This window comes from Streptomyces sp. NRRL F-6492 (genome assembly GCF_001280125.1).
Lineage (GTDB): Bacteria > Actinomycetota > Actinomycetes > Streptomycetales > Streptomycetaceae > Streptomyces.
Genome location: NZ_LGEG01000035.1, coordinates 56,290 through 104,509, shown reverse-complemented (window position 1 = coordinate 104,509; position 48,220 = coordinate 56,290). Strand labels below are relative to the sequence as shown.

The window sequence follows — 48,220 nt, the reverse complement described above, 5'->3', positions numbered from 1 at the left end:
CGCGGGGGCCGGGGCGGGCGGGGCCGCCGGGGCGCCGAACGCGGGCGCGGGGGCGGGTGCCGGAGCGGGGGCGCCGAAGGCCGGGGGCGCCGTCGCCCGGGGCGGCGGGGCGAAGCCGGGCGCGGCCGCCTGCTGCTGCGGGGCCGCGGGCTCCTCCTCGGCGACCTCGCCGCCGAAGTTCCGCAGGAGCGCCTCGAGGCCTCCGTCGAAGCCCTGGCCGACGGCGGCGAACCGCCAGACGTCCTTGAGGTAGAAGTCGCCGAGCATCACCGCGCGCTCGGTGGAGAACTCCGCGCCGGTGAACGCGTACCGGGCGACCTCCTCGCCGCCCGCGACGATCCGCAGGTGGCCGGGGCCGACCTGGGACATCTGGCCGGCGCCGTCGATGGTGGCGGTGAAGGACAGCTTGTGGATGTGCGCCGGGACGCGGTCGAGGGTGACGCGGAAGGACTCGGTGTCACCGGCCTGTGCGCCGAGCTGCTGGATGGACTCCTCGGGCGACTTCGGCTGGTTGAAGAAGACGAAGTAGCGGTCGTCCGAGAGCCGCTCGTCGGCGTCGAGGCCGAAGCAGCTGATGTCGAAAGTCAGTCCGGGCGCCGCGATCTGCACGCCCACGTACAGATCGGTCCCCGCGGTCAGATCACTGATCTTGGCCTTGTGGCCGCGTTGGAATTCCCTGGCCATGCGTAACGACCGTCCCCCATCCCGAATGGCGAATGCTCGCGCCAGGCTAACCGCTGCGTGCGACATTGAGACAGGCCAGGTCGTTTTCGGTACGGAATCGGGAAATCCGCGTCCCGACGGGTGGCGGCGCCGTCACTCCTCGCGAGCGTCCGGGAGACCGGGACGGTCAGGGTGGTCCGCGTGGTCTGCGTGGTCTGCCTAGTCCGTGTGGTCTTCGTGGTCTTCGTGGTCCGTGTGGTCCCGGAGGCTCGGGAGGCGCTCCGCGGCGACCACGCCCTCCAGGTAGCCCCGGGCCCGCTCGGTGCGGGGATAGGCCTCCAGGAGCCGCCAGAAACGGGGGCCGTGGCCGGGGACGAGCAGATGGGCCAGCTCGTGCAGGAGGACGTAGTCGACGACGTACTCGGGCATGCCCTGGAGCCGGTGGGAGAGGCGGATGCTGCCCTCGGAGGGGGTGCAGGAGCCCCAGCGGGTGTTCTGGTTGGTCACCCAGCGGACCGAGCCGGGGCGGGCCCGGCCGCCGAAGTACTGGTCGGACAGGCGGAGCGCCCGCTCGGTGAGCTCGCGGTCGCCGAGGACGCTCCGGCTCTCCTTGGCGGCGAGCTTGTCCAGCATGACCCCGACCCAGCGCCGCTCCTCCGCCTCCGACATGCGGGCGGGGATGAGGACGACGGTCCGGTCGCCCTCGCGGTAGGCCGAGACGGTCCTGCTGCGCCGCGCGCTTCTGCGGACCTCGACCGCGCCCGTCCCCGTGTCGCGGGGCGGCTTGCTGGTCACGCTGCGTCGTGGGTCGGCGGGCACGGCCCCGACGTTACCCGCTGCCGGGGCGGTTTCGGGAACGGTCCGGCCGCACCGCGCCCCATTTGAATGACTAATCCCCCCGGCCTGTGGACAACTTTCCGCACCGGTCGGGGAGACGGGGCATTCTCACTCCCGTGACGGCGGAAATCCGTTGTCGATCATGAATGTGGATCGCGCGTGCGGATCATGGGGGCGGGCCGTGGGCGCGGATGGAGGCGGGGATGGAGGCGGGGAAATGCATCCGATGGTGAAACCGGCACTGCGGCGGGCCTGGCGGAGCCTGCGGTGCGTCCAGTTCGGGGTCACTCCGGCCCACGCCGTGGTGCTCGACCCGGTCGGCCCGGAGACGGAGGCGGTGCTCGGACTGCTCGACGGGACGCGCGGGATCGAGCTGCTGCGGGCCGAGGCGCGGACGCGCGGTCTGCCGGACGGGCGCCTGGAGGCGCTCCTCGGCCGCCTGGAGTCGGCCGGGCTCCTCACGGACGCCGCGACGGGACGGCCCGGGAGGGCGGGCCCGGCCGCCGGGGCGGCGGACGCGGTCCTCGACCCCCTCCGGGCGGACCTGGCCTCCCTGTCCGTGGTCCACCCCGAGCCGGAGCGGGCGGCGGGGGCCCTGGCGGCCCGGCGGGCCCTGCGCGTCCAGGTCCGGGGCGCGGGGCGGGTGGGGGCGACGGTGGCGGCCCTGCTGGCCGCGGCGGGCGTGGGCCGGGTCGAGGTGCTGGACTCGGGCCGGGTCGAGCCCTGGGAGACGGCGCCGGGCGGCCTGCCGCCCGAGGCCGTCGGCGAACGCCGGGCGACGGCCGCCCGGCGCCTGGTCGGCCACTGGTCACGGGGCGCGGCGCGCGGGGGCCCGGGTGAAGGTGGCACAGGGGCCGGGCTTTCACTCGTGGTGGTGGCGCCGAGGGACGGTCTCGGCGCGTACGTCCCCGATCCGCTCCCGGCCGAGCGGTGGGTCTCCACCGGCGTCCCCCACCTCTACGCCGGGGTCGTCGAGGCGACGGGTGTGGTCGGCCCGCTGGTGCTGCCGGGCGGCACGGCCTGCGCCCGCTGCCTCCAGGAGGAGCGGACGGACCGGGATCCGGTCCGGCCCCGGCTGCTCGCCCAGTGGCGCTCCGGCGCCCCGCACCCGCTGCCCGCCTGCGACCTGGGGCTGGCCACGGCGGTGGCGGGACTGGCCGCCGCGCACGCCCTCGCCTTCCTGGACGGGAACCTGCCGGCGAGCACGGGCACCCGCTGGGAGGCGTCGCTGCCGTTCCTGGAGTGGCGGACGGAGCGGCTGAGACCCCATCCGGCCTGCCCCTGCGGGGCGGCGCGCGGAGGGAAGGGGGAGCGCGCCTCGGCGGCGCTGGACGCGCACGACACAATGGCGGGGTAACGGTCCCGCGCGGCACGACAGTCTGGGTTATGGAGGGGCGCATGTCTGATCTTCCCCGGAAGGCGGTCACCCGGACCGCCAAGTTGGCCGCGTTGCCCCTGGGCTTCGCGGGCCGGGCCACCTGGGGCCTGGGCAAGCGGATCGGCGGCAGGTCCGCGGAGATCGTCGCCCGCGAGCTCCAGCAGCGCACGGCCGACCAGCTCTTCAAGGTCCTCGGCGAGTTGAAGGGAGGGGCCATGAAGTTCGGGCAGGCCCTCTCCGTCTTCGAGTCGGCCCTGCCGGAGGAGGTCGCAGGGCCCTACCGGGCGGCGCTGACGAAGCTCCAGGACGCGGCGCCGCCGATGCCGACGCGGACGGTGCACGCGGTCCTGGAGGAGCGGCTGGGCGCCGACTGGCGGGAGCTGTTCCTGGAGTTCGAGGACAAGCCCGCGGCCGCGGCCTCGATCGGGCAGGTGCACCGGGCCGTGTGGCACGACGGGCGCGAGGTCGCGATCAAGGTGCAGTACCCGGGCGCCGGGGAGGCACTGCTCTCGGACCTGACCCAGCTGAGCCGCTTCGCCCGGCTGCTCGGCCCGCTGGTCCCGGGCATGGACATCAAGCCGCTGATCGCCGAGATGCGGGACCGGGTCTCCGAGGAGCTGGACTACGCCCTGGAGGCGGCGGCCCAGCGGAAGCACGCGGAGGAGTTCGCGGACGACCCGCACGTGGTGGTCCCGGCCGTGGTGCACCAGTCGGAACAGGTCCTGGTGACCGAGTGGATGGAGGGCCTTCCGCTCTCGGAGGTGATCGCGGACGGCACACGCGAGCAGCGGGACCGGGCGGGTCAGCTCCTCGCCCGCTTCCTCTTCTCGGGCCCGGCGCGCACCGGCCTGCTGCACGCCGATCCGCACCCGGGGAACTTCCGGCTGCTGCCCGGGGCCGGGGAGGACGGGGGCCCGGAGGACTGGCGGCTCGGCGTCCTCGACTTCGGCACCGTGGACCGGCTGCCGGGCGGGCTGCCCGAGATGATCGGCACCTGTCTGCGGATGACGCTCGCCGGTGACGCCGAGGCGGTCCACGACCTGCTGCGCGAGGAGGGCTTCGTCAAGGAGACCGTCTCGCTCGATCCGGACGCGGTCCTGGAGTACCTGCTGCCGATCATCGAACCGGCCGAGGCGGAGTCCTTCGTCTTCACCCGTTCCTGGATGCGCACCCAGGCGGCCCGGATCGCCGACCCCCGCTCCCCCGCGCACCAGTTGGGCAAGCAGCTGAACCTGCCGCCCTCGTACCTGCTGATCCACCGGGTGACGCTGAGCACCATCGGAGTGCTGTGCCAGCTGAACGCGACGGTCCGCCTGCACGACGAACTGAGCGAATGGCTCCCGGGCTTCGCGGAGCCGGAGCCGGAGCCGGAGCCTGAGCCGGAGCCTGAGGGAGAGCCGGAGCCGGAGGGAGAGGCGGGCTAGGGCCCGTCCGGTGGGTCGGGGGTCGGGGGCGTCACCACCAGGAGGAGTCGAGTCTGCCTTCAATGGCGCGGAGGTTGGCCCGAGAGCAGTCCTCGCAGAAGTACACCCGGCGGCCGTCCTCCATCGAGCAGGTCCAGGTCAGCGGCAGGGTGTCGGCGGTTCTGCCGCAGCGCGCGCAGGTGAGGGGCTCCTCGGGGGCGCCGGCGTCGTTCACCCTTGTGACGATAGCCCGGCGGGGCACCCGCGGTGCCGCACCACGCACCGCGGGGGCCGGTCCTGAAGGACCGGCCCCCGCGACGGCGCCCCGGAGGGCGCGGGTTCTCAGTGCATGACGGCCATGGCGAGCGCGCGGCGGGCGCGCAGCGAGACGCGCTCGGCGCGGCGCTGCATGCGCCGGGCGGCGACCAGGCGCACGGCCTGGCGTTCCGCGTCGGCCTCACGCCGTCGATCGTGCATATGGGCACGAGCCAGGGCTTCGGGGATGAGTTGCATTTCACGGGTCCTGTTCTGACGCGCCACGGGAGCGGCGGCGGGGGAGAAAGCCGGGGTCGCGGAGCCCGCGGGCTCGCTGGTGGAAGAGGTCATCGGGGCCTGCTTCTGGGGATCGTGCGTGTGGGGGCGGTCGATGGTTCCGGTGGCGTTCATGCCGAGACCGGGTTCTTGCGCGGACGGCCACGCGGCCGCTTGCGGGCGACGACCACGCCCTGGACGAAGAGCTCACCGCCCCAGACGCCCCACGGCTCGCGCCGCTCCTTGGCGCCGGCGAGACAGGCGGCCATGAGCGGGCAGGTGCGGCAGAGGGACTTCGCGTACTCCACGTCCGCCGGGGACTCGGCGAAGAAGACCTCGGGGTCGTAGGAGCGGCAGGGGACGGGGACGCCGAGGTTCTCGATGGCGTCGTCGAGCGCGGTGAGCGCGGTGAGGGGGGTCAAAGCGGGGTCCTCCGTGGGGCGGCCGGGCTGGGGGAGCGATTCGGAAGGCGGTACGGACGGGGCGTGCGCTTCGAGTTGCACGGTGTTCTTTCCTCGTCTGGTCGTTCCGGCCTGTTGGCCGGGGTTTCGGCTGGTACCGGGTGTTTCAGCCCGAGGCCCCTTCTCCCGCTCGTCCCCGTTCGGGGACAAACAGAAGGGCCGCGGATCCCGGGTGGGGTTCCGCGGCCCTGAAGGCGCCTGCCTGATCCTGGATCAGGCTGGATCACTCCAGGGTTCGAGCCCACGGAAGGCCCACATCGTGTGATGCGTCGTCTGCTGCTGGGTGCCGGCACTGGCCGCCGCAAAGGCATAGGCCTTGGCCTTGCCCGCTGCTCCTGCTTCCAGTGCCTTGGTCGGTCGCTCATTGCGCAGATCCACGGAGGACCGCAGCTCCAGGGCGCCGGGCATGCCGAGACCGGAGAGACCGGTGGTAGGCAGACCGGTGCCGATGAACGCCGAGGCGGAGAGGCCGAGCGTGCAGGCGGAGACGACCGAGCGATCGGTCATTTTGGCGGTGCTGACGAAGCTGGCGGTGCTGGTCTGAATCGTGTAGCTGATCACTGGAATCGCCTCCTCTCGGCGTCTCGGAGGGCTCGGGTGCGAGCCGGACCCTCATGTTTATTTGGACAAGTACAGCACGAAGACAGGGCTTCGAAGAAGCCGCCGTTTCCGTGGTTAAGAACCTATGGGGCTTGACGGGGCGGGCGCAAACTATTTTTCCGACGAGTTTTCCTCAGGGTTCCCCGACCCCCGTCCCTCCCTCCTCACCTGCGCAGATGGCCAGGACGTCGGCTCCGAAGCGGTTCAGCTTGCGGGTTCCGACGCCGGAGATCGAGGCGAGCTCTCCGCCGGTGGCGGGGACCCGTTCGGCGATCGCCATGAGGGTCTTGTCGGTGAAGACGCAGTAGGCGGGCTGGCCGAGCTCGCCCGCCCGCTCGGCGCGCCAGTCGCGGAGCCGCTCGTACAGGCCCTCGTCCATGTCCGAGGGGCAGTCCTCGCAGCGCATCAGCTTCATCACGCCCGCCTCGGTGAGGGTCGCGCCGCAGACCCGGCAGAGGACGGGGCCGCGCTGCCTGCGCCGGGCGGCGGCGGTCCCCCGCTCGAAGGAGGCCGGGCCGCCGCCGTGCCCCGTGGCGCCGAGGGGGCCGGAGCCGGGGCGCAGGCCCTTGAGGAAGCGGGTGGGGCGCCGGGAGGCCCGGCCGCCCGGGGAGCGGGAGAGGGCCCAGGAGAGCGTGAGGTGAATCCGGGCGCGGGTGACGCCCACGTACAGCAGGCGCCGCTCCTCCTCGACCTGCTCGTCGGTCTTGGCGTAGGTGATCGGCATCATGCCCTCGGTGAGGCCGACCAGGAAGACGGCGTCCCATTCGAGGCCCTTGGCCGCGTGCAGCGAGGCGAGGGTGACGCCCTGGACGGTCGGGGCGTGCTGGGCGGCGGCCCGCTCGTCGAGTTCGGCGACCAGGTCGGAGAGGGTGGCTCCGGGCCTGGCGCGGACGAAGTCCTCGGCGAGGCGGACGAGGGCGGCGAGGGACTCCCAGCGGTCGCGGACGGCGCCGGAGCCGGCGGGCGGCCGGGTGGTCCAGCCCTTGGTGGAGAGGACCGCCCTGACCTGAGCGGGCAGGTCCTCGGCGGCGTCTAGGAGGGAGTCGTTGCCCCCGGCGCGGGCCGCGCCGCGCAGGGCGATGCCCGCCTCCCGGACCTCCTGGCGCTCGAAGAAGCGCTCGGCGCCGCGGAGCTGGTAGGGCACCCCGGCGTCGGCGAGGGCCTGCTCGTAGATCTCGGACTGGGCGTTGATCCGGTAGAGGACGGCGATCTCGCCGGCCGGTACGCCGGCGGCGATCAGGTCGCGGACGCGGCGGGCGGTGCCCTCGGCCTCGGCGGGCTCGTCGGCGTACTCCGTGTGGACCGGCTCGGGGCCCGGGTCGCGCTGGGAGATCAGCTCCAGGCGGTGCTCGGCGGCCCGGCCGCGGGCCTGGGAGAGCAGCCCGTTGGCCAGGTGGACGACCTGGGGGGTGGAGCGGTAGTCGCGGACCAGTTTGACCACGGTGGCGCCGGGGTGCCGGGCGCGGAAGTTCAGCAGGTGGTCGGGGGTGGCGCCGGTGAAGGAGTAGATCGTCTGGCTGGCGTCGCCGACCACGCAGAGGTTGTCGCGGTCGCCGAGCCACAGGTCGAGCAGCCGCTGCTGGAGCGGGGAGACGTCCTGGTACTCGTCCACGACGAAGTGCTGGTACTGGCGGCGGATCTGGTCGGCGATGTCGTGCCGGTCCTGGAGGATGCCGACGGTGAGCAGCAGCACGTCCTCGAAGTCGATCACCGAGCGGTCGCGCTTGAGCTGCTCGTACGTGGCGTAGATCTGGCCGATCTCGGCCGGGTCGCGGGGGGCGTCCCTGAGGGACTTGGCGACGACGGCCGGGTAGTCGGCGGGGACGGTCTGGGTGACCTTGGCCCACTCGATCTCGCCGGTGACGTCCCGCAGCTCGTTCCGGTCGAGCCGGATCCGGCAGCGGGCCGCGGCCTCGGCGACCAGCTGGACCTTGCGCTCCAGGAGCCGGGGCAGCTCGCCACCGACGGCTTTCGGCCAGAAGAACTGGAGCTGGCGGAGGGCCGCGGAGTGGAAGGTGCGGGCCTGGACGCCGCCCGCGCCGAGCTGCCGGAGCCGGCCGCGCATCTCGCCCGCGGCGCGGTTGGTGAAGGTGACGGCGAGCACGCCGGCGGGCTGGAGCACGCCCGCCCGCACCCCGTACGCGATCCGGTGCGTGATGGCCCGCGTCTTGCCCGTGCCGGCTCCCGCCAGCACGCACACCGGGCCGCTCAGGGCGAGCGCGACCTCGCGCTGCTCGGGGTCGAGCCCGTCGAGCACCGCGTCGGCCGTCTCCGGCACCTGGGGGAAGAGAGAGGAGTGCGTCGCTGCTGTCACCCCGCCATGCTGCCAGGTCCCGTGAGGTCGGTGCGGCGGGTTGTCCACAGGCGGGAGCCGCCGGTCATACGAATCGCGGGGCGGATCGGGCCGGGCCCCGGGCGGTGCGGAAACGGTCCGGAAACGGTCCGGAACCGGTTTTGGGAATGGGACGGGCGGGCCGTGCGTTCTCCTTCTCGGACCCGTCAGCGAACGCGAGCGAAGAACCAGAGGAGCGCCTGGCCATGCAGGGCACTGTGACGATGTACAGCACCACGTGGTGCGGCTACTGCCGTCGGCTGAAGAGCCAGATGGACCGCGAGGGCATCACGTACACGGAGATCAACATCGAGCAGGACCCGGATTCGGCGGCGTTCGTCGAGAAGGCCAACGGCGGCAACCAGACCGTGCCGACCGTGCTCTTCCCGGACGGCTCCACCCTGACGAACCCGAGCCTCGCCCAGGTCAAGCAGAAGATCGGCGCCTGAGCTCCGCCCCTTCCCGGTGGCTGAAAAGAGCCCCCTCCGGACCGTGTGTCCGGAGGGGGCTCTTCTCGTGCGCGGAAGGCCGGGCGGGTCAGATCACGTCGCCCGGCTTCGGGAGCGGCCTGCCGTACCAGCGCTCGATCAGGCGGGAGGCGATCGAGATGCCGTACGGGGGGAGGACCTCGCCGGTCTCGAAGGCGGCGGCCAGTTCCTCGCGGGAGAACCAGCGGGCCTCGTGGATCTCCTCCCCGTCCACGGTGATCTCGGAGGAGGTGGCGCGGGCGAAGAAGCCCAGCATCAGGCTGGAGGGGAAGGGCCAGGGCTGGCTGGCGACGTACTCGACCTCGCCGATCGTGACGCCCGCCTCCTCGAAGACCTCGCGGACCACCGACTGCTCGATGGACTCGCCCGGCTCGACGAAACCGGCGAGGGTCGAGAAGCGGCCCTCCGGCCAGTGGACCTGGCGGCCGAGCAGGGCCCGGTCGTGCTCGTCCGTGACGAGCATGATCACCGCGGGGTCGGTGCGCGGGTAGTGCTCGGCGCCGCAGGCCTGGCAGCGGCGGACGTGCCCGGCCGCGGCGATGACCGTGCGCTCGCCGCAGCGCGAGCAGAAGCGGTGGAGGCGCTGCCAGTTCTCCAGGGCCACGGCGTGCACCATCAGGCCGGTGTCCCGGTCGGAGAGCAGCATCCCGGCCTCGCGCAGCCCGGCGGGGCGGGCTGACTGGTCCATGCGGCCGGGCAGGGAGTCCTTCTGGAGCGCGAAGTAGGAGACCCCGTCGGCGTCCGTGCCCAGGAAGTAGCGGTGGGTCTCGGTGACCGGGGCCTCGAACGCCGGGGTCATGACGAGTTCGGTGGTGCCGTCGGCCCGGTCGTCGATCAGCACCTGGCCGCCGGAGACCACGAAGACCCGGGTCGTGGGGTGGCTCCAGGCCGCCGCGAGCCACGCCTCGTCGAGGCGGTGGTGGGCGGCGCGGTCGATGCCGCTCGGGGCGGTGAGCGAGATCGGGCGGTCCGCCGGGGCGGGCGCCGGGACCGGGACGTCCGGCGCGTCCTCCCGGCCCGCCGCGTCGTTCAGGGCCGGCGCGTTCTTCAAGGTGCTCACAGGTTGCTTCCAACTCCCCCGGTTCGGTGTGGTGGTTTCAGCGCTCGGCGGCCCGGAGGGCGACGGGCAGGTCGCCCCAGAGATGAGCGGTCGTCTCGACGCCCTTCATGAGGAGGTCGAGCTCGACCTTCTCGTTCGGGGCGTGCCAGCCGTCGGACGGGACGGAGATGCCGAGGAACAGGACGGGTGCCTCCAGGACGTCCTGGAGGTCGGCGGCCGGACCCGAGCCGCCCTCGCGGGTGTAGCGGACCTCGGCGCCGTCGAAGGCGCGGCTCATGGCCCCGGCCACCGCCCTGAGGGCGGGGTGGCCGAGGGGGGTGAGACAGGGGCGGGTCGGGGCGCCGAAGACGATCTCGTACCGGATCCCGGCCGGGACGAGGCCGGCGAGCCAGTCCCGTACGGCCGGTTCGATCCTGGCCGGGTCCTGGCCGGCGACCAGCCGGAAGGAGAGCTTGAGGTGGGCGGAGGCGGGGACGATGGTCTTGCCGCCGGGACCCTGGTAGCCGCCGCCGATGCCGTTGACCTCGGCGGTGGGGCGGGCCCAGACCCGCTCCAGGGTGGAGAAGCCGGCCTCGCCCAGGGTGCCGTGGGACCTGGCCGTGCGCAGCCAGGCCGCCTCGTCGAAGGGCAGCTCGGCGACGAGGGCCCGCTCGGTGTCGGTCAGCTCGGTCACCCCGTCGTAGAAGCCGGGGATCGCCACGCGCTCGTCGTCGTCGTGGAGGGCGGCGACGATCCGGCCGGCGACGGTGGCCGGGTTCGGCACGGCGCCGCCGAAGGAGCCGGAGTGGATGTCCTGGTCGGGGCCGTACAGCTCGATCTCGCAGTCCGCGACCCCGCGCATGCCGGTGCACACGGTGGGGGTGGTCTCGGACCACATGCCGGTGTCGGAGACGATCACGGCGTCGGCGGCGAGCCGCCCGGCGCGGGCCTCGACCAGCTCGCGGAAGTGCGGGGAGCCGGACTCCTCCTCGCCCTCGACGAGCAGCTTGAGGTGGACGGCGGGGGCCGTGCGGCCGGTGGCGGCCAGGTGGGCGCGGACGCCGAGGGTGTGGAAGAAGACCTGGCCCTTGTCGTCGGCCGCCCCGCGCGCGTACATCCGGCCGTCGACCACGACCGGCTCGAACGGGTCCGTGTGCCAGCCGTCCTCGCGGGCGGCGGGCTGCACGTCGTGGTGGCCGTAGACGAGGACGGTCGGGGCGTCGGGGTCGTCCGAGGGCCACTCCGCGAACACGGCGGGGGCGCCGGCGGTCTCCCAGACCTCGGCCGTGGTGAAGCCGGTCTCCGTGAGCTTGGCGGCGAGCCAGTCGGCGCTGCGCCGCACGTCACCGGCCCGCTCCGGCTGCGCCGAGACGGACGGGATGCGCAGCCACTCGGCGAGGTCGTCGAGGAAGGCGGTGCGGTGCCGCTCGATGTACGTGCGCACTGCGTGGACGGCGCTGTCCGGGGTCTCGCTCATACATATGAGCCTATCCGGCGTCCGGGGGTGCCCCGCCCAGCAGGATCGCCTCGAGCCCGGTCCGGCCGGGCAGCCGGGCGGGGCGGGCGACCTCGCCCGTCCGGACGTACACGAAGGCGGCGGCCACCTCCTCGGGCGCGAGGCCGTGCTGCTCGGCCCAGGCGAGCCGGTAGATCGCGAGCTGGAGCGGGTCGGCGCTGCGCGTCCGGCTGGTCTTCCAGTCGACGATCTCGTACGCGCCGCTCTCCGGGTCCCGGTAGACGGCGTCGATCCGGCCCCGGACGACCCGGCCCGCGAGGGTGAGGTGGACGGGGACCTCGACGCGGTACGGGGTGCGGCGGGCGTACGGGGTGCGGGCGAAGGCCTCCTTCAGCTCGTCCAGGTCCCGTTCGTCGAGGATCTCGGGCTCGCCCGCGAAGTCCTCGCCCCCGGGCAGCTCCTCCGGGCCGAGGAACGGCAGCGGCAGCTCCTCGTGGCGGGACTCCACCCACGCGTGGAAGCGGGTGCCCCGGCGGGCGGCGGGCTGCGGCGGCTTCGGCAGGGGCCTGGCCAGCTCCCGCGCGAAGCCGTCGGGGTCGGCGGCGAGGTGCAGCACCTGGGAGGCGGAGAGGTACGCGGGCAGCAGGACGTCCCGGGTGGTGGCGCGGGCGCGGCGGAGTTCGGTGGTGAGGGAGGTGAGGTCGCGGTCCCAGGAAGCGATGGTCCTGGCGTCCTCGGGGGTGAGGCCGCCGGCGCCTTCCGGGGTCCCGGACTCCTCCGGGGTCCCCACGTCCTCGGGGGTCTCCGGCTCCGGGGCTGCGGACTCCGGGGCCCCCGCTCCCCCGGGTGCCTCCGGCTCCGGGGTCCTCGGGGCCGGGACCGCGTCCGCGTGGGCGTCCTCGGGGAGCGACTGCTCGTCCTCGTCCCAGACCGGCTCCTCGTCCTCCCAGGGGTCCTCGGGGTGCGGGTCCTGGAGGTCGGGCGCCTCGCTCGCGGGGTGGTGCCCGTCCTCCCCGGAGCCCTGCGGAACGACTGCCCACAACCGGGTCATCACCCGCTCCGCCGCCTCCCGGCGGCGCTCGAAGGACTCCCGGTCCAGCGGCAGGGGCCACGCCTCGTCGCGGTCCGCCGCCGCCAGGGTCGGGTTCTCCGCGTCCTCCTCCGGCTCGTCCGCCCAGGCCTCGATCTCGCCGTGGCCGGCCGCGCAGTGCTCGTACAGGGCGAGGAGGAAGTCCGAGGGGCCGCGGGGCTTCTTCTGGCTCGGGCCCCACCAGTGGCCGGAGCCGAGGAGGAGGGAGCGGGGGCGGGTGAAGGTGACGTACCCCAGGCGCAGTTCCTCGGTGTGCTGGTGCTCGCGCATGTCGGTCTTGAACGCGGCGAGGGACTTGGCGTCCCAGGTGTCGACCGGCGGCAGCGTGGCGGCGTCGCCGCGCAGGGCGTGCGGCAGGACCTGCGGCTGGGAGGTCCACGCCTCGCGCGCGCGTGCGCTGGGGAACTGGCCGGTGACCAGGCCGGGGACGGCGACGACGTCCCACTCCAGGCCCTTGGACTTGTGGGCGGTGAGGACCTTGACGGTGTTCTCGCCGCCGGGGAGGGCGCTGTCGAGGCCCTTCTCGAACTGGACGGCCGTGCGCAGGAAGCCGAGGAAGGCGAGGAGGGTGGCCTCGCCGTCGAGGGAGGCGAAGCCGGCGGCGACGTCGAGGAAGTGGCCGAGGGTCTCGCGGCGGCGGGCGGCGAGGGCGTGCGGGGACGCGGAGAGCTCGACCTCCAGGCCGGTGGTGTTCAGGACCCGGTGCAGCACGTCCATGAGGGGGTCCGCGAGCGAGCCGCGCAGGGAGCGCAGTTCGGCGGCGAGGCGGGCGAAGCGGACCCGGGCCTCGGCGGAGAACGCCAGGCCGTCGTCGGGGGCGCCGCCGGAGTCGAGGAAGGTGTCGAGCGCGTCGGCGAGGGAGACCACCTCGGCCGGGTCGACGCCCTCGACGGCGGCGGCGAGCCGCTGCTCGGGGTCGGGCTGCTCGCTCCCCCGGTGGACCAGGAGGCGGGCGCGGCGGCCGAGGAGGGCGAGGTCGCGGGGGCCGATCCGCCAGCGGGGGCCGGTGAGGAGCCGTACCAGGGAGGCGTTGGCGCCCGGGTCCTGGAGGACCTCGCAGACGGCGACGAGGTCCGCGATCTCGGGCAGGTGGAGGAGGCCGGAGAGGCCGACGACCTCGACGGGCACGTCCCGGGCGACGAGGGCCGCGTGGATCGCGGGGAAGTCGGTGGCGGTGCGGCACAGGACGGCGATCTCGCCGGGCTCGCGGCCGGTGCGGACGAGGTGGGCGAGGGAGTCCGCGAGCCAGTCGAGCTCCTCGGCGTGGGTGGGCAGCAGGGCGATCCGCACGCTGCCGTCGTTCTCGGCGCCGGGCGCGGGCCGCAGCGCCTCCACGCCCGCGTGCATGGCGCGCAGGGGGGTGGCGAGCCCGTTGGCGAGGTCGAGGAGGCGGCCGCCGCTGCGCCGGTTCTCGGAGAGCGCGTAGCGGCTCGCGGGGCTGCCGTCGCCGTGCGGGAAGTGCTCGGGGAAGTCGTCCAGGTTGGCGACGGAGGCGCCGCGCCAGCCGTAGATGGCCTGGCAGGGGTCGCCGACGGCGGTCACGGCGTGTCCGGTGCCCTGGCCGAAGAGGCCGGAGAGCAGCAGCCGCTGGGCGACGGAGGTGTCCTGGTACTCGTCGAGGAGGACGACCCGGAACTCCTCGCGCAGGATCGTGCCGACCTCGGGCCGGGTGGTGGCGAGTTCGGCGGAGCGGGCGATCTGGTCGCCGAAGTCGAGCAGGTCGCGGGAGCGCTTGGCGGCGCGGTAGCGGACGACGAGGTCGAGCAGCTCGCGGCGGGCGGTGGCGGCCTCGGGGACCTTGCGCAGCTCGGCGTTGCTCAGCTTGGCGCCCGCGAGGGTCGTGAGCAGGTCGGAGTCGTACGCGCGGAGGCGCTCGGGGGGGACGAGGTGCTCGGCCAGTTCGGCGTCGAGGGCGAGCAGGTCGGTGATGAGGGTCGGGAAGGACCGGGTGAGCGCCGGGTAGGGGCCGGGGGCCTCGCGGAGCACGCGCGCGGCGAGCTGGTAGCGGGTGGCGTCGGCGAGGAGCCGGGAGGTGGGCTCCAGGCCGATGCGGAGGCCGTGGTCGGTGAGGAGCTGCCCGGCGAAGGCGTGGTAGGTGGAGATGCGGGGCTCGCCCGGCGGGTTGTCCGGGTCGATGACGTCGGGGTCGGTGACGCCGGCGCGGACGAGGGCGGTGCGGACGCGCTCGGCGAGTTCGCCGGCGGCCTTGTTGGTGAAGGTGAGGCCGAGGACCTGCTCGGGGGCGACCTGGCCCGTGCCGACGAGCCAGACCACGCGGGCGGCCATCACCGTCGTCTTGCCGGAGCCGGCTCCGGCCACGACGACCTGCGGGGCGAGCGGCGCGGTGATGCAGGCCGTCTGCTCCGGGGTGAACGGGATGCCGAGCAGCTCCTTGAGCTCCTCGGGGTCGCTGATGCGTGCGGTCACCGGAAGAGGCTAGCGGGGCGGTCCGACAGCGCGGCCGGGCGCGGGCCTCCGGGCCGGGCGACCCGGACCTCCTCCGCCGGGAGTTCCGGGGGCGGGGCGCACGCGCGCGTGACCGACCTCTCTTTCCGACGGGTCGTCACGCGCGCGGGGCCGGGTTCGGACACCGGCGGGGCGTCGCACGCACGCGCGTGGCCGGTGTCCGGTGGGGACGGGGCCGGGGCTGGGGCCGCTCAGTCCAGGGCCTTCAGGACCTCGTCCATGTCCACGGTCCTGTCGGCGGGCGGGGCGGTGACGGCGACCGGCCTGCCGAAGTCGCCGAAGGTGATCTCGCCCGTCTCCTTGCCGCCGGTGTCGACGACGCGGAGGAAGTACGGCTTGTCCGCGTCCTTGGCGATGTGCAGGGTCCGGGTGCCGCCCCCTTCGGCCTTCCCGGTCAGGGTGACGGCGGGGACGCCGCCGACCTCGGTGTCCTCGCCCCGGGTCAGCCCGGTGGTCCCGTCGCCGCCTTCGAACACGTTGCGGAGGTCGCAGAACCCGCTGAGGGAGCCGCCCTCCTCGTAGGACGACTTCGCCCAGCGGCCGGCGAGGAGCCTGCCGACGGTGCGGTTCTCCTCGCTGGTGTCCCAGAAGGCGTCGTCGCCCTTCGTGTAGACGGAGCGGTCGACGCGGAGGAACGTTCCCCTGCCCCCGTCCCCGTTGGTCAGCTCCGCCTCGCAGAGCCCCTTGCCGTCGACGCGGACGTCCATCGCGACCTTCGTCCCGTCCCCCTCCTGGTGGCCGGTCATCCGGACGGCGGTAACCGTCCTGGCGGTCTCCTCGGCCTTGTCGGCGATGGCCTCCGCGGAGAGCCCCGCGAAGGGGTCGGCCTGTCCCTTCCCTTCCCCGGAACAGCCCGTGGTCCCGACCGTCACGGCCACGGCCATGCAGGCCGCCGCCGTCGTCGTCCGCGTCCAGAGCTTTCGGTCGGCCTTCACGCGCGTGTTCCCCCGTCTTCGCTTCACGACGTGCCCCCGTCACGGCACCGCACCGAGGGTGGCACGCGCGCGGGGCGGAGAACGCGCCGGGGGGGGTGGAACGCGACGCTCCGAGTACGGGGTGCGGCGTTGTACGGGGTGCGGCGTTGTACGGGGTGCGGCGTTCCGGCCCCCCGGTCACTCGACGACGTGCCGGCCCTCCGGCCGGGCGCTGCACGAGGCGCGGAAGGAGCAGGTCGCGCAGTGCTGGCCGGTGGTGGGGGTGAAGCGCTCGTCGAGGACCCGGCCGGCGGCTCCGGCGAGCAGCTCCCCGACCCACTCCCCGGACAGGGCCTCCTGGGCCTGCACCTTCGGCAGGGCGTCGCCGCCCTCCTTCTTCGGCGCGGGCTGCCGCAGTTGTACGAGCTCGGCGCCGCCCGGCTCCGGGCGGCGGCCGTCGAAGACCTCGTCGAGGGCGCCCTCGCGGACGGCGAGCTGGTAGACGGCGAGCTGCGGGTGGCGGGCGACCTCGTCCTTGGTGGGGGCCGCCTTCCCGGTCTTGAAGTCGACGACGTAGGCACGGCCCTGGGCGTCGGTCTCGACGCGGTCCATGGAGCCCCGGATGCGGACCTCGTACTCCCCCGCCTCCAGCGTCACGTCGAAGTCGTGCTCGGAGGCGGCGGGGGTGCGGCCGGCGCGGTCCATGACGTGCCAGCTCAGGAAGCGTTCGAGCGCCACGCGCGCGTTCTGCTTCTCCTGGGCCGACTTCCAGGGCGCGTCGAAGGCGAGCGCGTCCCAGACGGAGTCCAGTCGGGCCATGAGGACGTCGAGGTCGGCCGGGGTGCGGCCGGAGGCGACCTCGTCGGCGAGGACGTGGACGACGTTGCCGAAGCCCTGGGCGGCGGTGGCGGGTTCCGCGGCCCTGACCTCGCGGCCCAGGAACCACTGGAGGGAGCAGGTGCTGACGAGGTTGTCGAGGGAGCTGGGCGAGAGCGCGACCGGCCGGTCGCGGTCACGGAGCGGGACCGCGGCGCGCGTCGGCTCGAACAGGCCCCACCAGCGGTCCGGGTGGGCGGCCGGGACCAGCGGCTGGCCCTCGTCGTCGGTGAGGGCGGCGAGCCGGGCGAGGCGGTGGGCGGCGGCGTCGCGGAGCGCGGGCGAGGCGTCCGGGTCGACGGTGGTGGCGCGCAGCTCCGCGACCAGGGCGGAGACGGCGAGGGGGCGGCGGGGGCGGCCGGGCACGTCCTTCGGCTCCTCGCCGAACTCGGTGAGGAACCGGGACGGCTGGTCGCCGTCCTCGGCGGCGGCCTTCACGGCGGTGACGACGAGCCGGTCACGCGCGCGCGTGGCGGCGACGTAGAAGAGGCGGCGCTCCTCGGCGAGGAGGGCGCCGGGGGTGAGGGGTTCGGCCAGGCCGTCGCGGCCGATGCGGTCGGCTTCGAGGAGGGAGCCGCGGCGGCGCAGGTCGGGCCAGAGGCCCTCCTGGACCCCGGCGACGACGACGAGGCTCCACTCCAGGCCCTTGGAGCGGTGCGCGGTCATGAGCCGGACGGCGTCCGGGCGGGTGTGGCGGCGGGTGAGGGTGTCGGCGGCGATGTCCTGGGCGTCGAGCTCTTCGAGGAAGTTGACGGCGCCCCGGCCGCCGACGCGCTCCTCGGCGCGGGCGGCGGTCTCGAAGAGGGCGCAGACGGCGTCGAGGTCGCGGTCGGCGTTGCGTCCGGCGGGGCCGCCGCGCAGGGCCGCGCGCTCCAGCCGGCCGGACCAGGGGGTGCCCTTCCAGAGCTCCCAGAGGGCCTCCTCGGCGGTGCCGCCGGCGGCGAGCAGCGTCCGGGCGTCCCGGAGCAGCCTGCCGAGCCGCTGCACGCCGTGGGTGTACGCGGGGTCGTGCGCGACGAGCCGCTCGGGCTCGGCGAGCGCGCGGGCGAGCAGCACGTCGGAGGGCGGCGGCACCTTGTTCCCGGCGGCCCGCTCCTCGTCCCGCAGCGCCCGCCCGAGCCGCCGCAGGTCGGCCGGGTCGACCCCGGCGAGCGGCGAGGCGAGCAGCGCGAGCGCGGTCTCGGTGTCGAGCCACCCGCCGTCACCGTGCCGGTCGGTACGGGGGGCGGGGGTGGTGTCGGTACGCGTATCGGTACGGGCGCCGGTGTCGGTGTCGGTGCCGGTGTCGGTGTCGGTGCCGGCGGGTGCGGACGGCTCGTCGCCGGTCGCCGGATCCGGCCCCGGCCCGTCGCCATCGGCATCGCCGTCGCCATCGCCGTCGCCATCGGCATCGGCATCGGCATCGGCCGGACCGTCCGCCGTGACCGGACCGTCCGCCGTGACCGGACCGTCCGCCGTGACCGGCCCGTCCGCCGTGACCGACCGGTCGGCCGTGGTCTCTCCGGTACCACCGGCGTCAGGGGCCGAACCGCCCGGCGCGGCCGCGTCCGGATCCGCGTCGGGGCCGGCGGCCCCGACGCCCTCCGCGGCAACCGGCCCCGGCGCCGCTCCCGCTCCCGACACCGCCCGGAGGGCGAGGAGCAGCGGGGCCACCGCGGGCTCGTGGCGGAGGGGGGTGTCCGCCGCGTCCGTCTCGACCGGGACGCCCGCCGAGGTGAGGGCGCGGCGGAGGGAGGGGAGGGAGACTCCGGCGCGGGTGAGGACGGCCATGTCCTGCCAGGGGACGCCGTCCTCCAGGTGCGCGCGGCGCAGCAGGTCCGCGATGTTCTCGGACTCCGCCGACGCCGTGGGGTAGGTGTACGCCTCCGCCCGGCCCCCGTCCCGTACCGCCGTCAGCTCCCGGTGGGCGCGGACCCGGTCGGCGGGCAGCCGGGGCACCGGCATCAGCCGGGCCAGCAGCCGGGTCGCGCCGAGGAGCCGCGCGCCGGAGCGCCGGGAGGTGCGCAGGACCCGGACGGGCGCGCCGCCGAAGGAGTCGGGGAAGTCGAGGATGCCGTTCACGTCGGCGCCCCGGAACGCGTAGATGGACTGGTCCGGGTCGCCGAAGGCGACCACCGTGTTCCGGGCGCCGCCCGCGAGCGCGTGGAGCAGCCGGACCTGCGCCGGGTCGGTGTCCTGGTACTCGTCGACGTACACCGCGTCGTACCGGGGCAGGGTGACGCTTCCGGCGAGCAGGACGGCCCGGTGGACCAGCTCCGTGTAGTCGAGGACGCCCTGGAGGTCGAGGACGTCGAGGTACTCGGCGAGGAAGCCGGCCGCCGCCTTCCAGTCGGGGCGGCCGACCCGGTCGGCGAAGCGGGCGAGGGCGTCCGGTTCGAGGCCCAGTTCCCGCGAGCGCGCGAGGACGGCCCGCACCTCGTCGGCGAAGCCCCGGGTGGTGAGGCAGGCGCGCAGTTCGTCGGGCCAGCGGACCCCGCCGAGGCCGCTCTTCTCCAGGTCGATCTGGCCGGCGAGCAGCTCGCGGACCGCGAGGTCCTGTTCGGGTCCGGAGAGCAGGCGGAGCGGTTCCGCGAAGAGCCCGGCGTCCTGGTGGGCGCGGATCAGGGCGTAGCAGTACGAGTGGAAGGTCGTCGCTTGCGGCGGGCGGCGGCCGCCGAGCCGGGCCGCCATGCGGTCGCGGAGTTCGACGGCGGCCTTGCGGCTGAAGGTGAGGACGAGGAGGCGCTCGGGGTCGGCGCCCTTCTCCACGCGGGCCGCGACCGCCTCGACCAGGGTGGTCGTCTTGCCGGTGCCGGGTCCGGCGAGGACGAGGAGCGGTCCGCCGTCGTGCTCAACCACTTCGCGCTGTGCGGCGTCCAGTCGGGGGGGATCCAGCGGGGCCGGCGCGGTGCGCACCAGTCGGTACGCGCCCGGGGTCCGCTGCCGCCCCGGACCCGGGTGCGGCTGTCCCTGGTGCGGCGGCGTACGCCGGGTGGTGGAGGAGGAGCTCACGTGGATCGCCGGTCCTGGTGGGTGTGGTGGTGCGGGTGAGGCGGCCGTGCGCGGTGGCCGCCCCGGAAGACGCGAACGACGACGTTACGCGAAGCCGGAGGGCGGCGAGCCGCACTCCGCGCCGCTTCCCGTACCGCGTCCGGTCCGCCCGCCCCGCCCGGCCCGCGCCTCCTGGGCCGATGCCCTCAGGTGTGAGTTCCGGCACCCCCGACGGCGGCGCCGCCGGCTCTCCCGGCGGCATCCGCACCCGTGTCCGCACCCGCCCGCGCGCCCGTCCCCGCGTCCGTACCCGTGACGCCGTCCCACCGGGCCCGCCGCATGTCGATCCTGGGCACGTGCCCCTCGGACGCCGGGCCCGCCTGCCGCAGCGGCGTGCCCTCCTCGCGGTAGTGGGCGAGGGCCCGGAGCTCGGCGCCGGGCAGCAGCGTGCCGTCCGCGCGGACCACCCGCCACCACGGCGCCGCCCCGCCGTACAGGGCCATCACCCGGCCGACCTGGCGCGGTCCGCCCTCGTCCAGCCACTCGGCGACGTCGCCGTAGGTCATCACGCGGCCCGGCGGGATCGCGTCCGCGACGTCGAGCACCCGCTCCGCGTACGCGGGCAGCTCCTCCGCGTCCCCGGGCGGTCCCTCCGGCGCTCCTCCGGTCTTCCCCACGGGCCCCTCCACCCTCGTCCGTCCCGTCCCACGGGCCCCTCCGGGCTCCCGCGCCCCATCCTGCCTCACGTCACCGACATGGCCCTGATGCCTCCGCCCGGCGGCTCTTCGTGCCACCATCGTGCGGGCGGTGACTGGTGATACGAGATCAAGAGCGACAAGAGCGACACGTACGAGAACGCGTACGAGAACGAGAACGACACGGCGCGCAGGCAGAGACGGACATGGTGATGGGGCAGGACACGCAGCCTCCCGAGGAGGGCAGGGCCGACGTGCCCGAGCGGGTCTCCGGCGACGAACCGCTGCTCGCGGCCCGTGTCCACCGGCCCTCCGACCTGATGCGGCTGCTCGGCGGGCTGCTCGCGATCGGGCTCGTCCTCGCCGTCGCCGCGTTCGCCCACGCCACCACCTCCGGCCTGGAGAAGGACATCAACGAGAGCGCCGGCGGCGCCTCGGACGTCTTCGTCAGGATCGCCGGTCTCGTCTCCTCCATCGCCGTCCTCCTCGTCCCGGTCGCCTTCGCCATCGAGCGCCTGATCAAACGCGACGGCCTGCGGATCGCGGACGGCGTCCTCGCCGCCGTCCTCGCGCACGGCGTCACCCTCGCCACCGACCTCTGGGTCGCCGAGGCCGCGCCCGGCACGATCCGGGACGCGCTGACCCAGCCGCAGTCCGGGGGCGGCCTGACCGACCCGGTGCACAACTACCTCGCCCCGGTGATCGCGTACATGACCGCCGTCGGCATGGCCCGCAGACCCCGCTGGCGGGTGTCGCTCTGGGTGGTGCTGCTGCTCGACGCGTTCACGATGCTGGTCGCCGGGTACACCACGGCCCTCTCGATCGCCCTGACCGTCCTCATCGGCTGGACGGTGGCGTACGGCACGCTGTACGCGGTCGGCTCCCCGAACGTCCGGCCCACCGGGCAGACCCTCCTCGCCGGTCTGCGGCGGGTCGGCTTCCGGCCGGTGACGGCGCTGCGCGCGGAGGGCGTGCCCGACTCCGCCGACAGCGGGGACCGGGGCCGCCGGTACATCGTGACCCTGGAGGACGGCCCGCCGCTCGACGTCACCGTCGTCGACCGGGAGCAGCAGGCGCACGGCTTCTTCTACCGCGCGTGGCGGCGGATCAGCCTGCGGACGATCACCACCCGCCGCTCCATCGTCTCGCTGCGCCAGGCCCTGGAGCAGGAGGCGCTCCTCGCGTACGCGGCGATCGCCGCCGGGGCGAACGCGCCGAAGCTGATCGCGACCTCGGAGCTCGGCCCGGACGCCGTGATGCTCGTGTACGAGCACATCGGCGGCCGCAGCCTGGACGCGCTGGACGACGACGAGATCACCGACGACCTGGTCCGCAGCGCCTGGCGGCAGGTGAAGGCGCTCCAGTCGCGCCGGATCGCGCACCGCAGGCTCACCGGGGACGCCATTCTGGTGGATCGTTCCGGCAGGGTGGTCCTCACCGATCTGCGGGGCGGCGAGATCGCGGCCGGCGACCTGGTCCTGCGGATGGACGTCGCACAGCTGCTCACCACCCTCGGCCTGCGGATCGGGGCCCGGCGGACGGTCGCCGCGGCCGTCGAGGTGCTCGGCCCGGACACCGTCGCGGACTGCCTGCCGCTGCTCCAGCCGATCGCGCTGAGCCGCTCCACGCGCGCGACGCTGCGGAAGCTGGCGCGGGAGCGGTCGGCGCGGGAGCGGGAGGCCGTCCTCGCGGCCTCCGAGGAGGCCAAGCGCGAGCGGGAGCTCGCCAAGACCGAGGCAGCCGACGCCACCGCCACGGGCCACACGGCCGTACGGATCGGGTCCAAGACCGGGACGAAGGCGGACACGAAGGCCGAGAAGGCCGAGAAGAAGGCGGACAAGAAGGCCGAGAAGCGGGCCCTGGACACGGCGCTCGACGAGGCACGCGAGGAGGACCTGCTCGCCCAGATCCGGCAGCAGGTGCTGCTGATCCGCCCGCAGGCCCCGGTGGAGCCGGTGCGCCTGGAGCGGATCAAGCCGCGGACCCTGGTCAGTCTGATCGCGGGTGCGGTCGCCGCGTACTTCCTGCTCTCGCAGATCGCCAGCACCCCGCTGTCGACGATCAGCCAGGCGGACTGGCGGTGGGTGGCGGCGGCGGTGCTGTTCTCGGCGCTGAGCTACGTGGCGGCGGCGATGAGCCTGCTGGGCTTCGTGCCCGAGCGGGTCGGGTTCCGGCGGACGGTGGTGGCGCAGGTCGCCGGCTCGTTCGTGAAGATCGTCGCCCCGGCGGCGGTCGGCGGCGTCGCCCTGAACACCCGTTTCCTCCAGCGGGCGGGGGTCCGGCCGGGGCTCGCGGTGGCCAGCGTCGGCGCCTCGCAGCTCTTCGGGCTCGGGGCGCACATCCTGCTCCTGCTGGCCTTCGGCTATCTGACGGGGACGGAGGAGTCGCAGTCCTTCACCCCGTCGAGGACGGTCATCGCAGGGCTGCTCACGGTCGCGGTGCTCGTCCTGGTGATGACGGCGATCCCGTTCCTGCGCAAGTTCGTGTCGACCCGGCTGCGCTCGCTCTTCGCGGGCGTGGTGCCGCGCATGCTGGACGTGCTCCAGCGGCCGGTGAAGCTGGTGACCGGCATCAGCGGGATGCTGCTGCTCACGGGCATGTTCGTGCTCTGCCTGGACGCCTCGATCCGGGCCTTCGGCCACGACAACCAGTCGATCAGCTACGCGAGCGTGGCCGTCGTCTTCCTCGCGGGCAACGCGCTCGGCTCGGCGGCGCCGACGCCGGGCGGCATCGGCGCGGTCGAGAGCGCGCTGATCGGCGGCCTGGTGGCGGTGGGGCACCTCCCGATCGAGGTCGCGACCCCGGCGGTGCTCCTCTACCGCCTGCTCACCCTGTGGCTGCCGGTCCTGCCGGGCTGGCTCTGCTTCAACTGGCTGACGAAGCGCGAGGCGCTGTAGGGGCCGTCGCGGGTGGTCCGGCACGTCCGGGCCACCCGCTTGGCCTCCCTCCCGCGCGAACGCGGGGGTGACGGCCCACCATGGATCCATGCCGACCTCCGCAGCCCACCGCGCCGCCCTGCTCGCCGCCACCGCCGTGCTGCTCGCCGCCGGGTGCTCGGACGGCGGGGACGACGCCGCGGAGCCGCCGAAGGAGTCGGGCCCCAGCGGCCGCCCGGCACTGACGGCGCAGAAGCTCTCCTGGGCGCCCTGTCCGCCGCCGTCCGCGGCCGAGGGCGGCGGGCCCGCGCCGTCCGCGCTGCCCGGCGGCGGCTCCTGGGAGTGCTCCTTCCTCCAGACCCCGCTCGACTGGTCGAAGCCGGAGGGCGAGACCATCGAGCTGGCCCTCATCCGGGCCCGCGCCCGGGACGCCTCCCGCCGGATCGGCTCGCTCGTCTTCAACTTCGGCGGCCCCGGCGGCTCCGGCATCACCGGCCTGCCCAGCTTCGCCGAGGACTACGAGACCCTGCGCGGCCGCTACGACCTGGTCTCCTTCGACCCGCGCGGGGTGGGTCGCAGCGACCCCGTCGAGTGCCTCGGCGACAAGGAGCTCGACGCGTACTACGCCCTGGACTTCACGCCCGACGACGCGGCCGAGGAGCGGACGCTGTCCGACGCGCAGAAGAAGTACGCGGCCGGCTGCGAGAAGGACTCGGGGCCCTCGCTGCCGCACGTCGGCACCGAGAACGCCGCCCGGGACATGGACCTGATGCGCCAGGTCCTCGGCGACGAGAAGCTGCACTACTTCGGCATCTCGTACGGCACGGAGCTCGGCGGCGTCTACGCCCACCTCTTCCCGAAGAACGTCGGCCGGGCCGTCTTCGACGCCGTCGTCGACCCGGAGGCGGGCGTCGAGGACGGCGCCCTCGGCCAGGCGAAGGGCTTCCAGCTGGCCCTGGACAACTTCGCCCAGGACTGCGTGGACCGGGGCGACGAGTGCACGCTGCCCGGCTCCAGCGTCAGCGAGATCGAGACCTTCATCACCGATCTGCTGGCGTCCCTCGACAAGAAGCCGATCACCGGCATCGGGGACCGCAGGCTGACCCAGACGCAGGCCACCAACGGCATCGCGCAGGCCCTGTACTCGAAGGAGTTCTGGACCTATCTGGAGCAGGGGCTCGACGCGGCCGACGGCGGCGACGGGGCGCTGCTGCTCTCGCTCTCCGACTCCATGAACGGGCGCAGCCAGAACGGCTCGTACAGCAACATCCAGGCCGCCAACGCCGCCATCAACTGCGTGGACTTCAAGGAGCGCTACACCCTCGGCCAGGCGAAGGAGCGGCTCGGCGGGTTCCGCGAGGCCTCGCCCGTCTTCGGGGACTTCATGGGCTGGTCGCTCGCGGGCTGCTCGCAGTGGCCGGTGCCGGGGACCTGGGAGCACCCGGACGTCTCCGCGCCCGGCTCGGCGCCGATCCTGGTGGTCGGCAACACCGGCGACCCGGCCACGCCGTACGAGGGGGCCCGGGCCATGGTGAACGCGCTCGGCAAGGGCGTCGGCGTGGAGCTGACGTACGAGGGCGAGGGGCACGGCGCCTACAACGGCGGCAGCGCCTGCGTGAAGAAGGCGGTGGACGCGTACCTGCTGGACGGGAAGGTGCCGAAGTCCGGGACCGTCTGCAAGTAGGACGGGCGTGGAGAGCCCACCGGCCGGCCCCCGAACGCTTCGGAAAAGATCGCGAAAGGCGAAAGGCGAAAAGGGAAAAGAAAAAGCGGAATGCCTGCCGGCCGGAAACCGTGATGGTTTCCGGCCGGCAGGCATTCCGGGGAAATGCGGGCCTCGGCCCGGAGGTCAGATCCGCGGACCGTGGCCGTGGTAGTAGCCGCCGACCTGGTCGTGGTAACCGCGGTCACCGAGGTGCTTGTCCTTGTCGAACTCGGGGGCGCTCTTGATCTCGTCCTTGGTGCGGGCGACGTGCACGGTCTCGTTGGCCGTGTCGACGTGCTTCACGGTGCCCGCCGGCAGCAGGACCTCCTTGCCGAAGATCCAGACGCCGGTGTCGACCACGATGTACTGCGAGTCGACGTCGTTGGAGTGCTTGTCGACCTTCCCGATGTGGCCGTCGGTCGCCTCGACGCGGTAGCCCGTGATGTCCGTCCCGGCGTCGTAGCCGGAGGCGGATCCGTAGTTCCACACGTTGTTTTCGGGGGTGGTCACGAGAATCCTCCTGGAGCGAATACGATTTCCGGTGGTCATCGGGTCCGGTTGTCCGACCGGCCCTGCACTCCGTCTGTCTCGGATTCCCAGGATCAAACCCAGGAATTTCCGCACCGCTCCCGAAGCGCGCGAAGGCCGGGGGCCGTTGACCACGATTCCTCGTGGTCAACGGCCCCCGGCCGCTGTTCGTCCGCGCTCGGGCGGGCCCTAGTAGACGGGCTTCTCGGGCTCGATCTGGTGGACCCAGCCGATCACGCCGCCGCCGACGTGCACGGCGTCCGCGAAGCCCGCGGACTTGAGCACGGCGAGGACTTCCGCACTGCGGACACCCGTCTTGCAGTGCAGGACGATCCGCTTGTCCTGCGGCAGGTCCTGGAGGGCGGCGCCCATCAGGAACTCGTTCTTGGGGACCAGGCGCGCGCCGGGGATCGAGACGATCTCGTACTCGTTCGGCTCGCGGACGTCGATGATGTCGATGTTCTCGCCGTCGTCGATCCACTCCTTGAGCTGCTTGGGAGTGATCGTGGAGCCGAGCGCCGCCTCCTGGGCCTCCTCGGACACGACGCCGCAGAAGGCCTCGTAGTCGATGAGCTCGGTGACGGTCGGGTTCTCGCCGCAGACCGCGCAGTTCGGGTCCTTGCGGACCTTGACCTGGCGGTACTGCATCTCCAGGGCGTCGTAGATCATCAGGCGGCCGACCAGCGGGTCGCCCACGCCGGCGAGGACCTTGATGGCCTCGGTGACCTGGATGGAGCCGATGGACGCGCACAGCACGCCCAGGACGCCGCCCTCGGCGCAGGACGGGACCATGCCCGGCGGCGGGGGCTCCGGGTAGAGGCAGCGGTAGCAGGGGCCGTGCTCGGACCAGAAGACCGACGCCTGGCCGTCGAAGCGGTAGATCGAGCCCCACACGTACGGCTTGTTCAGCAGCACGCAGGCGTCGTTCACCAGGTAGCGGGTGGCGAAGTTGTCCGTGCCGTCGACGATCAGGTCGTACTGGCCGAAGATCTCCATGACGTTGTCGGCCTCGAGGCGCTCCTCGTGGAGGACGACGTTCACGTACGGGTTGATGCCCAGCACGCTGTCCCGGGCCGAAGCGGCCTTGGAGCGGCCGATGTCGGCCTGGCTGTGGATGATCTGACGCTGGAGGTTCGACTCGTCGACCTCGTCGAACTCCACGATGCCGAGCGTGCCCACGCCGGCGGCGGCCAGGTACATCAGCGCCGGCGAGCCGAGGCCGCCGGCGCCGACGCACAGCACCTTGGCGTTCTTCAGCCGCTTCTGCCCGTCCATCCCGACGTCCGGGATGATCAGGTGGCGGGAGTACCTGCGGACCTCGTCTACGGTGAGCTCGGCGGCCGGCTCGACCAGGGGTGGCAGCGACACGGGGACTCCGGTGGTCGGTATGTCAGTACGGTTGTTCTCCCCGTAACACTGCCACGCCCCTTCTCATTCCGAGACACCCGGTCCGATCCGCGAGACGATTTCGTCCCAGTAGCCGGGCAGCGAGTGGAACGGGTCGGTTTGTCCCGGATGGCCGGGACGGCCCGGCCGGTCGGTGAAGAAGATCGTCCCCGCCCCCTGCCAGCGGGCGATCCGCAGCGCCTCGTCGAGGTGGGTCCGCGGGACGCCGTGCACGAGGTGGACGAACTTCGCCTCCGCGTACTCGGCGGTCCACTCGGCCACCTGCGACCAGCGGTAGTCCGTCCAGGCGCCGGAGAAGGTCACCAGCTGGTCGGCGGTCTCGGCGTACCCCGGGTGGGGGTGGGTGCCGTGGCCGAGGACGAGGTGGGCCTCGCCGCCGAGGACGGTCTCCAGGGTCGCGCAGACCCGCCGCACCCCGGCCAGGTCGGCCCGGTCGGCGGGGCAGCGGTCCAGGTAGTAGCCGTCCACCCCGTACCAGTCGAGGAAGCGGTGGGCGTCCGAGACCAGCTCCCCGAAGGGCCGGGAGCCGTGGACGGCGTCCAGGTGCCCGAGGATCCTGACCCCGGCGTCGCGGAGCTTCCCGGCCGCCTCCAGGCAGTGCGGGTCGGGGCGGCTGCCCGGCCCGTCCGCGACGTTGAGCACGGCCCAGTGCAGGGGGGTGCCGGGGCGGGTCAGCTCGGCCCATTCGACGGGGGCGAGCAGCGGGTGGGCGTAGCCGGGGACGCCCACCCCCAGTGCCTGGACCGCCCCGGTGGCCGCGGGGGTCGTCAGATGCGACACGCCGCCTCCATCCAGATGTCGGCGAGCGACTCCTCCAGGTTGATCCGGGGCCGCCAGCCGAGCCGGTCGCGGGCGGTGCGCACGTCGGCCTGCTGCCAGGGGCCGCAGCCGTCGGGGTACGGGTAGGGGGCGGAGGCCAGTTGGTCGGCGATGGTCCCCTCGGTGCGGGGGGCGCCGATCATCGGGCGCTGCGGGACGCCGTGCGGGGCGTCCAGCTCGTTGAGGTTGCCGGAGTAGCCGGCGACCCGGGCCAGGACGGCGGCGGCGTCGCGGAGCCGGACCGCGCGGCCGGTGCCGATGTTGACGACGCCCTGGGCGGCGGAGAGCGAGGCCGCGTGGACGGCCCGCGCCACGTCCCGCACGTCCACGAAGTCCCGCTGCACGCCGAGGCCGCTGAGCTTGAGCTCGCCGTCCCCGGCCTGCATCGCCCGGCGCATCGCCTCGGCGAGGCGGCCGAGCGGGGAGCCGGCGGGGGTGCCGGGGCCGACGGGCGAGAAGACCCGCAGGACGACGGCGTCGAGGCCCGAGCCGAGGACGAGTTCGGTCGCGGCCAGCTTGGACACGCCGTACGGGCCGCCGGGGCGGGGCACGGCGTCCTCGGCGGTGGAGGAGCCGGGCTGGCTCGGCCCGTACTCCGAGGCGCAGCCGACCTGGACGAGCCGGGCGCCGCAGCCGCTGCGGCGCAGGGCCTCGCAGACGGTGGCGACGGCGACGGTGTTGTGCCGGGTCAGGTCGCGGGCGCCGCCGCGGGTGGCGCCCGCGCAGTTGACGACGACTCCGGGGTGGACCGCGTCGAGGAAGCGGGTCAGGGCGCCGGGGCTGCCGGACGCGAGGTCGAACCGTACGTCCGCGTCGTCGCCCCGGCCGAGGGCGGTGAGGTGGACGGCCGGGTCGGCGAGCAGCCGGTCGGCGACGAAGCGGCCGATGAAGCCGTTGGCTCCGAGCAGTAGCACCCTCATCGCGCGGCCCCTTCGTGCCGACCGGCCGTTCCTTGGGGTGGAGGGGTCATGGTGTTCGTTCTCCTTGCGGGGTGATGAGAGGGGTGACGGAGCACGCCCGCGGCGTCGGCTCCGCGGGTGCGCGGGGGGTTCACGGGGTGGCGTGGGCCGAGGCCCGGGTGAGGGAGCCGGTCGCGTGGGCCAGGAGGCCGAGCGCGGCGGCGCCGCAGACGAGGGCGGGGACGGCCCCGGGACCCCAGGTGTCGACGACGGCGCGCACCGGGACGGCGAGCGCGTCGAAGCCGGGGAGGGGGAGGCGGGAGGAGAGGACGCTCGCGAGGGCGAGCGCCTCGGCGGCGCAGGCCGCGGCGAGGGCGGCCGAGGCCGTCTCGGGGTGGCCGTGCGCGGTCAGGAGCCGGGCGAGCAGCAGGAGCGCGCCGAGGGCGAGGGCCCCCGGGCCGGCCCCGGTGGGGACGAGGAGGGCGGCGAGGGCGAGGAGTTGGAGGGTCACGGTGCCGAGGAGCAGCGGCCGGACGGCGGCGGCGAAGTCGGCGAGGCCCCGGCTGTCGGCGATCCGGCGGCGGGCCAGGCGGGCGAAGAGGTGGGCGCACCAGGCGGCGGGGGCGACGGCGAGGGCGAGGCCCAGGAGGGGGCCGGGGGCCGGCTCCCAGGGGCCGTCGGGGCCGCCGGTGAGCACCTGTGCGAGGAGTCCGTCGCCGCCGGCCGCGTACGCCAGGAGCCAGAGGGTCCAGAGGCGGGCGGCGGGCACGGTCCGGCCGCCGGGCGCGCGGAAGGGGCCGCGCCGGACGGCGAGGAACAGCGCCGCGCCGAGTCCGAGGGCCCCGGCGGCGCCGACGGCGGTGCGCACGGGCCCGTGGGTGAGGGCGAGCCCGAGCCCGGCGAGCGCGGCCACGGCGCCGGGCGCGAGCACGGCGAGCGCCCAGGGGGCGACGGGCGCGGGCCGGACCACGGCGGCGACGGCCCCGGTCCGCTCCCGGCCGCGCGGCACGCGCGCGTACAGCTCCTCGGCGAGCGAGAAGACGTCCCGGTGCCGGTACCGCGCGGCGGTCCGGTCGGTGAACCCCTGGGCTTCGAGGCCCGCGGCGACTTCGAGGGCGTCGACGGCCCGCTCGCACAGCTCCCGGTGCCGGTGCACGAGCACTTTGACGGGGTCGGCGGTGCCGTGACGGGGACGGGGGGCGTGGGTGGAGGTGGCCGCGACGGCCGGGACCGGAGCGGCCGGAGCCGGGGCGGACGGAGCCGGGGCGGACCGGACCGGGGCGGACGGGAGCGTCGCGCCCGCGGTCCCCGGTGCGTCCCGGTCCGCCGGCGGCTCGCACCCGGCCGTGTCCTCGTCTCCGGCCGTGTCCTCGTCTCCGGCCGTGTCCTCGTCTCCGGCCGTGTCCTCGTCCCCGGCCGTGTCCTCGTGCTCGTACTCGCGCTCGTCTTCGTACTCGTGCTCGTCCGCGCGCTCGTGTGCCGCCGGAGGCTCCGTCGGTTCGACGGACCGTTCCTCCTGCGGCGTGGAGGCGGTCGGGTGGGGCCGCAGGGGCGTCGCCGTGGTCGTCCCCGGGGCCTGGGCTATCCCGGACGGGGAGTCCTCGACGGTGCCGGCCGTGAGGGCGGGGGCGCCGAGGAGGACCTCGGAGCGGGCCTCCCGGGCTCCGGGTCCCGGCGGGGCGGCGGCGCCGCGCATGGGGTCGTCTCCTTCAGGCATCGGGGGCTCCTGTGCCCGCGGTCACGGCTCCGGGGTTCCAGCTGCCCGGCACGTGCGCCTCGGCGGGGTGGGCGAAGAGGGCTCCGTCCCCGGGGCGGTGGCGCACCGGCGCGCGGGAGAGGAGTTCGAGGTAGATGCCGCGGAACGCGGCCAGGTTCTGCTCGACGGTGAAGAGTTCGAGCGCGCGGGCGCGGGCCGCGGCGCCGAGCCGGTGCCGCCGCCCCGGGTCGCGCAGCAGCGCGAGGCACGCGTCGGCGAGCGCCCGGGGGTTGCGCGGGGGCACGACGAGTCCGGTGCCGCCGATGATCTCGACGACCGCGCCGACGTCGGTCGAGACGGTGGCCCGCGCGCAGAACATCGCCTCGACGAGGCCGGCCGGGAAGCCCTCGACCACGCTGGAGAGGACGACGACCGCGCCGGAGGCGTACGTCTCCTCCAGGGTGGGCGCCTCCGGGCCGCCGAGTTCCTCGAAGGAGACGGGGTTCTCGCCGACGGCGTGCGCCCCGGCGGCCTCGTCGGGGAAGAGCTGCGCGGCGAAGCCCCTGCAGTGGGCGAGGTACGCGTCGTCGCCGGGGTCCCGCGCGGGGACGGCGACGATCCGCAGCCGGGCGTCGGGCTGCCGGGCGCGGATCTCGGCGAAGGCGTGCAGCAGGGCGATCAGGTCCTTGGCGGGTTCGGCGCGGCCGACCCAGAGCAGGGTGGTGGGGTCGCCGCTCTCCTCGTCCTCGCCGACCCCGTCGAAGCGGTCGGCGGCCATGCCGGGGTGGACGGTGCGGATGCGGGCCCGGTCGGCGCCGCACCTCTCCTGCCAGCGGCGGGTGTGGGCGTTGCCGGGGGTGAGCAGGGCGGCCCGCCGGTAGACCTCGGCGGCGAGCCGCCCGTGGAGGGCCGCGAGCAGGGTGCGCAGGGGCGCGGAGCGGTCGGCGCGGTCGGCCGAGAGGTAGTGGGCGCGGAGCGGGACGCCGTACTCGGTGACGAGCAGCGGGGTCCCGAGGAAGCGGGTGGCCAGGAGGCCGGGGAGGGCGGTGGTGCCTCCGGCGGCGGCGTGGCAGAGGTCGGCGGCGCCGAGGGCGTCCTCCTCGTACCAGTCGAGGGAGAGGGGGCGCAGGACCTCCTCCAGGTGCTCGGCGAAGGCGAGGTGGTCGGGGAGTCCGGCGGCGGCCGCGCCCCGGCGTGCGCCGGGCGCGCGGCAGGCGGCTTCGAGGGCGCGGACGGCGTCGTCGGAGCGGAGCGCGCCGGGCAGTCCGCCGCGCTCGCGGGCGAGTCCGGCGAGCGCGTAGAGCCCTTCGGCGAAGGGGTCCGCACCGGCGTCCTCCTCCGCGCAGAGGCCCGCGGCGAGCAGCTCGTACGCCTCGGTGAAGCGGCGGCGGTCGCGGCGGCCGTAGGCGCGGCGGGCGGCGCGTTCGAGGAGGTTCCCGGACCCGCTCCCGGGGTCGGCCGCGCGGACGAGGCGGGCGTGGGGGGGCAGCGGCGGGGAGGCGCCGGTGGAGGAGGGGCGGCCGACGGCGTACAGGTCGAACCGGTGCTGCCCGAGTCCGCGCACGAGCCGCTCGCACCAGACCCCGGACTCACCGGTGGCGTACGGGTAGCCACCCTCCGTGAGCAATGCGATCCGCACGAGTGCACCCCCGATCTCCCTTGACGGCGGCCACCGTTGGTCCGGTGACTCGCAGCGGGAAGAACGTAAACAAAGAAGTCGGTGGTGCGACGGACGGTTGTCCGTCGCACCACCGGAAGGGGTGAATGCTCGTAACTTTCCCACCGCGGTCGCGTTCTGTCGCGGTAAGCGGCGGGACGGTGACGGAGGGTCAGGCGACGGCCAGCTCTTGGTGGCCCTCCTGCTCCCGGCGCTGTTCCCTGCGCCGCTCCCGGCGCGCCGCCGCGAGGACCGGGTCCAGCGAGGGGACGGCGGCGAGCAGCTGCCGGGTGTAGGGGTCCCGGGGCGTCCCGTACACCTCCTCGACCGTGCCCTGTTCGACGATCCGGCCGCCGCGCATGACGGCGACCCGGTCGCTGACCCGGCGGACGACGGCGAGGTCGTGGGCGATGAAGACGAGCCCGAGGCCGAGTTCGGCCTGGAGTTCGGCGAGCAGCGCGGTCACCTGGGCCTGGGTGGTGACGTCGAGCGCGGAGACGGGTTCGTCGCAGACGACGATCCGGGGTTCGGCGGCGAGCGCGCGGGCGATGCCGACGCGCTGGCGCTGGCCGCCGCTGAACTCGTGCGGATAGGCCTCGTAGCGGTCGGGGTCGAGCCCCACCCGGTCGAGCAGCTCCCGCACCCGGTCCCGGATCCGCCTCTCGTCGCGCTCCCCCGCCACCCGGAGCGGGTCGGCGATCGACTCGCCCACGGAGCGGCGCGGGTTGAGGGAGGCGACGGGGTCCTGGAAGACCATCTGGAGCTCGCGGCGGTACGGGCGCAGGTCCCGATCCGGCAGGGCGCCGATCTCCGCGCCCCCGTAGCGGAGCCGGCCGCCGGTCGGGTCGAGGAGCCGCACCAGCATGCGGCCGAGGGTGGTCTTGCCGCTGCCGGACTCCCCGACGACGCCGAGGGTCTCGCCGGCGCGGACGGTGAGGGACACGTCGTCGACGGCGGTCACGGCCCGCTTGCCGCGTCCGAACTCCCGCCGCAGGCCGACCGCTTCGAGCAGCACCTCGCCCTCTTCCGAGGCGCCTCTGACCGGCCCGTCGAGCCGGGGCACGGCGGAGAGGAGCTTCCGGGTGTACGGCTCCGAGGGCGCGCCCAGGACGCCGGCGACGGAGCCGCGTTCGACCTCGCGCCCGTCGCGCATGACCAGTACCTCGTCGACGCTCTCGGCGGCCACGCCCACGTCGTGGGTGACGAGGAGCAGCGCGGTGCCGGTCTCGCGCCGCAGCTCGTGCAGCAGGTCGAGGATCTGGGCCTGGACGGTGACGTCGAGGGCGGTGGTCGGCTCGTCGGCGACGAGGAGGCGGGGCTCGCAGGCGAGGGCCATCGCGATGAGGGCGCGCTGCCGCATGCCGCCGCTGAACTCGTGCGGGCGGGAGCGGGAGCGGCGGGCCGCGTCGGGGATGCCGACCCGGTCGAGGACGTCGACGGCCCGGGCGCGGGCGGCCTTCCGCGAGCCCCCGGCGTGGATCCGGTACACCTCGGCGATCTGGTCGCCGACGGCGTAGTAGGGGTCGAGGGAGGACAGCGGGTCCTGGAAGACCATGGCGGCGATCCCGCCGCGCAGCCGCCGCAGGTCGGCGGGGCCGGCGGTGGCGACGTCGATCCCGCCGACGCGCACGGTGCCGGTGACCTTCGCGCCGGTCCCCCGGTGGAGGCCGAGGAGGGCGCCGGCGACGGTGGACTTGCCGCTGCCGGACTCCCCGACGAGGGCGAGCGCGCGGCCCTCGGCGAGGGTGAGGGAGAGCCCGTCGACGGCCCGTACGGAACCGCCGTCGCGGTCGAACGAGACCGACAGGTCCCGCACGTCGACCAGGGGGGCCGGGGTCTCGGACGCGGTCACGTCAGGACCACCCTTCGGTCGGCGGCCGCGTACAGCAGGTCCGCGAGGACGTTGGCGAGGACGACGGCGGTGCCCATCACCATGACCACGCCGACCACCACGGGCAGGTCGATCTCGCGCACGCCGTCGATGAGGGTCTTGCCGAGGCCGGGGATGCCGAAGAGGGACTCGGTGAGCACGGCCCCGCCGAACATCGAGCCGAGGTCGACGGCGCTGATCGCGATCACCGGCGGGACGGCGCCGCGCAGGGCGTGGCGGGTGACGACGGACCGCTCCCCCACCCCGTAGGCGCGGAAGGTGCGGATGTGGTCCTCGGCGAGCGTCTCCAGGGTGGAACTGCGGGTGAGCCGGGCGTACTTGGCGGATTCGAAGAAGCCGAGGGTGATCCAGGGCAGCAGCATGTTCCAGGCCCACTGCTCGGGGTCCTCGCCCAGCGGCACGTAGCTCGGGAAGGGCAGCCACTGGAGGTAGGCGCAGACGGCCATGAGGAGGAGCAGGCCCAGGATGAAGACGGGCGTGCCGGTGCCGGCGAGGGTGAGCACGGTCAGGGTGCGCTCGGTGATCCCGCCCCGGCGCAGCGCCGAGAGCAGTCCGGTGCCGACGCCGACGAGGAGCCAGACGACCATGGCGCCGAGGGCGAGGGAGGCGGTGGCGGGCAGGCGCTCCAGGACGAGCCGGGTGACCTGCTGATCGCTCTGGTACGACAGGCCGAGGCAGGGCGCGTCGCAGTGCACGACGGAGGTGCCGGTGGAGTAGTCGCGGCCGGTGAACACGCCCTGGAGGAAGTGCAGGTACTGCGCGAACACGCTCTGGTTCAGGCCGAGTTGCTCGCGGACCTGGGCGATCTGCTGGGGGTTGCAGCGCTCGCCGCAGGCCAGCCGGGCGGGGTCGCCGGGGGCCAGGTAGAACAGCGCGTACACGAGGACCGAGAGCGCCAGGAGGACGAGCGCGGCACCCGCGAGCCGCTTGAGGACGAAGCGGGTCATCGGGAGGACTCCTTACGGGTGCCCACGCGCAGCCGGCTCGCCTCGCGCGGGTCGAGGGCCGTGCGGACCGCGTCACCGAGGACGGTGAAGGCGAGCACGGTGGCGAAGAGCAGTCCGGCGGGCAGCAGGACGTACGCCGGGTCGGCGCGGAACCAGGTCTGCGCGGTCGACAGCATCTGCCCCCAGGACGGGGTGGGCGGGGTGACGCCGACGCCGAGGAAGGAGAGGGACGCCTCGACGACGATGTTGGCGGGGACGAGGATCGCCGCGTAGGTGATGACGGGGGCGGCGAGGGCGGGCAGCAGTTCCCGGCGGGCGGTCCGCCACCGCCCGGAGCCGGCGAGGCGGGAGGCGGCGACGAAGTCGAGGCTCTTGAGGGTGAGCGTCTGGGCGCGCACGATCCGGGAGGTGCCGGCCCAGCCGAGCAGTCCGACGACGAGGATCAGGAGCAGCGGCCGGGGGAAGTCGCGGGGGACGACGGCGGTCAGCGAGATGGCGAGGACCAGCATCGGGAGGGCGACGAGGACGTCGGTGGCGCGGCCGAGGACGGTGTCGACCCAGCGGTTGCCGAGTCCGGCGGCGAGGCCGACGAGGACGCCGATGAGGATCTGGACGGCGGTGGCGCCGATGCCGACGAGCAGCGAGACCCGGGCGCCGTACAGGAGCCGGACGAACAGGTCGCGGCCGGTGCCCGGTTCGACGCCGAGCCAGTGGTCGGCGCTCGCGCCGCCGAAGGAGCCGTACGGGACGCCGCCGCGCGCCGAGTCGACGAGGTCGTCGTGGTACGCGTACGCGTCCTGGCCCTCCAGCGCGGCGAGCAGGGGCGCGGCGAGGGCGAGGAGGACGAGCAGGAGCAGGACGGCGGAGGAGACGAGGGCGGCCGGACTGGTGCGCAGCCGTCGCCACACCTGCCGGGCGGCGCCCGTGGCGGGGATCCCCGCCACGGGCGCCGGTGCGTCGGTCGGAACGGTCACTTGACCGCGACCTGCGAGACGTCGAGGACGCCGGTCCAGTCGCTGATGACGACGTTCTTGACGTTCTTGCCGACGAGCCGCTTGTAGACCGGGTGGAAGAGCGGCACGTCGAGCGCCTGCTCGCCGATCTTCTTGTCGAGGGCGCCCCAGCGCGCGGCGGCGGCCTTGAGGTCGGTCAGCTTGTTGATCTCGTCGATCTCCTTGTTGACCGCCGGGTCGTTCAGCTGCGCGTGGTTGTAGTTGGAGCCGTTGGTGACGATCTGGCGTCCGTCGAAGATCGGCGCGAGGAACGGGCCGCCGGCCGGCCAGTCGGCGCCCCAGCGGGAGAGGAAGAAGCCGGGCGCGTCCTTGACGCTCCAGCGCTTCTCGTTGAAGGAGTTGGGCTCCTGGCCGTCGAGCTTGACGGTGATGCCGGCCTTGCCGAGGGCCTCCTGGACGGCGGTGGCGATCTCGGGGCTGGTGGCCCGGTTCTGGGCGGTGGAGTGCAGCAGGGTGACGGTCAGCCCGCCGGGGAAGCCGGCCTCCTTCAGGAGCTGCTTGGCCTTCTCCGGGTCGCCCGTCTTGCCGGCCGGGAAGTGGTCGTACGGCGTGAAGCCGAAGGCCTTCTGCTCGGGCAGGAAGGTGGTGGCGGGCTCGGCGAGCGAGGAGCCGCCGGCGGCGTTGACGACGCTGGTGCGGTTGACCGCGTACGAGATGGCCTGGCGGACCTTGGGGTTGTCGAAGGGCTTCACCTTCGGGTTGAAGGCGATGTAGTTGGTGAAGCCGAAGTGGCCGGTGCCGACGCGGTCGGCGAGCGCCTTGTCCGAGCCGATCTGGGCGAGTTCGGCGGGGCCCAGGTTGGTGTCGGTGGTGACGGCGGCGGCGTCGGCGCCGGAGGAGGTGGCGAGGCGCTGGTTGATGACGGCCTCGTCGAGCCCGGACCTGACGTCGATCTTGTCGGGGTAGGCCTTGCGCTCCTCGTCGGTCTTGGGGTCCCAGTGCTCGTTGCGCTCCAGGACGAGGCGCTCGCCGTCGTTCTCGTTGCTCACGACCTTGTACGGGCCGGAGGAGACGGGGTGCTCCTCGTACTTGGCGCCCTTGTCCTTGGCCTTGGGGACGGGGGCGAACTGCGTCTGGGTGGCGACGAAGGGGAACTCGCCCTCGGGCTTCTTCAGCTTGAAGACGATGGTCTTCGGGTCGGGGGTGACGATGGACGCGAGGCCCTTGGGGTCCTTGTAGGGGCCCTGGTAGGTGTCGCCGCCGATCAGCCAGTCGCGCAGGTAGGGGGCGCCGCCGGAGAGTTCGGCGGCGAAGGAGCGCTCGATGCCGTACTTGACGTCGGCGCTGGTGATGGGCGTGCCGTCCTCGAACTTCAGCCCGTCCTTGAGGGTGTACGTCCACTCGGTGGCGTCCTTGTTGGGACGGCCGATGTCGGTGGCGAGGTCGGGGACGACCTGGGTGCCGGCGGCGCCCGCCTCGCGGTTGCGGGTGGTGAGCGTGCGGAAGACGAGGGAGGGGACGTTGCCGCCGCCGGAGGTGTAGAGGCGGGCGGGGTCGAAGTCGGTCTGGGCCTCGGCGTTGAGGACGGTGAGCGTGCCGCCCTTCTGCGGGGCGGCCGAGCCCTTGCCGGGGGTGCCGCTCTTGGCGCCGGCGTCCTCGGGTCCCGCGCAGGCGGCGGCGCCCGAGGCCAGGACGACACTGACGGCGGCCGCTGCCACGCGGCGGGAAATGACGGACGGTTGACGCATCGGAGAAGACCTCTCGGAGAACTGCGGCGGAAGGAAGGGGAATTCCTCGCGGGCAGCGGCGAGAGACGGTGTTTCCAGGGAATTGCCGAGCATTCCTGACACACGGGGGAGCCGCGCCCACGGGGACGGGAACCCGGGCGCGGAAAGGCATCGGCCGTTGCGGGGAGACGCGGAGGGGCCGACGTGCGCTCGGGCGGTGGTCAGCGACAGAGAACGTCGGACACGGCATGTCCGGACACGCCGATGAGCGCCAGCTCGATGGCGGCGCACTCGGAAACGGCGTGACGGGTCGACATGCCGAGAAATATGGACGAACACGCGAGCGATGTCAACGCGATGCGCATTACTTTTGAGACAAGCGTCTCGGCATACGATCGGCCACGAGGCGGTCGCCGACCGGATGCCGCCTCAACTTCCGGGGTGCACCCAGGGGTTGGGACGGCAGCGGATGCCGTCGATGTTCAGGGACTTCGTCTGCTGCTGCATCACGGGGGCGAGCGCGCCGGGAGTGCGGCAGGACACGTGGTTGTGCCCGAGCCGGTGACCCACCTCGTGGTTGATGAGCATCTGGCGGTAGGCGTACATGGCCTTGGGGCCGAAGGTGCTGGAGCCCTGGGCCCAGCGGAACGCGTTGATCATCACGCGTTCGGTGGAGGCGGAGTCGCAGGAGACGTTGTCGATCGTCGTGTCGAGCCCGGACTTCCGGCACCAGTCGCCGGTGGTGCCGGGACTGGCGAGCGTGATGACGAACTCCGGCTCCCCGCTGGAGATCCGCTCGAACGTCATCGCGCCGTCGCCGGCCCAGCTGCGCGGGTCGTTGAGGGTCTTCTGCACGGCTTCGGCGAAGAGCTTCGGATCGAGCCCGACACCCTTCTCGACGTCGACCCGGTAGCGGATGAGCCGCCCCTTCCCGGGCGCCTTCTGGAAGCCCGGGACGGCCTCGAAGGCGCCGGACCCCTTCAGCGCGGGATCGACGGGGAACCGATGGGTCATCAGCTGCTCGTACGTGAGGGCCGCGGGCTTGCGGGGCACGGGGCGCGTCGGGGTGATCCGGTCGTCGGAGCGGGACGCGGAGGAGTCGTCCACGGCCCGCTCGGCCCGCTCCCCGGCGGCGCGGGTGACGGGCGGGTCGGCCTTCTCCTCGGTGACCTGTCCGGCGACGACGACGGCGAGGACCGTGGCGACGGCGGCGGCCGCGACCCCGGCGAGGGTGCGGCCGAGCCCGCCCCGGCCGGCCGACGTCTCGGCGGTGGGCTCGTCCTCGTCCTCGTGGCGGGGGCCGGGGACGAACGGCCCCTGCTCGTCGGCCTGTTCGGGCTCGACGGGCAGCGTCCGGCCGCGTCGGCCGCCGTACGGCGCGGGGCGCGCGCCGCCCTCGTCGTGCTGCGGGTGCCCGCCCCGCGCGGTGGCCGCCGGGTGGACGGGGACGCCGTGGGCGGGCGTGCCGGGAGTGCCGTGCGCCGGACCGCCGTACATCGGGGTGCCGTGGGCGGGCGTCCCGTACATCGGGGTCCCGTGCGCCGGGGTCCCGTACATCGGGGTCCCGTGCGCGGGCGTCCCGTACATCGGGGTCCCGTGGGCGGGCGTCCCGTACGCCGGGTCTCCCTGCGCGGGAGCGCCGTACGGCGGCTTCCCGTGCGGCTGCTTCCCGTACGCCGGTGTCCCGCGGGCCGGTGTGCCCGTCGGGTCCCCGTCGTCTTCGGCCGTGGCCGCGTCCCTGCGGCGGCGGCCGGTGCCGGGGGCCGGTCCGGCCGCGCCCGGTTCCGGCGCGGTCCGCTGCTGTCCGGCGGTCCGCTGCTGCCCGGCGGCCGGCGGCCGGCCGGTGTCGGCCGGCGAGGGCGCGGCGCCCTTGCGACTGTGTCGTCCCACGCCCCGGATCAGCTCCCGCCGTGATCGGCGATCAGTTCCCGGGCGGCCTGGGCGACCGTCTCGGGGTACTCCATCATCGCCACGTGCCCCGCGTCGGGCAGGGTGAGCAGGCGCGAACCGCGGAAGGCGGCGGCCGCCCTCCGGGCCATCCGGAACGAGACGAGCCGGTCGCGCGCCCCGTAGACGAGCAGCGTCGGGGCGAGGACCCGCTCGGCCTGCCGCCACAGCCCGTGCTGCCCGCCGAGGGTGTACGCGTCGACGATGCCGCGCGAGGAGCGGGCCATCGCGCGCCAGAAGTACGGCAGCTCCAGGCGCCGCTCCATCTCCTCGACCGCGTGCAGGAAGCCCTCGTCGGTCACCCGGCCGGGGTCGCCGTAACAGAGCGCCATGACCCCGCGGACCCGCTGCTCGGCCGTCCAGTCCCTGGTGAGCCGCGCGAAGAAGGAGGAGACGCCGGGCAGCGCGAGCAGCGCGGTGGGCCAGGCGGTGCGCTGGGCGCGCAGCTCGGGCAGCGCCGGCGAGACCAGGGTGAGGGTGCGGACCAGGTCGGGCCGGACGGCGGCGACGCGGGTGGCGACGGCGCCGCCCAGCGAGTTGCCGAAGAGGTGGACCGGTCCGCGCCCCTCGGAGTCGAGGAGCCGGATGACGGCGCGGGCGTGCCCGGTGACGGAGTAGTCGCCGTCCTCGGGCGGCGGGGAGACGCCGAAGCCGGGCAGGTCGACGGCCTCGCCGTCGACGACGTCCGCGAGCAGCGGCATCAGGGCGGACCAGTTCTGCGAGGAGCCGCCGAGGCCGTGGACGTACAGGGCGGGCGGCAGTCCGGGCCGGGTGCCCGGCCGGGAGCGCACGGTCAGGCTGAGGCCGGGCAGGGCGACGGAGCGGAGCTCCTCGCCGTCGGCGACCCGTACGGCGCGGGTCCGCGACGCGGGTGGTGCGGCGGCGGTCCGGGTTTCCGGCAGCTCGGTCGAGGGCATGGCCGCAATATTACGAGACGATCACGCGCCCCCGTGTGTGGGTGCGGTCACAAGTCCGTGTGCGGCGGGGCGCGTGTACTCCTAGGCTCGAAGGGAAGCCGTCGGGGAGGGGCCTCTCGTCCCCGTAACCGGAGGGAGCCGCATGACTGTCGATCCGACCGAGCCGGACACGTTCGCCGAGGAGGAGGTCGTCGAGCTGGACGAGGAGACGCCGGAGGCCGACGCCGCGGAGCAGCACGCCGAGCTCCGGCCGCGCGAGGACGAGCCGCTGACCCACGTCGAGCGCGAATCGGCGAACGAGGCCGACGCGTCCGAGCAGGCCCGGGTCGTCCCCCTGGACGAGGACGACTACCGCTGAACACCGGCACGAACGCCGCGGGGCGTCCGTGGGGGAACGCGCGGAGGAACGCCGGGCGACCGCCGTCGGACCGGTCGCCGTCACCGATTCGTTCGGTTCAATCTTGAATCGCCTGTCGACCCCGGTGTCCGGTCCGTGAAATTCTGCGTCCGCACCGCGCACAGCCGGGTTACCCAAAAGTACGATGGCGGCGCGTCGCTACAGCGCGCATGGATCGATTCTTGGGAGGCCGCGTGAGCGCCATCGAGCAGACAGAGGCAGCACGCCCTCGGGGCACGCGCCTGCCGCGACGTGCCCGACGGAACCAGCTGCTCGGCGCGGCCCAGGAGGTCTTCGTCGCCCAGGGGTACCACTCCGCCGCCATGGACGACATCGCCGAACGGGCGGGCGTCAGCAAGCCGGTGCTCTACCAGCACTTCCCGGGGAAGCTGGAGCTCTACCTGGCCCTCCTCGACCAGCACTGCGAGGCCCTCCTCCTGGCGGTGCGCACCGCCCTCGCCTCCACCACGGACAACAAGCTCCGGGTCGCGGCGACCATGGACGCGTACTTCGCCTACGTCGAGGACGAGGGCGGCGCGTTCCGGCTGGTCTTCGAGTCCGACCTGACGAACGAGCCGGCCGTGCGCGAGCGCGTGGACCGGGTCAGCCTCCAGTGCGCCGAGGCGATCTCGCAGGTGATCGCCGAGGACACCGGCCTGTCCAAGGACGAGTCGATGCTCCTCGCCGTGGGCCTCGGCGGGGTCTCGCAGGTCGTCGCCCGCTACTGGCTGTCGAGCGAGTCCCCCATCCCGCGCGACAAGGCGGTGGGGCTGCTCACCTCGCTCGCCTGGCGCGGCATCGCGGGCTTCCCGCTCCACCCGGTCGACGGCCAGCTGAGCGCCGAGGGCCACTGACCCCGCGCGCCACCGTCCACACCCGGAGCGTGTTCGCTCCTGGCGTGTGGCGACCGCGCCGTGCTCGTCGCCTCACCGGGCTAATGTGTGCAGCGTACGGCGCGGATGAATCGCGCAACGCTGACCGTTCGGAGGGACATAGCCGTGGAGGTCAAGATCGGCGTGCAGCACGCGCCCCGGGAGATCGTTCTGGAGAGCGGGCAGTCCGCCGAGGAGGTCGAGCGCGCGGTTGCCGACGCGCTGGCCGGCAAGGCGCAGCTGCTCAGCCTCACGGACGAGAAGGGCCGCAAGGTCCTCGTCCCGGCCGACAGGATCGCGTACGTGGAGCTCGGCGAGCCCGCCGTCCGCCGCGTGGGTTTCGGCGCGATCTGAGCCCAGGATCCGAAGGAAGGGCCCGGTGGACCGGCTTCGGTCCACCGGGCCCTTCGCGTGCCCGTATGTCCACGTCGGGCGGTACGGGAGGATTGCGCGCCGAGCGCCACGGGTAGGTAGGACCTCGACCGCACCACCCGCCCCGCACCCCTCGCGAGGTGATCCCCCGATGTACCTGGAAGCCCTCGGCTCCGCCCTGCTCGGTCTCGTCCTGGCCTGGGCCGCCCTGCACCGGCTGCCCGACCGTCTGCCCGGCCGGGGGCTCGTCCTCGGCGCCGGTGCGCTCGGCGGGGTGTTCGGCGCGTTCGTCACCCACGGGGCGCTCGGCCCCGGCCACTCCCTCGCCATCCTGGTGGGCGCGGTGGCGGTGGCGGCGGTCCTGCTCTCGCTCCTGGTCCGCCCGGCCTCGCGCCGGCTGCGCCGATCAGCCACCGTCTGACCGCCGCGGCCCCCTCGACCCCGATCCGCCGGACAGGTCCTAGGCGGCGAGTCCCAGCGCGGCCATGCGCTTGGTGTGCGCCTCGGTGATCCGGGAGAACATCCGGCCGACCTCCGCGAGGTCGAAGCCGTCCGCGACGCCGCCGACCAGCATGGTGGAGAGCGCGTCCCGCTCGGCGACCACGCGCTGGGCCTGGGAGAGCGCCTCGCCCATCAGACGGCGCGCCCAGAGCGCGAGCCGGCCGCCGACGCGCGGGTCGGCGTCGATCGCGGCGCGGACCTTCTCCACGGCGAAGTTGCCGTGGCCGGTGTCGTCGAGCACGGAGAGCACCAGGGCGCGGGTGTCGGAGTCGAGCCGGGCCGCGACCTCCCGGTAGAAGTCGCTGGCGATCGAGTCGCCCACGTACGCCTTGACCAGGCCCTCCAGCCAGTCCGACGGCGCGGTCTGGCGGTGGAAGTCGTCGAGCGCCTTCGCGAAGGGCTCCATGGCCGCCGTCGGCTCCGCGTCGACGGCCGCCAGACGGCCCCGGAGCTGCTCGAAGTGGTGGAACTCGGCCGAGGCCATCTTCGCCAGCTCCGCCTTGTCCGCGAAGGTCGGCGCCAGCTTGGCGTCCTCGGCGAGCCGCTCGAAGGCCGCCAGCTCTCCGTAGGCGAGGGCGCCGAGGAGGTCGATCACGGCGGCGCGGTACTGCGGCTCGGCGGAAGCCGTCGCCCAGTCCTTGGCGGCGATCCCGGTGGGTGTGGCGTTGTCAGGCGTCTCCATGGAGCGCACAATAGCCCGCCCGCGCGACCCGGTAAGGTCCTGGTCAGTCAGTGTGACCGTGCCCTCATCACGTTTTCTCCCGACACACCTGCGCGATTCCGGGGTACAGTGGTAAGGCGCCTGCTGAGTATGCGGACATGCTTTCGCACGTTCGGACGTATCCGGTGGGCCGACTCATGAATGAGGATGCCCGGTCGGTGGCCCGATCGGCTCCGGCCCGACAGCCCTTCCGGCGGACCCGCGGAGGGGTCACCCTCAGCGGTACGACGCTCGAGCGACGGCAGTGGTCCCGTGCCACCCGGCAGCGGTCTTCCCGATCGCGCCGACAGCGATCCGGCACGGTACGACCCCCTTCGTTCGCCTCGCGCCGCGTCTCACAGAAGAGGCAGCACCCTGACTACGACTTTCCGAGAGCTCGGAATCCTTCCCGAGACGGCCGAGGCCCTTGAGGCCGTCGGCATCGTGAACCCCTTCCCCATCCAGGAGATGACCCTCCCGGTCGCCCTCACCGGCACCGACGTCATCGGCCAGGCCAAGACCGGCACGGGCAAGACCCTCGGCTTCGGCCTGCCGATCCTGGAGCGCGTGACGGTCCCCATGGACGTCGAGGCGGGCCGGGCCAAGCCCGAGCAGCTGACCGACGCCCCGCAGGCGCTCGTCGTCGTGCCCACCCGCGAGCTGTGCCAGCAGGTCACCAACGACCTGCTGACCGCCGGCAAGGTGCGCAACGTCCGCGTGCTCGCCATTTACGGCGGCCGGGCGTACGAGCCGCAGGTCGAGGCGCTGCAGAAGGGCGTCGACGTGGTCGTCGGCACCCCCGGCCGCCTGCTCGACCTGGCCGGCCAGCGCAAGCTCGACCTCTCCCACGTCAAGGTCCTCGTCCTGGACGAGGCCGACGAGATGCTCGACCTGGGCTTCCTGCCCGACGTCGAGAAGATCATGAACATGCTTCCGGCGAAGCGCCAGACCATGCTGTTCTCGGCCACCATGCCGGGCGCGGTCATCGGCCTGGCCCGCCGCTACATGTCGCAGCCGACGCACATCCGCGCCACCTCGTCCGACGGCGAGGGCGTGACCGTCGCCAACATCAAGCAGCACGTCTACCGCGCGCACTCGATGGACAAGCCGGAGATGCTCTCCCGCATCCTGCAGGCCAACGGCCGCGGGCTCGCGATGATCTTCTGCCGTACGAAGCGCACGGCGGCCGACATCGCCGAGCAGCTGGAGCGCCGCGGCTTCGCCTCCGGCGCCGTCCACGGCGACCTGGGCCAGGGCGCCCGCGAGCAGGCGCTGCGCGCCTTCCGCAACGGCAAGGTCGACGTGCTCGTCTGCACCGACGTCGCCGCGCGCGGCATCGACGTCGAGGGCGTCACCCACGTCGTCAACTACCAGTCGCCGGAGGACGAGAAGACGTTCCTCCACCGCGTGGGCCGCACCGGCCGCGCGGGCGCCAAGGGCACGGCGGTGACCCTGGTCGACTGGGACGACATCCCGCGCTGGCAGCTGATCAACAAGGCGCTCGGCCTGGACTTCCACGAGCCGGTCGAGACGTACTCCAGCTCCCCGCACCTGTACGAGGAGCTGGACATCCCGGCGGGCACCAAGGGCATCCTGCCCCGCGCCGAGCGGACCCGCGCGGGTCTGGGCGCGGAGGAGCTGGAGGACCTGGGCGAGCCCGGCGGGCGCCGTGGCCGAGGCCCGAAGGCGGCGGAGCGGCCGGAGCGGACCGAGGAGCGCCCCGAGCGCACCCGGACCCCGCGCCAGCGCCGGCGCACCCGCGGCGGCGAGCCCGGCGACGCCCCGGCGACGTCGGAGCAGACCCAGCAGAACGAGCAGACCGCTCCGGCCGCCGGGACGGCGGACGACGAGGCCCGGACCGAGTCCGGTCCGCGCACCCCGCGCCGTCGCCGTCGCACCCGGGTCGGCGTCCAGGGCTCCGCGCCGGCCGCGCAGACGGCCCCGGCCGTCCTGACCGCCGCCGTGGCCGCTCCGGCCGCCGCGGTGGAGGCCGCTCCGGCCCCCGTCGCCGAGGCCCCCCGGGCCGTCGAGACGCCGAGGACCGAGGCGCCGAAGGTCGTGGAGCGGAAGGCCGAGGAGCCGAAGGCCCCCCGTCGCCGTAACCGCGCCGCCCGTCCGGAGGCCGTCCAGGCCGCTCCGGCGGTCCGCACCCCCGCCGCTCCCGCCGTCCAGGAGCAGACTCCGGCCGTGCGCCGCCGTCGTGCCCGGGTGGTGCGTCCGGTCGAGGAGACCGTCTTCTTCCAGACGCCCGAGACCGCCGCGGCCGCCCTGCGGGCGCAGACGGCCGTCGAGGCGCCGAAGGCCGAGGCTCCAATCGCCGTCGAGGCCCCGAGGGCCGAGGAGCCGAAGAGGGCCCCGCGCCGCCGCACCGCCGTCAAGGCCGTCGCGGAGCCGGTCGCCGAGGCCCCCGAGGCCGTCGCGGCCCCCGAGAAGGCCGTCGCCCCGGTGGCGGAGCCCGTCGCCGAGGCCCCGGCCGAGGTTCCGGCCCCGCGCCGCCGCCGTACGGCCCGGAGGCCCGCCGGTTCGCCGGTGACCGCCGAGACCCCGGCCGCCGAGCCGGTGGCCGAGCCGGTCGCGGCTCCGGTCGTCGAGGAGACGCCGGCTCCGCGCCGCCGTCGCGCCGCCACGAGGGCCGCCGGTTCCCCGGCGTCCGCCGAGGCCGCCACGATCATCGTCGTACCGGCCGTGGCGCCGGCGCCGGTGGTCGAGGAGGCTCCCGAGCCCGCCCCGCGCCGCCGCCGTGCCGTCCGCAAGGCCACTGCCTCCCCGGTGACCGCCGAGACCGCTCCGGCGGCCGAGGCCCCCGCCGCCGAGCAGGCCGCCGCTCCGGTCGTCGAGGAGGCCCCCAAGAAGGCCGCCCCGCGTCGGCGCACGGCGAAGAAGGCCGTCGCCGAGGTCGCCGCCGAGACCGCTCCGGCGGCCGAGGCGCCGGCCGCCGAGGAGGCCCCGAAGGCTCCCCGCCGCCGCGCGGCCAAGAAGACGGTCGCCGCCGAGGCACCCGCCGCCTCCGAGCCGGAGACGGCGGAGAAGACGGAGAAGGCGAAGGCTCCGGCACGCCGTCGCACGGCGAAGAAGGCCGTCGCCGAGCCGGCCGCCGAGGTCACCGTGGAGATCGCGGTCGAGGCCCCCAAGGCCCCGCGCCGCCGCACCACCAAGAAGGCGGCGGCGGCCCCGGCCGAGAGCTGAGTCCCGCCCCGTACCACCGCGACGGCCCGGTCCCCCTTCCCGGGGGCCGGGCCGTCGCCGTGTCCCCGGGCCGCGCCGTCCCGTGCCCCGGGGATTACAGTCCGGGTATGAGCAAGCCCAGGTCCCTGGCACTGCCGCCGCGCACCCGCGTCCGCCGTCTCGACACCGTGCGCGGGCCGTTCGCCGTGCTCGACGCGGAGCCCGGCGGGGAGCGGCGGGGGACGGTGCTGCTGCTGCCCGGGTACACCGGCAGCAAGGAGGACTTCCTGGCCCTCCTCGGGCCGCTGACCGAGGCCGGGTACCGGGCCGTGGCCGTGGACGGGCGCGGGCAGCACGACAGCCCGGGTCCCCGGGGCCGGGCCGCCTACCGCCGCCGGGCGCTCGCGCTGGACGCGGTGGCGCAGGCCGCGGCGCTCGGGGACGGTCCCGTGCACCTGGTGGGGCACTCGTTCGGCGGTCTGGTGGCCCGGGCGGCGGTGGCGGTCGCGCCGGACGCCTTCCGCTCCCTCACCCTGCTCTCCTCGGGCGTCGGCCGGGTCTCCCGGCCGCAGCGGGTCCGGGTGCGGGCGCTGCGGGCCGGGCTCGCGCTGCTGTCGAAGGACCGGGTGTGGCGGGCGATGTGCTGGCTGGACAGCCGGGGCGAGGAGCCGGACACGTCCGACGTGCCGGGGCTCGCGGACTTCCTGCTGCGGCGCTGGACGCGCACCCGGATCGCCCAGCTGAGGGGCGCCGGGCGGCTGCTGCTCGACCGCCGGGACGGTACGGAGGAGCTGCTCGCGCTGCGGACGCCGCTGCACTTCGCGTACGGGACGGACGAGATGGTCTGGTCGACGGTGGACCTCGCCGCGGCGGCGGCCCGGACCGGCGCGCACCACACGGTGCTGGCGGGCGCGGGCCACTCCCCCAACGTGTCGCACCCAGAGGAGCTGACGGCCCGTCTCCTCGGCTTCTGGGAGCGCGTGGTCGCGCCCCCGGAGGTCAGTACTGCGCCTTGAGGTGCTGCCAGAAGCCGTCCCGCAGGGAGCGCCGGAGCGAGGCGTGGCCGCGCAGGGAGCGGCTGAGCAGGCGCTCCGCCTCGACGAGCAGGTCCTGGTCGACCGATCCGGGCAGGTAGGGCGCGCCCGGCAGGAGCTCGGCGAGCCGGTCCCGGCCGCGCTCGGCGAGCCAGGTCGCCGCGATCTGGGCGCCGACGAAGCGCACCTCCTCGCGGGAGGGCGGCGGCTCGCCCTCGTTCTCGTACGTGGTGACGGGGCGGCGGGTGACGTACGGGCGGCAGAAGTCCAGGTCGAAGGTGCGCTGGCTGTCGACCTCCCAGAGGAGGGCCTCGGCCTGGTTGCGGCCCTCGGCGGCCTCGATGCCCCAGAGGTGGACGCGGGCGCCGTAGCCCTGGGCGGCCTCGACGGCCGAGACCAGGTCCTCGTCGCCGCCGACGAGGGCGGCGTCGCTGATGGCGCGGTGGCGGGCGAGGGACTCCAGGTCCGTGCGGATGAGGGAGTCGACGCCCTTCTGCTGGTTGTTGGCGTTGAGGTTGCCGAGGCGGATCTTGACGTCGGGGAGCTCGGCGATGGCCTGCTGCTCGGGGGTGTGGATGCGGCGGCGGGCGCCGTCGTACCAGTAGACGCGGAGCAGCCTGCTGTCCGCGAAGATCGTGCGGGCCTTGTCGATGAAGGCCTCGATGAGCCCTTCCGCGTCGAGGTCGAAGGAGCGCCGGTCCTCGGTGCCGACGACCAGCAACCCGGCCGCAGCATGGACGTAACCCGCGTCGACGAAGATGGCGTGGGTGGAAGGGGTCTTGGCGACCTCGGCCAGCATGCGCCGGAGGAGGTCGTTGGTGCGCTCCAGGCGTGCGTCGAGTGCGCGGAGGCGGGTGTCGGTCTCGGTCACCTGTGGGGTGTCTGCGTCGTTCATACGCGGCTCATTGTCCGCCGACGTCGGCCCGGCCGCCACACCCCCCTTACTCGTCAGTATTTAGCCAACCGAAAATTTTCCTTAGCGTAAGGAATGTTTGCAGGGTGCATGTCGTT

39 protein-coding genes are annotated in these 48,220 nt (G+C 74.3%); 11 read left to right on the top strand and 28 right to left on the bottom strand.

Going from position 1 to position 48,220, the window contains the following annotated elements:
• Together ADL08_RS05710 and ADL08_RS05705 are read right to left on the bottom strand one after the other, a co-directional pair.
• Nucleotides 1-684 (bottom strand): TerD family protein (locus ADL08_RS05710; RefSeq protein ID WP_199836954.1); only part of this gene is annotated, 684 nt, incomplete at its 3' end.
• A 198-nt stretch (nucleotides 685-882) separates the two neighbouring features.
• Nucleotides 883-1,482 carry a M48 family metallopeptidase gene (locus ADL08_RS05705; RefSeq protein ID WP_053640937.1) on the bottom strand — a complete coding sequence of 200 codons (600 nt, stop codon included), beginning with the start codon at nucleotides 1,480-1,482 and terminating at the stop codon, nucleotides 883-885.
• Nucleotides 1,483-1,717: 235 nt separating this feature from the next.
• Here ADL08_RS05705 and ADL08_RS05700 point away from each other — a divergent pair, with 235 nt between their 5' ends.
• Together ADL08_RS05700 and ADL08_RS05695 are read left to right on the top strand one after the other, a co-directional pair.
• Nucleotides 1,718-2,857 carry a TOMM precursor leader peptide-binding protein gene (locus ADL08_RS05700; protein ID WP_053640936.1) on the top strand — a complete coding sequence of 380 codons (1,140 nt, stop codon included), beginning with the start codon at nucleotides 1,718-1,720 and terminating at the stop codon, nucleotides 2,855-2,857.
• A gap of 41 nt (nucleotides 2,858-2,898) precedes the next feature.
• Entirely contained in the window at nucleotides 2,899-4,302 is a 1,404-nt protein-coding gene (locus ADL08_RS05695) for an ABC1 kinase family protein (RefSeq protein ID WP_053640935.1), read from the top strand.
• Between the two features lie 31 nt (nucleotides 4,303-4,333).
• Here ADL08_RS05695 and ADL08_RS05690 read toward each other — a convergent pair whose 3' ends face one another.
• The 5 genes from ADL08_RS05690 to ADL08_RS05670 all read right to left on the bottom strand — a co-directional run bounded on the left by ADL08_RS05690 (nucleotide 4,334) and on the right by ADL08_RS05670 (nucleotide 8,187).
• On the bottom strand, nucleotides 4,334-4,516 hold the full coding sequence (locus ADL08_RS05690) for a hypothetical protein (protein ID WP_053640949.1): 183 nt from the start codon (nucleotides 4,514-4,516) through the stop codon (nucleotides 4,334-4,336).
• Nucleotides 4,517-4,623: 107 nt separating this feature from the next.
• Nucleotides 4,624-4,947, bottom strand: coding sequence for a hypothetical protein (locus ADL08_RS05685; protein WP_053640934.1), 324 nt, complete (start codon nucleotides 4,945-4,947; stop codon nucleotides 4,624-4,626).
• The gene (locus ADL08_RS05680; RefSeq protein WP_053640933.1) at nucleotides 4,944-5,315 is read right to left on the bottom strand and encodes a WhiB family transcriptional regulator; all 372 of its coding nucleotides are present in this window, start codon (nucleotides 5,313-5,315) and stop codon (nucleotides 4,944-4,946) included. The genes ADL08_RS05685 and ADL08_RS05680 overlap by 4 nt, the downstream gene beginning before the upstream one ends.
• Nucleotides 5,316-5,486: 171 nt before the next feature.
• A complete protein-coding gene (locus ADL08_RS05675) occupies nucleotides 5,487-5,834 on the bottom strand; it encodes a hypothetical protein (protein WP_107091975.1) in 348 nt (115 codons plus the stop codon).
• 172 nt (nucleotides 5,835-6,006) lie between these two features.
• Nucleotides 6,007-8,187: an ATP-dependent DNA helicase UvrD2 gene (locus ADL08_RS05670; protein ID WP_324610425.1), complete on the bottom strand. Its 2,181-nt coding sequence runs from the start codon at nucleotides 8,185-8,187 to the stop codon at nucleotides 6,007-6,009.
• A 224-nt stretch (nucleotides 8,188-8,411) separates the two neighbouring features.
• On the opposite strand from ADL08_RS05670, the gene ADL08_RS05665 reads away from it, so the two are divergent.
• On the top strand, nucleotides 8,412-8,654 hold the full coding sequence (locus ADL08_RS05665) for a mycoredoxin (protein WP_053640931.1): 243 nt from the start codon (nucleotides 8,412-8,414) through the stop codon (nucleotides 8,652-8,654).
• An 88-nt stretch (nucleotides 8,655-8,742) separates the two neighbouring features.
• Here ADL08_RS05665 and nudC read toward each other — a convergent pair whose 3' ends face one another.
• The 6 genes from nudC to ADL08_RS05635 form a co-directional block, all read right to left on the bottom strand.
• Entirely contained in the window at nucleotides 8,743-9,654 is a 912-nt protein-coding gene (nudC, locus tag ADL08_RS05660; protein WP_053640947.1) for an NAD(+) diphosphatase, read from the bottom strand.
• A gap of 136 nt (nucleotides 9,655-9,790) precedes the next feature.
• A complete protein-coding gene (locus tag ADL08_RS05655) occupies nucleotides 9,791-11,209 on the bottom strand; it encodes a dipeptidase (protein ID WP_053640930.1) in 1,419 nt (472 codons plus the stop codon).
• Between the two features lie 10 nt (nucleotides 11,210-11,219).
• Nucleotides 11,220-14,705, bottom strand: coding sequence for a UvrD-helicase domain-containing protein (locus ADL08_RS05650; protein WP_053640929.1), 3,486 nt, complete (start codon nucleotides 14,703-14,705; stop codon nucleotides 11,220-11,222).
• 230 nt (nucleotides 14,706-14,935) lie between these two features.
• Nucleotides 14,936-15,679 (bottom strand): hypothetical protein, encoded by a 744-nt coding sequence (locus ADL08_RS05645; protein WP_053640928.1) that lies wholly within the window; start codon nucleotides 15,677-15,679, stop codon nucleotides 14,936-14,938.
• A 177-nt stretch (nucleotides 15,680-15,856) separates the two neighbouring features.
• Nucleotides 15,857-19,525 (bottom strand): ATP-dependent DNA helicase, encoded by a 3,669-nt coding sequence (locus tag ADL08_RS05640; protein WP_063885238.1) that lies wholly within the window; start codon nucleotides 19,523-19,525, stop codon nucleotides 15,857-15,859.
• A gap of 185 nt (nucleotides 19,526-19,710) precedes the next feature.
• A complete protein-coding gene (locus ADL08_RS05635; protein ID WP_107091974.1) occupies nucleotides 19,711-20,181 on the bottom strand; it encodes an MGMT family protein in 471 nt (156 codons plus the stop codon).
• 224 nt (nucleotides 20,182-20,405) lie between these two features.
• Between ADL08_RS05635 and ADL08_RS05630 the strand changes: the two genes are divergently transcribed.
• Entirely contained in the window at nucleotides 20,406-23,096 is a 2,691-nt protein-coding gene (locus ADL08_RS05630) for a lysylphosphatidylglycerol synthase transmembrane domain-containing protein (RefSeq protein WP_053640926.1), read from the top strand.
• An 88-nt stretch (nucleotides 23,097-23,184) separates the two neighbouring features.
• Nucleotides 23,185-24,759: an alpha/beta hydrolase gene (locus ADL08_RS05625; protein ID WP_053640925.1), complete on the top strand. Its 1,575-nt coding sequence runs from the start codon at nucleotides 23,185-23,187 to the stop codon at nucleotides 24,757-24,759.
• A 165-nt stretch (nucleotides 24,760-24,924) separates the two neighbouring features.
• Here ADL08_RS05625 and ADL08_RS05620 read toward each other — a convergent pair whose 3' ends face one another.
• The 13 genes from ADL08_RS05620 to ADL08_RS05565 form a co-directional block, all read right to left on the bottom strand.
• Entirely contained in the window at nucleotides 24,925-25,290 is a 366-nt protein-coding gene (locus ADL08_RS05620) for a PRC-barrel domain-containing protein (protein WP_234352005.1), read from the bottom strand.
• A gap of 207 nt (nucleotides 25,291-25,497) precedes the next feature.
• Entirely contained in the window at nucleotides 25,498-26,676 is a 1,179-nt protein-coding gene (moeZ, locus tag ADL08_RS05615) for an adenylyltransferase/sulfurtransferase MoeZ (protein ID WP_053640923.1), read from the bottom strand.
• A 63-nt stretch (nucleotides 26,677-26,739) separates the two neighbouring features.
• A complete protein-coding gene (locus ADL08_RS05610) occupies nucleotides 26,740-27,495 on the bottom strand; it encodes a spherulation-specific family 4 protein (RefSeq protein ID WP_053640922.1) in 756 nt (251 codons plus the stop codon).
• Nucleotides 27,483-28,454, bottom strand: a complete 972-nt coding sequence (locus ADL08_RS05605; protein WP_053640921.1) for an NAD-dependent epimerase/dehydratase family protein — start codon at nucleotides 28,452-28,454, stop codon at nucleotides 27,483-27,485. The genes ADL08_RS05610 and ADL08_RS05605 overlap by 13 nt, the downstream gene beginning before the upstream one ends.
• A 130-nt stretch (nucleotides 28,455-28,584) precedes the next feature.
• On the bottom strand, nucleotides 28,585-30,150 hold the full coding sequence (locus ADL08_RS37915) for a hypothetical protein (protein ID WP_234352004.1): 1,566 nt from the start codon (nucleotides 30,148-30,150) through the stop codon (nucleotides 28,585-28,587).
• Nucleotides 30,143-31,768 (bottom strand): glycosyltransferase, encoded by a 1,626-nt coding sequence (locus ADL08_RS05595; RefSeq protein ID WP_053640920.1) that lies wholly within the window; start codon nucleotides 31,766-31,768, stop codon nucleotides 30,143-30,145. The genes ADL08_RS37915 and ADL08_RS05595 overlap by 8 nt, the downstream gene beginning before the upstream one ends.
• 190 nt (nucleotides 31,769-31,958) lie before the next feature.
• Nucleotides 31,959-33,638 (bottom strand): dipeptide ABC transporter ATP-binding protein, encoded by a 1,680-nt coding sequence (locus ADL08_RS05590; protein ID WP_053640919.1) that lies wholly within the window; start codon nucleotides 33,636-33,638, stop codon nucleotides 31,959-31,961.
• The gene (locus tag ADL08_RS05585; RefSeq protein ID WP_053640918.1) at nucleotides 33,635-34,624 is read right to left on the bottom strand and encodes an ABC transporter permease; all 990 of its coding nucleotides are present in this window, start codon (nucleotides 34,622-34,624) and stop codon (nucleotides 33,635-33,637) included. Before ADL08_RS05585 ends, ADL08_RS05590 begins: the two co-directional genes overlap by 4 nt.
• Complete coding sequence (locus tag ADL08_RS05580) at nucleotides 34,621-35,598, bottom strand: ABC transporter permease (RefSeq protein ID WP_199836953.1); 978 nt, start codon at nucleotides 35,596-35,598, stop codon at nucleotides 34,621-34,623. Before ADL08_RS05580 ends, ADL08_RS05585 begins: the two co-directional genes overlap by 4 nt.
• Nucleotides 35,595-37,325: an ABC transporter substrate-binding protein gene (locus ADL08_RS05575; RefSeq protein ID WP_078968014.1), complete on the bottom strand. Its 1,731-nt coding sequence runs from the start codon at nucleotides 37,323-37,325 to the stop codon at nucleotides 35,595-35,597. The genes ADL08_RS05580 and ADL08_RS05575 overlap by 4 nt, the downstream gene beginning before the upstream one ends.
• Before the next feature lie 200 nt (nucleotides 37,326-37,525).
• Nucleotides 37,526-37,621 carry an Ms4533A family Cys-rich leader peptide gene (locus ADL08_RS38940; protein ID WP_324610424.1) on the bottom strand — a complete coding sequence of 32 codons (96 nt, stop codon included), beginning with the start codon at nucleotides 37,619-37,621 and terminating at the stop codon, nucleotides 37,526-37,528.
• Nucleotides 37,622-37,733: 112 nt separating this feature from the next.
• Entirely contained in the window at nucleotides 37,734-39,194 is a 1,461-nt protein-coding gene (locus ADL08_RS05570) for a DUF3152 domain-containing protein (RefSeq protein WP_053640917.1), read from the bottom strand.
• An 8-nt stretch (nucleotides 39,195-39,202) separates the two neighbouring features.
• The gene (locus ADL08_RS05565) at nucleotides 39,203-40,168 is read right to left on the bottom strand and encodes an alpha/beta fold hydrolase (protein WP_053640916.1); all 966 of its coding nucleotides are present in this window, start codon (nucleotides 40,166-40,168) and stop codon (nucleotides 39,203-39,205) included.
• A gap of 142 nt (nucleotides 40,169-40,310) precedes the next feature.
• Here ADL08_RS05565 and ADL08_RS05560 point away from each other — a divergent pair, with 142 nt between their 5' ends.
• From ADL08_RS05560 to ADL08_RS05545, 4 genes are all read left to right on the top strand, one after another.
• Nucleotides 40,311-40,526 (top strand): hypothetical protein, encoded by a 216-nt coding sequence (locus ADL08_RS05560; RefSeq protein ID WP_053640915.1) that lies wholly within the window; start codon nucleotides 40,311-40,313, stop codon nucleotides 40,524-40,526.
• Between the two features lie 233 nt (nucleotides 40,527-40,759).
• Nucleotides 40,760-41,419, top strand: a complete 660-nt coding sequence (locus tag ADL08_RS05555; RefSeq protein WP_053640914.1) for a TetR/AcrR family transcriptional regulator — start codon at nucleotides 40,760-40,762, stop codon at nucleotides 41,417-41,419.
• A gap of 144 nt (nucleotides 41,420-41,563) precedes the next feature.
• Nucleotides 41,564-41,791 carry a DUF3107 domain-containing protein gene (locus tag ADL08_RS05550; RefSeq protein ID WP_030207162.1) on the top strand — a complete coding sequence of 76 codons (228 nt, stop codon included), beginning with the start codon at nucleotides 41,564-41,566 and terminating at the stop codon, nucleotides 41,789-41,791.
• A gap of 169 nt (nucleotides 41,792-41,960) precedes the next feature.
• Nucleotides 41,961-42,230 carry a hypothetical protein gene (locus tag ADL08_RS05545; protein WP_053640913.1) on the top strand — a complete coding sequence of 90 codons (270 nt, stop codon included), beginning with the start codon at nucleotides 41,961-41,963 and terminating at the stop codon, nucleotides 42,228-42,230.
• Nucleotides 42,231-42,269: 39 nt separating this feature from the next.
• On the opposite strand, the gene ADL08_RS05540 is transcribed toward ADL08_RS05545, so the two are convergent.
• Nucleotides 42,270-42,992: a ferritin-like fold-containing protein gene (locus ADL08_RS05540; RefSeq protein WP_053640942.1), complete on the bottom strand. Its 723-nt coding sequence runs from the start codon at nucleotides 42,990-42,992 to the stop codon at nucleotides 42,270-42,272.
• Between the two features lie 486 nt (nucleotides 42,993-43,478).
• On the opposite strand from ADL08_RS05540, the gene ADL08_RS05535 reads away from it, so the two are divergent.
• Both ADL08_RS05535 and ADL08_RS05530 read left to right on the top strand, forming a co-directional pair.
• Nucleotides 43,479-46,196: a DEAD/DEAH box helicase gene (locus tag ADL08_RS05535; RefSeq protein WP_053640941.1), complete on the top strand. Its 2,718-nt coding sequence runs from the start codon at nucleotides 43,479-43,481 to the stop codon at nucleotides 46,194-46,196.
• 107 nt (nucleotides 46,197-46,303) lie between these two features.
• Nucleotides 46,304-47,191, top strand: coding sequence for an alpha/beta fold hydrolase (locus ADL08_RS05530; protein ID WP_053640912.1), 888 nt, complete (start codon nucleotides 46,304-46,306; stop codon nucleotides 47,189-47,191).
• Here the strand turns inward: ADL08_RS05530 and ADL08_RS05525 are convergent.
• Nucleotides 47,175-48,104, bottom strand: a complete 930-nt coding sequence (locus tag ADL08_RS05525) for an NYN domain-containing protein (protein ID WP_053640911.1) — start codon at nucleotides 48,102-48,104, stop codon at nucleotides 47,175-47,177. The two genes, ADL08_RS05530 and ADL08_RS05525, sit on opposite strands and share 17 nt — an antisense overlap.
• Nucleotides 48,105-48,220: the final 116 nt, after the last annotated feature.

Coding starts and splice junctions, on each gene's coding strand:
- ADL08_RS05700 (WP_053640936.1), top strand. CDS start 1,718: ATGCATCCGATGGTGAAACCGGCACTGCGGCGGGCCTGGCGGAGCCTG.
- ADL08_RS05695 (WP_053640935.1), top strand. CDS start 2,899: ATGTCTGATCTTCCCCGGAAGGCGGTCACCCGGACCGCCAAGTTGGCC.
- ADL08_RS05685 (WP_053640934.1), bottom strand. CDS start 4,947: ATGAACGCCACCGGAACCATCGACCGCCCCCACACGCACGATCCCCAG.
- ADL08_RS05665 (WP_053640931.1), top strand. CDS start 8,412: ATGCAGGGCACTGTGACGATGTACAGCACCACGTGGTGCGGCTACTGC.
- ADL08_RS05655 (WP_053640930.1), bottom strand. CDS start 11,209: ATGAGCGAGACCCCGGACAGCGCCGTCCACGCAGTGCGCACGTACATC.
- ADL08_RS05630 (WP_053640926.1), top strand. CDS start 20,406: ATGGTGATGGGGCAGGACACGCAGCCTCCCGAGGAGGGCAGGGCCGAC.
- ADL08_RS05625 (WP_053640925.1), top strand. CDS start 23,185: ATGCCGACCTCCGCAGCCCACCGCGCCGCCCTGCTCGCCGCCACCGCC.
- ADL08_RS05605 (WP_053640921.1), bottom strand. CDS start 28,454: ATGAGGGTGCTACTGCTCGGAGCCAACGGCTTCATCGGCCGCTTCGTC.
- ADL08_RS37915 (WP_234352004.1), bottom strand. CDS start 30,150: ATGCCTGAAGGAGACGACCCCATGCGCGGCGCCGCCGCCCCGCCGGGA.
- ADL08_RS05585 (WP_053640918.1), bottom strand. CDS start 34,624: ATGACCCGCTTCGTCCTCAAGCGGCTCGCGGGTGCCGCGCTCGTCCTC.
- ADL08_RS05575 (WP_078968014.1), bottom strand. CDS start 37,325: ATGCGTCAACCGTCCGTCATTTCCCGCCGCGTGGCAGCGGCCGCCGTC.
- ADL08_RS38940 (WP_324610424.1), bottom strand. CDS start 37,621: ATGTCGACCCGTCACGCCGTTTCCGAGTGCGCCGCCATCGAGCTGGCG.
- ADL08_RS05565 (WP_053640916.1), bottom strand. CDS start 40,168: ATGCCCTCGACCGAGCTGCCGGAAACCCGGACCGCCGCCGCACCACCC.
- ADL08_RS05560 (WP_053640915.1), top strand. CDS start 40,311: ATGACTGTCGATCCGACCGAGCCGGACACGTTCGCCGAGGAGGAGGTC.
- ADL08_RS05545 (WP_053640913.1), top strand. CDS start 41,961: ATGTACCTGGAAGCCCTCGGCTCCGCCCTGCTCGGTCTCGTCCTGGCC.
- ADL08_RS05540 (WP_053640942.1), bottom strand. CDS start 42,992: ATGGAGACGCCTGACAACGCCACACCCACCGGGATCGCCGCCAAGGAC.
- ADL08_RS05535 (WP_053640941.1), top strand. CDS start 43,479: ATGACCCTCCCGGTCGCCCTCACCGGCACCGACGTCATCGGCCAGGCC.
- ADL08_RS05530 (WP_053640912.1), top strand. CDS start 46,304: ATGAGCAAGCCCAGGTCCCTGGCACTGCCGCCGCGCACCCGCGTCCGC.
- ADL08_RS05525 (WP_053640911.1), bottom strand. CDS start 48,104: ATGAACGACGCAGACACCCCACAGGTGACCGAGACCGACACCCGCCTC.